Source organism: Trinickia camelliae (assembly GCF_053525655.1).
The window spans coordinates 1-51252 of record NZ_JBCHAA010000027.1; the positions used below are offsets into that span (position 1 = coordinate 1).

Below are 51252 nucleotides of genomic sequence, written 5' to 3' on the forward strand. Positions count from 1 at the left end.
CGATCCTCAAGGACGGTCAGCTCGTGCAAGTCGGCACGCCCGACGACATCGTCCACCGCCCCGCCGACGAGTACGTGCGGCGCTTCGTCGAGCGGCGCGCGAGCGTGCAGTAAGCAGGCCGCACCGCGCGCCGCATGTCACCGGCGGGTTGCCGACAGATGTGAAGGCGTTCCTGATTTGAAAGGAAGGGCCGGTAGCATGTCGCAACCGGCCGGCTTTCGTTTCGACGATGGCTGGCTCATGCAACTGCGGAAATGCGAGTCATTGAATTGGAAACCTACGTCTTGCTTGGCATCGGCTTCGGCCTAGCGCTCCTGATCGCGATCTGGGGCCTCTGGAAACTCAGGTAACGCGCGCACCGCGTCAGCGGCCGATCAGAATTCGACCAGCGCGAAATCTTCCTTGCCCACGTCGCACAGCGGGCAGCGCCAATCGTCCGGAACGTCCGCCCAGCGCGTTCCCGGCGCAATGCCTTCTTCCGGCACGCCGGCGGCTTCGTCATAAATCCAGCCGCAGATCACGCACACCCATTGCTTGAACGTCTCCGCTGCAGGCCCCGGCCCCGGCTCGCCGGTTGACGAGGCTTCGTTTGCAGCCGGCGCGGCGCTCTTCCCGTATGGCTCATCCAGGCTCACGACGAGAGGCGCGGCTGTACTCTCGATGTTCGCAGCCAGCTGCGTCTGCAGCGAATCGAGCAGCCGCCGCGCTTCGTCGATGGTCAAATCGATCCAGTAGGGATCGCCGGCGCCGTCGTTGAGCCGGTCGGGGGAAAACTGGATTTCCAGTGCTGCGCCCTTTCTATACATGGCAAATCGAAACTCGAAGTAGCGGGTCACGGTCGCGGTGTGCTCACGCGTGAACAGCGAGCCTCGCGACCGCGAGCAAAGTCGATAATTATCCCCGCTTGTTGCCTTCGAAAGCGGCTTCGATTAGCTACGGTGCGTTGATGGAGTGTTTCCTGGTGGTCAACGGAAATACAAACTAAAGGCTGTAAATTCAATCAACAACTTATAGCCTGTTTTTCTTATTTACAGTCCAACGCCTGTTTTTGTAGAATACAGACCACAACCTGTACGGTCATGCGGGAGCACAACGTGGACTACCCGATCAAGACGCTCAGCCAGCTACGCCCCATTCTTCAGGGCTTTCGCAAGGCCGCCGGCCTCACGCAAGCCGCGATGGCCAGCCAGTTGGGTATCACGCAACAGAGCTACGCCCAGCTCGAAGCCAACCCCGCAGCAGCCAGCATGGAAAGACTTTTCAAAGTCATGCGCATGCTGGATGTCGAAATGCGGCTGGCGCACGAAGAAATGCCCGCGAGCAAGCAAGCGCCAGCCGGCACCACGAAAGACAGCAAAAAGTCCGACACAGCGGAAGGCACGAGCAGCACACGAAAAACGCCTGACACCAATCGCCTTCGCCGCGGCGGCGCCCCAAAGACGAGGGAGGATTGGTAATGAGCCGCCGCAGCCAGGCACGAAGACTCAACGTATGGATGAACGGCATCCCAGTGGGTTACTGGGAAAGCGCCCGGGACGGCGAGCGTCTCGGCTACTTCGATGAATGGATCGCCGACGAGCAAGGTCGTCCGCTTTCTCTCTCGCTGCCATTCGCGCCAGGCAACCAGCCTTATCGCGGCGATCTTGTCACTGCGTTTTTCGACAATTTGCTCCCCGATAGTGATGCCATCCGCAGACGCCTGGCGCAACGTCACCACACGGGAAGCACGAAGCCATTCGATCTTTTGTCCGCGCTGGGCCGAGACTGTGTCGGCGCGATTCAACTGCTGCCGCCGGACGAAGCGCCCACCGATCTCCGCGAGATCGCGGGAGAGCGGCTGACCGAACCGGACATCGCTCAGCTGCTGCGCAACACAACCGCAACGGCACCGCTTGGCTTGCATGATCGCGACGACGATTTGAGGCTATCGATAGCAGGGGCCCAAGAAAAAACTGCCTTGTTGCGCCACCACCAGCAATGGATCAAGCCGGCCGGCAGCACGCCGACCACACATATCTTCAAGCTGCCGCTGGGCCTCGTCGGCAATATGCAGGCCGACATGCGAAGCTCGATCGAAAACGAATGGCTGTGCTCGAAAATCGTTGCAGCCTATGGGCTACCTATCGCGAACTGCGAGATGGGCAACTTCGAGGATCAAAAGGTGCTCGTCGTCGAGCGCTTCGATCGCAGACTGGCGAGCGACAAGACGTGGATTGTCCGCCTGCCGCAAGAGGACATGTGCCAGGCGACCGGCACGCCCCCGTTACTCAAGTATCAGCAGGACGGCGGCCCCGGGATCGCTGCGATCATGGAAGTGCTTCTCGGCTCCGAACAGGCGCGTGAGGACAGACGGAATTTCTTCAAGACCCAGCTCGTGTTCTGGCTGCTCGCAGCCACCGACGGACACGCGAAGAACTTCAGCCTCTTCCATTTGCCGGGTGGCCTCTACCGAGCAACGCCGCTTTACGACGTGCTTTCCGCTCACCCGATCATCGGTCGTGGCCGCAACCAGATCGCGCCACAAAAAGCGAAACTCGCGATGGCAGTAAGAGGCAGCAGCAACCACTATCTGATCGACAAGATCCTGGCGCGGCATTGGTTTCAGCAAGGGCGGCAGGCTGGGTTGGGCGAGGCGGCGGTGCGAGAAATCATCGCCGAAGTCGTCGACCAGACGGAAAGCGTCATCGCCGTTGCGAACGATCGGTTGCCGCTCAGCTTCCCCGCTGCCATAGCTGACGCGATCTTGTCGGGCTTGAAAAAGCAGAGCGACAAGCTCGCCGCGTTTATGACATACGGCGCCAGCTCGGAGAAGTAACCGCCTCCGCGCGAGAACCGCCGCCCACCTACACCAACGGCTTCGCCGACCCGCTCTGCGCCCCCTCCTCGCGCCGCGCCGGCATGAAATACCACACCGCCCCCGCGATCTGCATCGCAATCAACACCACCCACACGCCTTGATGCGCAAGCGCTGGATAGTGCCCGTCGCGCATCGGCCAGAGACCCAGCACCGCACCAATCGCAATTTGCAACGCAAAGATCGTCAGAAAAATCACGAGCGTGAACGTGGTGTTCACACGGCCGATCATGCGCGCGGGGAAGTACTCGGCCAGCACCGAATAGGTCAGGATTCCGGTGCCGCCCAGCGCGCCATACGCGGCCCACAGCAACGGCTCGGGCAACGGCACGCGTGCGGCGATCATCGCCTGCACGACGACGAAGAGGCCCATCGTCACGCCGGAGAACAAGTACACGGTCACGCCCCGGCGCTCCAGCTCACGCGCCAATGCGCCGAAGCCGATATTGCCCGCGATGAACGCGGCGCCAAGCACCGAGACGAGCGATGCCGCGCGCGCCGCGCCATTGACGGCATCCGCCAGCACGACGTCGCGCAGGAACGCACCCACCCACAGCGACTGCATCGCGTAGAACACGCTTTGCGTGAGCCCCGAGAACGTCGCCACCTTCCAAAACGCGCGGCTCCTCAACACGTGCCAGGTGCCCTTGAATTGCTCGAGCACGTTGGCCTGCCGGTGCGTGTCGCGCGCAGCCGGCGCGAAGCACCAGATCGCCACGGCGACCGCCGCAGTAAAGATCGCTAGCGCGAATGAGAGCGTGCGCCAGCTCGTGAACGCCAGCAGCCACGAGAGCGGCGCACCGACCGCGACGCCTCCCAGCCCGCCCGCCGCCATCACGAGACCGTTGACGAGCGTGAGCTGCGCGACCGGAAAATGCTGCGCGGTCGCCTTGAATGCACCGCCAAGACAGACCGACACCCCGACGCCGATCAGAAAGCGGCCGATCATCATCGTGCCGAGAGTGTGCGCGGCGCCGAACAGCAGCACGCCGACCGCGGCGATGAGCATCACGCATGCCGTAACGCGCCGCGCGCCGAAATGATCGAGCAGCACCCCAGCCGGAATCTGCGCACCCGCGAAGCCAAGAAAGTACAAGCTCGTGAGCGTGCCCAGGTCCGCGGCCGACAAGCCCAAATCGTGCGTGAGAAACGGCGCGAAGCCGAGATTCACGCCGCGAAACAGATACGACACGAAATAGCCGAGCGAGAAAACGGCGAGTACGCGCCAGCGGGTGGAAGTCATAAAAAATCGAATGAACTAGTTGAGCTTCCGATTATTGGCGATGAAATGCGCGCAAGCCAACGAGAGATATCGACCTGTAATGTGAGTAGAATTTGACGTCATGTCGACTCCACTTCCTCCCCTTCAGGCTCTGCGCGCCCTCGAAGCCGCAGCGCGCCGGCGCAGCTTCAGCCGCGCCGCGGACGAATTGCATTTGACGCACAGCGCGGTCAGCCACCATCTGCGGGGGCTCGAAGAACAGCTCGGCGTCGAGCTGTTCCGCCGCGCCGGCACGCGCATGATTCCGACGGCCGCCGGCGCGCAACTGGCCGAGCGCGTGCGGCACAGCCTCGACGACCTGCGCGATGCGCTCGACGCGGCCCGCCGCGGCGCGAGCAGCACCGGCGGCGCCACGCGGCTCGAATTGAGCGCCATGTCGGACTTCCTGTCGTTCTGGCTGATTCCGCGGCTCGGCGGCTTTTACGATCAGAATCCGCTGGTCGATTTGTCGCTGCACATGCACGCAGGCATCGTTCCGCCCGATCCGTATTCGGTCGACATCGGCATCTGGCACCGGCGCGTCGACGAGCCTGGCTTCCAGGTCCGCAAGCTACTCGACGATCAGGTGATCGCCGTCTGCAGTCCGGCGTTGCTCGAGCGCTATCCGGATTTCCGCATCGAAGACCTGCCGCACATGCCTCTGCTGCATTTTGCGCGCCGCTCCTGGCGCGACTTCTTCGACGCTGCCGGCGTCGAGGCCGACGAGCCCGTTCGCGGACCGGTCTTCGACGACGCCGGACTGCTGCTGCAAGCGACCGTCAACGGCCAAGGATTCGCGACCGCGCGCCTGCAGCTCGCACGCGCTTATCTGGAGCGAGGCGAACTAGTGCAGATCGGGCAGGTGCGCATCCCCGCCTCGCTCGACTACTTCTTCACCTGGCGCGAAGGCCATCCGCGCGAAGCGGCGATCCTTCAGTTCTATCGGTGGATCAAGGGGCAACTCGGGGGCTAGCCGCCCGACTCGAAGCCGGGGTACAGCGTCATCCCGCCATCGACGAACAGCGTCGTCCCGGTCACGTAGTCGGCCTGATCCGACGCGAGCCACACGGCTGCCTGCGCGATGTCGTCGGGCTCGCCGATCCGCTTGTACGGCACGAGCCTCATCAGGTCGGCGTAGTGTTCAGGCGTATCCCATGCCGACGTGTTGATCGGCGTGCGGATCGCGCCCGGCGCAATGGCATTCACGCGAATGCGATGCGGCGCCACTTCTTGCGCGAGGCTGCGCATCAGCATCATCACGCCCCCCTTCGACGCCGCATAGTTCGCATGGCCCGCCCACGGAATCTCCTGATGGACCGAGCTCATGCAGACGATCTTCCCAGCCGCCACCGATACCGATTCGTCGACACCGCGCCGCTTGAACTCGCGTATCGCCTCGCGCAAGCACAGGAACTGCCCGGTCAGGTTGACCGCGATGACGGCGTTCCATTCGTCGAGCGTCATCTCGTCGAACGGCGCGTCGCGCTGCAAGCCGGCGTTGCTCACGACCACATGCAGCGTGCCGAACGCGTCGATGGCATGCGCGAACATCTGCTGCACTTGCGCTTCGTCGCTGACGTCGGCCTTTAATGCGATCGCGCGGCGTCCGAGCTTTTCGATCTCTTGGACGACCTCGTCGGCCGCGTCGGGGTCGCTCACGTAGTTGACGGCGACATCGGCGCCCGCTCGCGCGAGCCCGAGCGCGACGGCTCGGCCAATGCCGGAGTTCGCGCCGGTGACGAGCGCCGGCTGGCCGGCGAGAAGCGGATACGCTTGGGGCCGCGGCACGCGCGATGGATCAACGGCTGCGGGCCCGGCAGGATTCTGGGGTTGGGGTGTCATGGAAACGCTCCTGATGTCTGCTCTTAGCGCAAGAGCAAAGATCGGACCGCGCGGGAGCCGGGAATCGGGGATCGGCGCCCGGCATCAGCGGCCGGCATTGCACCGGCCGCCTGCCCTCGCTTACACCGGCAGCGGGTTACGCTCCGTGAACCCGCGCTGGTGCCAATAAGGATAAGCGGGCGTCACGGCGCTTGCCGCATCGAGCTTCGCGACCTGCTCGGGCGTCAGGTTCCAGCCGACCGCGCCGAGATTCTGGCGCAGCTGCTCTTCATTGCGCGCGCCGATCAGCACCGTCGAGACCGTGGGCCGTTGCAGCAGCCAGTTGAGCGCGATTTGCGGCACCGTCTTGCCGGTTTCCTCCGCCACTTCCTCGATCGCATCGAGGACGCGGAACAAGTACTCGTCCTCCATCTGCGGCCCCATGTCGGCGGTCTTGTGCAAGCGGCTCGTCGTGGGCAGCGGCTGTCCGCGCTTCAGCTTGCCGGTGAGGCGCCCCCAGCCGAGCGGACTCCACACGATGGCGCCCAAGCCCTGATCGAGCCCGAGCGGCATCAGCTCCCACTCATAGTCGCGCCCGATCAGCGAGTAGTAGGTCTGGTTCGCGACATAGCGCGGATAGCCGTAGCGGTCCGCGACGTCGAGCGATTTCTGCAGATGCCAGCCCGAAAAATTCGACACGCCCGTGTAGCGGATCTTGCCGGCGCGCACGAGATCGTCGAGCGTCGACAGGACTTCCGTGACCGGCGTCTTCGCATCGAAGCCATGCAGTTGAAAGATGTCGATGTAGTCCGTCTGCAAGCGCTTGAGCGACGCATCCACGGCTTGAATCAGGTGGAAACGCGACGAGCCGACGTTGTTCGGCGATTCGTTATCGAACCGGAAGGTAGCTTTCGTCGAGATGATCGCGCGATCGCGCTTGCCCTTGAGCGCCTCGCCGAGCACCGATTCCGACGCGCCGCTCGAATAGATGTCGGCGGAGTCGAACATCGTGACGCCCGCGTCGAAGCAGATGTCGAGAAGACGCCGCGCTTCCGCTACGTCGGTCGCTCCCCACGCCTGGAAAAACTCGCCCTTGCCGCCAAACGTTCCCGTGCCGAAGCTCAAAACCGGAACCTGAAAACCCGATGCACCCAGATACCTGTATTCCATCGAACATTCTCCTTACGCTGACTGCCGATGAGTCCAGGATGGACTCCACCAAAGACGAGGGGTTCAAGTCTACGCTCGCGCGTCGAATCGCGCCGGACGTCGCTCGCGCTTGGCTTGGCGCTTGGAAATCAGTAGAAGAACGTCAGCACGCCCTGGAGCACCTGCTTTTGCGCGGCGTCGCCGTATGGGCTGCGCGCCCAACCGTGATTGGTTTGCCACTGCACGGCGAGGTCCACGCGCGTCCAGTGATAGCGCGCTTCGAGCCACGTGTAGTAGCTGTGCTCGACGAGGTCGTAGCGCGCGAGCGCCGTCAGATCGAGATGGACCACGAAGGCGTCTTGCCAGGTGACGTACGTGAAGAGCGAATGCCGCGTCGGCAGTTCCTGCTGGGTGCCGACCGCGTCGAGATATTGGCCGAAGCGCTCGCGATTGGCGGCCAGCGCATCCCACGTCGCGCGATTCGCGCTGGCGCCGTCGTAGTCGTATTCGAGCGTCACCGACACTTTGTTCGGAAACGTTCGCGTGAGACCGGTTGCGAGCTTCGAGTGGAAACTTTCCGGGCCCGCTTGGTTTCCTTGTTCATCTGCAAGCGTGCTGCTGCGGCCGCCCGAATACTCGAGAAAGCCGACCGTGGCGTTGTCGAGCAAGGTGGTGGCGTCCACGCCGAATTGCGGCGAGATGCCCGCGCCGCCATAGACGAGCCATTGCGGCGCAAAGCCGCCGAACAAGCGCTGCGTGCCGCTCAGCATGTAGCGCCACTTTTGGTTCGTCGCGCCGAAATCAGGATTGAAGGTCGCATTGCTCGGGCTAGAGGCAAGCGGCGGCGAGACGAGCGCGGTCACCGAACCGCCGTCCCAGATCGCCTGCCCGCGCAGCATCACGCTGCCCAAGCGGTTTTCGCGCAGGCTCTCCGGATCGATCGACGTCACCGCGCGCAGCGCCCCTGACTTGAAGTAGTCGGTCGGATTGAAGCCCGATGCGACGCCCTCGCGCAAGTTGATACGGCCCGCGTCGAGGATCGTCGAGGTGGTCGGACGCCAGCTCAAATACGCCTGCTTCAGCGTATCGACAGCGTTGTATTGATCGGTGCCGCCGCGCCATCCCGCGTCGAACTGGTTCGAGAACACGGCGCGCCAGCCGGGCGCGAATGCGCCGTCGTAGGCGAGCGACGACGAGACGCGCAGGTTGTCGTTGAGCAGGACGCTGCCGGTCTGGCTGGCCGCTGTGTAGTTGCCGACCGCGAATTCAAACGAGCGCCGCCAATTGCTGCGCGCGGACGCTGTGGCGTTCGCGGTATCGGCGAGCTGCAATGCGCCTTCGTCGCTCGCGGCGAGTTGCGGGAGATCCGCGCCGCCGGCCGTGTCACCCGCTGTGTCACCCGCCGCAAGCGCGTGACCCGCCGCCCCGATGCTCACCCCCGCCGCGACGATCATCGAGGCCAGCCGATTGTTCATCGCCTTCGTTCAATCGGGTTTGAAGCGCGCGAGATACGCCCGTTGCAGCCACGCGTCCGGCACGTCGCGCCACGCGTAGTTCGAGTAGCGCATCACTGTCACCCAGTTGGGATCGAGCCCGTCGATGATGACGGTTTCGGTCGGCCGCTCGGCGCCGAGTTCTTGCTGGAACTTGCGGTAGTAGGCGACTTTCAGGAGCGCGCCGCTTTCCGTGTAGAAGCGCGCCTTGACCGGACGCGCGTTGCTCGCGTCGAGCCACAGGTCGATCGCGTGATAGGTCACGTCGGGCGTGCGCGCGGTCAGCGCGAGCTTGTAGCAGTGTCGCGACTGGCGATCGCCGTCGGTCACGTCCTCTTCGCCCGCGAGCGTCGGCACGTAGTCTTTCGCCCAGTTCACGGTGACGACATCGCCGTTCGCCGCCTGCCCCAACAGACGCTGCTGCGGCGAGATGCGCACGCTCGCCTGACTCGACGGATCGTAGAACCAGAGATCGTTGCCGTTCTTGAGCAACAGCTTGTTGGCGTCGCGCGCGGGCTCGTCGAATTGCACGAGATCGCGGTACTGGCCGTCGCCCGAATCGGGCTTCGAATAGACGGTCAGCACGTCGGTGTCGGTCTGCTGTCCGTTGCGGAATTCGATCAGCGTGTTGGTCAGGCTGAACGATTGGGCCGGGTTGCGAATCGCGTCGCTTTGCTCTAGCAATTGCGTCGCCGAGGGTGCCGCATAAGCCACGTGAGTGATCAGCGATGCGCACAGCAGCGCGCCCGCCGCCCCGATGAAGGAATGCCGTTTCATGATGGATGTTCCCGCTTTCGACTTTCGATAGAAGGCGACCTTTAGCGACACGCAAAACCGTCATGCAAAGCGCAGCGAATCGACGATCAGCATCCGCGCCGCGCGCCGCGCCGGCCACCACGCGGAGAACGTCGCGACCACGATCACGCCGAGCGCGTTGCGCACGATCATTCCCGTTTCGCCCCATACGCGCACGGTAAGCGCGACGGGATCGGTCTGCCCCGGCGGCGTCCAATGGAGGCCCGAGTGGTTGATGAGCGCGGCGGCAATCAGCGCGAACAGCGTGCCGAGCACCGCGCCCAACGTGCCGAGCAGAAACCCTTCGCACAGGAAGATGTTGCGGATGCCCGACCCGCGCACGCCGATCGCGCGCAGCGTGCCGATTTCCTTCGTGCGCTCCATCACAGCCATGTTCATCGTGTTGCCGACCGTGAACATCACGATCGTCGCGATCATCACCGCGATGAAACCGAACACGGCGGCGAACATACCGGTGATCTGGCCGTACTGCGGATTGAGCGTCTCGAAGTCGAGCACTTCGAGCGGCTGGCCTTGCAGCGTCGTATGCAACAGCGCATTCAGGCGGGCGCGCGCAACGCCGAGCTGCGACGTATGTTTCAGCTGCACGACGATCGACGTCACTTCGGGCTTGCCACCGCCATAGACGAGGCGCTGCGCCTGCGCGAGATGCAGTTGCACGAACATATCGTCGACATCTTTCACGGCCTGCTTCTGCGCCTCGACGATTTTCAGGGCGGCGACATTGGGTGCGCCGTAGGCGTTCGACGTCAGCAACTCGATGCGAGCGCCGCGCGGTTCGGGCGCCTTCGCGCTGGCATTCGCTTCGAGCGTGGCCAATTGCGCGATGTCCGACGGCGCCGCGGCGCTTTGCGCTCCACCTGCCTGCGCCTGCGTCTGAGGCGCCTCCGGCTCATGGCAATCGGACACCTTGAGCGGCCCGCACAGCCGCAGCACGCGCGCGACGCCCGTGCCGATCAGCGCCGAGTCCGGGCTCGTCGCAGTGAGGGCGAGCTCATTCGGAAGGCTCGGAAAACCGTAGTCGTTCCACAAGCGCATGCGGTTCTGATCCGCGACGACGATGCCGGAGCCGAACACGGTCCGCGACACCCCCGCCGCGAAGTTGCCTGCGATGCCGTTGACCGCGAGCACGGGCGTGACGACGGTCACGAGCTTCGCGAGCTCAGGATCGCTTTTGACGACATCGATGATGTGCTCGTAGTCGGCGAGGCCGTACGACACCGGGTCGCCGCTGCCATAGAGGAAGTAGTTGCGGTGCTGAATCTGCAGATGACCACCGTGCTGCACGAACTGCGTCTGCAAGCCGTAGTTGATGTTGCCCGCATAGCCGCCGAACACGAGCACGGACGTGAGGCCGATCACCATCGCAAACAGCGTCGTCATCGAACGCCGCCGGTTGCGCAGCAGATTTCTGAATGCGAGGAGCCAGTTTTTCATGATGTGGTGGCCTCCGTGAGCGAAGTGCGTCTGACATCGACGATGAGGCCGTCCCGGATCACGACGACGTCATCGGCTGAAGCGACCACTTGCGGGTCGTGCGACGAAAACACGAACGACGTCGCGCGTTCGCGCTGCATGCGCCGCATCAGGCCGATGATCGCGGCGCCGGTGGCGCTGTCGAGATTGGCGGTCGGCTCGTCGGCGAGCACGAGCGCGGGCTTGGTCACGAGCGCGCGCGCAATCGCGACGCGCTGCTGCTGTCCGCCGGAAAGCTCGCCGGGCAAGCGAGACGCCTTGTCGCCGACGCCCACTTCGTCGAGCAGCGCGAGCACCGCCTCGCGGCGCTCGGCCTTCGGCACGCCTAGCAGCGTCAACGGGTACTCGACGTTTTCATAAGCGGAAAGCACCGGCAGCAAGTTGAACGACTGAAACACGAAGCCGATGTGGCGCGCGCGGAAATCGGACAACGCGTTGTCGCTCATCGCGGCGAGCGGCGCTCCGGCCACGGCGACGCTGCCGTACGACGCGCGATCGATGCCGCCGAGCAGGTTGAGCGCGGTCGTCTTGCCGCTGCCCGAAGGGCCCGAGAGCACAGTGAAGCGGTTGCCGAATATATCGACCGACGCATGGCGCAAGGCAGCGACCGCAGCGTCGCCATCGCCATAGATCTTTGTCACGTCCTTCAAGCTGGCGGCAATCACAGGCGCCTCCGACGTCCGTTTCGATGAGGCGACTGTAGTGGCGAGGTCAGCGGCGCGGGGAACGTTGCGACGAAGCGCTTGCAACGGCGATCAATCGCATTGGCGGGCGACGAAGCACGACGAAAAGACATCGATTTCGGCGCAAAATACGCGGCAGGTCGAGCCCGACCTCCACTGCGGGACTTCGCTCCTATGAAGCATCCTTTCCGTTACTTGTCGGCGCTTTGCATCAACGTGCTGCTGCCGTGGCTCGTGTACCGGCTCACCTTGCGGGACTGGGACTACGTCCACGCGGTGGCCGCGTCGGCGCTGCCGCTCATCGCATGGATTGCCTGGGACTACTTCCGCTTGCGGCATTTCGATGCACTGAGCGCAACGGTGCTCGCCAGCGTCGCGCTATCGCTCGTGCTGACCTTGCTTGGCAGCGCGCCTGAAAATCGCGCGATCGAAGCGCCGATGATTTCGGGGGCGGTCGGCGTCGTCCTGCTGCTGACGTTCTGGCTGCCGCGCCCGCTGATGTTCTACCTCGCGCGATCGACGCTCGCGCGCGAAGACCACGACAACGCACTACGCTTCGAAGAGCGCTGGCGCGCGCATCCGGAAATGGCCGTGCCGATCAAGCGGATGACCGTTGTATGGGGCGTCGGCCTCGTGCTCGAAAACCTGCTGCGTTGCTGGATCGTTTGGACGTGGGCGGACAAATCGCGAGCGGGGCTGATCTCGGTGGCGGTGAGCTATGCCGCGTATGGCGTGTTGACGCTCTGGACGGTCTGGTATCGGCGGAAGATACGCAGGCATCCGCTGGCGCAGGCTCAGGAGCTTGGTGAAACGCCGGGGGCGTGACACTAAGCGGCCCTACGCCCCACTCGCGCGCGAATGGCAGTGCCGATAAATAGCCGCTAACAATACTAAAGGATGGGGTGGAACGTTGATGTCCGTCAAATCAACGGCACAAGACTAGAAAAATCTAGAAATCCTTGGCCATGTCCAATTGACCAGACTTTCCTGGTCACGCTAGCGTGGCGTCGGTTGATTCATTCTAAATCGACAAGCCAAGGAGACAACAGGAATGACTTCGGGCAACGAAGCAATCCCGTACTACAAAATCAACAAATTGCTGTGGCGATGGAAGTACCAAGACGGCGCCCGGGTCGTTCGCGAGGCGTCGCTGTCGATGGACAAGGCCCCGCCGCCGCTACCCGTGCCGCCCGAACCTCCAGCGGCAAGAGCCCCCGCGCCCAAGCCGCCGAAGCCCGATCCTCTGATCAAGATGCTGGATGACATCGAAAGCGTGGCGAACGCATTCTCGCGCTTCAAGACGTGGCTCAACACGCCCGATCCGCCGAAGCCGCCTAGCCCGCCGATACCGGTAAAGAAAGTCGAGACGGTGCCGCCATTCGACATTCAGGAGATTCCGGGAGCGATGCGCAAGGAGTTCATGCCGATGTCGGCTAAGTTGATGGAACGGTGGTTTGCTGGGCGGCTGAACTATTCGCCGACGGATGCCGACGAGAATGCAGAAATCAATCAAGAGGGCAAGCCTTATCCGCCCGATATGTACGACATGAGCACGGTAACGCTCGATTGGGTGCTTGGATTTCCTCGCGCCAAGGAGAAATTCGATTATCTGGTAAATGAGAGAATTCGATCACCGGCAGCGCGCAAGGCGCTTGAAAATACATTTGTACGTTACAAGGATCAGTACGACGGTGCGTACAAGTACCGGACACTCACTATCGACAATTCAGATCTTGCCACGAGCGACCCAATCGTTTTGCACCGTCACTTTCAATTCCAACGCGCCCAGGTCGATGCCACACTCGGTGAAAAAATAGCGCTACTGCTGAAGGCAAATCTGACAAATAACGGTTCCCCTGACGATCTCACCGGTGCACTTGGGTCGTTCAACATCTATGCTGCCGTAGCTAGGGCCGCCATTTCCTGGGATGGCAAATTGGGAAGATCAAAAGCCGTGGTAACCAGCATCTATGTATACGTCAAAGACGGATACACCTTCGCCGACAAGAAAAGTACACGTTCGCAGTACCTCGGGCATTGGAGCAAGGATCGCGTCATCGTCGTCGCGTACGACGCCGCAGCGGAGAAGATCTCTCGCCTGCCCTACGACAAAGACGTCCCCATCGTTGCTTATTCTTTTGACGCACCCGTTGCCATCGGCGATATCGCCACCAAGGGCAATGTTCACTACCCGGTCTATAACAGCAGCTTTCGACAGTGGGCAATCAAGCATCAGCGAGGCGGGGATTTCATTGTGTATACCGACCGCCGCTTTGTTCGAGTTGATCCGCCCATTGAGGTCTACCTATGAAATTCCTGTCCTTGAAGCGCATTGCATTATTCGCCGTTATCGTGGGCGGACTGTATCTGTGTCTCTTGAATCAGACCCCACACGGCGATAGTTGCGTAAGTTCAACCTCCACAGACGACGCTTACGTGGCCGAGCTATGCCTGTTGACGTGGAGTTCACGCGATATTCCCGAATACGTGGGCCGGGTATACGACGCGAAGAGCGGGAAGATGCTGGCGCAAAGCACATTCCTTACATCGGACCCTGAAGTTATATGGTTTAAAAGTGGAGGCCTGGCATTTTCTAGAGGAGACGAAGCCGCATTTATCGACCTCCCTCCCTCCAAATGGGACAGACTGCTTGCCGCGCGCCCCCGCACCCATGACTGGTCCGTCTTGGAACAAGCCTCCTCGAAGCATGTGATCGGCGATTGGTCGCCGTTCCAAGAACACGATAAGCACTTCGATATTAATCGGACCCTGCGATGCTGGGACAGCCGGACAGGAAAAGAAGTGTCATGTTCATCGCAAGAATCACCACCAAAGCAGTGACTCTTCTCGGCTTGTTCCATCATTTGCTCTCGGTACGTTGAAGTGAAGCGCCCTAAGCCCCACCCTCCCGCTCCAGCACCGCAACAACCCGCCTCAACCCCCGCATCGCAAAGCTCTCTCTCGCGCCCCCAAGCGTCGCGGTCCCCGCGATCTGCCTCGCCAGCGCCTTATCCCCCCTGCACTCTCCGATCCGAACGCGATACGTCGCCGCGAGCGGCACGAGCTGCTTCGTGCCAGGCTGGATCTCGGCGGGCACCGGTCCACCGTACACGCTCGCGATCGCGGGCTCGTCGAGCGTCGCGATGTTCACGCGGTCGACCGCCGTCACGCGGCAGTCCAGCGTGCCCATCTCCGCGACCGAGGCGACGAACTGCGCGGCGTCGCCGGGCTCGACGCGCCCGGCGTCGTCCTCGCCGACGAACGCATCGCCCTTCACGCCATTCGGGCCGACCACGTCGAACAAGCGCTCGCCGCGCGGGAGCCACGTGCCGGGCGCAAGCTCGTCGTCCGCTTGGACGGTGCCGTCGAACGGCGCGCGCAGCGTCAATTGCGCGACCTCCGCTTGCAGCCCCGCAACCGTTTCGCGCGCGGCGTCCCAGCGCTTTCGCAACGCGACGCCCTCATCCAAAAGACGCTGATCGAACGACTGCTGTTCGACTTCCCAGCGCAGCTGCGCCTCGTCCGTCTGCGCCGCTTTCAAGCGATGATCGAGATCGGGCGACGCAAGCACGGCGAGCACGTCGCCCGCATGCACGCGCTCGCCGTCGCGCGCGAGCGGGGCTTGCGCGGACACGTAACCCGCTTCCGGCGCGTAGAGCCCTTGTGCGTGCAATGGACCGAACACCGCAGGCGCGTTGACGCCGCCATGCCACGGCAGCACGGCAATCGCAAACACCAAGCCTGCGAGCATCGCGCTGCGCACCGTCTCCCTGCACCAGCGCAAATCATGCCGGCGGCGCAAGCACGTCGAGACTTCGCGCACCACGGGCCGCACGATGAACCAGCCGAACTCGACGCAAAACAGCATCACGCCAAGCGCTTTGAAGAACGCGTGATAAACGACGAGCGCAATCGAGAAGAACACCGCGAGCCTGTACAGCCACGTCACGAACGAAAACGCGATCAGAAAGCGGCGACGCGACGGTGCACACGGCTCGGGTTGCGGATCGCCGAGACCGAACAGCCACTCGCGCATGCGCCAGCGGCCGAACGCGAATGCGCGGTCGTGCAGGTTCGGCATGTTGAGCCAGTCCGACAGCAGGAAGTAGCCGTCGAAGCGCATGAACGGGCTGGCATTGATCGTCAGCGTGCCGATCCAGGTCGTCGTCGCGAGCAGGAACGCGCCGGCGCGCAGCGGGCCGTCGGGCAAGACGCTCCACGCGAGCGTCGCAAACGCGGCGAGCGCGAGCTCGGCGAGCATGCCCGCCGCGCCGATGCGCAGACGCTCCGCGCGCCCCGGGACCTTCCACGCGTCGGTCGTGTCGGTGTAGAGCACCGGCAGCATGACGAGGAACGCGACGCCCATCGTCGGCACGCGGCAGCCGTAGCGATAGGCGGTGAACGCATGGCCGAATTCGTGCAGCACCTTGGCGAAGGCGAGCGCGAGTCCGATCGCCAGCAGGCCGCGCCAATCGGCGTAGCTATGGAACGTATGCACGAACTCATCCCATTGGCGCGACACGAGCCCAAGACCGACCACGGCGACGAGCGCCACCACGGCCCAGGACGCCGGCCGGTACGCAATGTCCGCGTGACGTGCGAAGCGCTTGAGGAACGCCATCGGATGCCACAGCGGAATGCGGATCATCAGGTAGTGCTTGAGGAGCCACATCGCGTGCGAGAGGCGGCTCGCGTCGGCGACGGCGGCGAGGCGCCCCGTGTCCGACGCGCTCGCCGACACCAGCAGATTCTGCTGGCGCAGAGTTTTGACGAGCGCCTCCATGTCGGAGACGCCGACATTCAGCGTCGTTTGCTCGTTGACCGACGCGACGATCGCTTGAGGATCGTCGAGCGCCCAGCGCGACAGCATCTCGAACGCGGGCCAGCCGATCTGGAAGAAGCGGTTGCCGGCGGGATCGTGCAGCATCCAGGTCGGGGCGCCGTCGGGTGTCGCGGCGCCGCGCGTCAATGTCAGTTCCTGGCGCAGTTGGGGAAGACGGGACATACGTGCGCGCCTACCAGCCGAGCCACTGTCGCGCGGTCGTCAGCGGGCGCCGCAGGACGTAGTACGCGAGCGGCACCCATCGGCCGTGAATCCGCGCGGTCCCCATCACGCCGAGCACGGGCCGCGCGCCGCCATCCGTGAAGGTCGCCTTCACGCGATACGCGAGCACGCCGTCGGGCGTCGGCTCGGCGCGATAGGCGACGGTATCGATGCGCGCGTCGTAGGCGGAAAGCGGCGAACTTTTCGGATACAGCGTGAGCGTCGCGCCCGGCTTCACGTCGATGTCGTCAGCCACCGGAAGATAAACGGTGAGTTCGACGTTGGCGGGATCGGCGAGCAGCATCACCTTCTCGCCGATCGACACCGCCTTGCCGTTCCAATCGTTCGGATCGGCGAACACGGCGACGCCGGCGCGCGCGGCCGTCACGCGCACGCGTGCAAGCTCGCGCGCGGTGTAGTCGAGCTCGACCTGGCTCTCGTCGAGCTTGCCTTTGCGCAGCGCCATGTCGAGGCGGTCTTTGTCGTCGGTGACGGCGAGCTGCGCGGTCTGCCGGTACTCCTCCTGCGCGGTGTCGAAATTCTTGTTCGCGACCGCGTAGCGCGAGGCGAGCGTCGTCGAGTCGAGCGCGAAGAGCGGCGTGCCCGGGCTCACGCGCTGGTTCGGTTGCGTGTAGAGGCGGTCGATCACGCCGTCGAGCGGCGCGCGCACGACGAACGGGTCCTTCGCGGTGACTTCAGCGGGCGCGAGCACGGAAAGCGGCACGGGTACCACGCACACGAGCGCGAGCGCCGCGAGCGCGCGGCGCCGCACTTTGCCGGGACGCAACAGGAGCTTCGCGCGCGCGGTCCACGTCGCGCGCGGCGCGAACGCGGCGAGCGCGTGTGTCCAGACTTGCGCGAGCTCGGCGAGCATCACCTCTTCGGTATGCGTCCACGCGTTGTCGCGCACGAACACGACGCCGCCGAACGAGCGCCCCGAACGATCGACGAGCGGCACCCACAGCGCGTGCATCGGCCACCACGCGCTCCAATCGGCGGCGACGGTCTCAGGCAGATGGGCCGACGTGAAGGCGAACGGATGCGTGGAGGGTGCAGCGGGGCCATCGCCGGCTTTTGCCGCAGGCGCCGCAGTCGAGCCTGGCGCTTGCGCGGCATCCGGCCCGGCGCCATTCGCGGTTCCGGCGTCGTTCGCTGCTTGCGTCGCTTGCTTCACGAGCGCTCGGAACATCTCGCCGAGCCACTGCACATAGGGCGCGCCGGGATCGCTCTGCGGCAAGCCGGACACCGCCGCCACCGCCCCCGGCGCATGCAGCGGCGCGCGCCACCATGCAGCTTGTCGATACGGAATGAGCGACAGCGTCTCGTTGACGATCGTGAAGCCGAGCGTCTGCTCGCTGTCGGCCTCTCTCGCCCGCGCCGCGAGCTGCCACAACAGCGCGAGATCGCCCGCTTCGATGCGTACCGGGGCGTTCATGTCAGTGCACGTCCATCATTGCTTCGCGAAGCTCGCCCAGCCGCTCATGCCGGGCAGGAGGTCGGGCGCACGGCCGTCGAGCGCGGCGGTCACGTCGACGGTCTGCGTGACCGGATCGACGCGCGCGCCGATCCGCGCGACGCTCGCCGGATACGTCTTGCCGACCTCGTCGACATGCACCGTCAGCGGATGCCCGGGCTTGAGCCACGCGAGCCACTTCGACGGCACGATCATCTTTAGTTCGAGATGGCTCGTGTCGACGATCGTCAGGATCGGCTTGCCCGCCTCCGCGAACTGATCGGCGGCCGCGCTGCGCTTCGCGACGCGTCCGTCGAACGGCGCCGAGATCACGCATTTATGGACCGTCGCCTGCATGTAGGCGACTTCCGCCGCGCTCGCCTTGGCCTTGGCCTCGGCTTCTTCCACGTCGATCTCGCCGATCGAATGCAGTTGCGACAACTGCTCGTCGACGTGCTTGAGCTTCACGGCCGCGTCGGCCTCGGCCTGCGCCTTGTGCAACTGCGCCGCGAAGAGCGAGCAATCGAGCGACACGAGCGTCTGGCCCGCGCGGAACGCATCGCCATCACGAAACGGCAGCGATGCGATCTTCGCGCCGATCTCGCTCGAAATCTCGACCTCGTCGCGCGACACGAGCTGAATGCGGATATGCCCGTCGTCGCCTTGCGTGAGCGATGCGCCCGGTGCCACTGCCATCGCGGGCGCGATGACGGGCGCGTTCGTCGCTGCATTGCCCGGCGCCTTCACACCAGGCGCCCCCTGCTGCGCGCTCCAAACCGGTTGCGCACACAACCAAACCGCCAAACCCCCAACCCCTGCCAGCCGCCATGACTTCATTGCGTCTTCGCTCCAATTGCTCCAACTGCGCTGCTCGCCACGCTTGCCTGGCCGAGTTCGGTCCAGCGCTTTTCTTCCATTGCAATCGACTGCTCCACCGCCGCGAGGTCGTTACCGTCGACCTTCCCCGGCACCGGATCGAGCCCGAGCGACGCGAGCAATTGCCCGTACGCGCTTTCGAGTTCGCCGTAGCTCTGGTACATGCGCAGCTCCGACATCATCGCGCTCGTGGCCGCGCGAATCTCTTCGAGCTTGCCCTGTGCATTCGCGACGGTCGCGTTGTGCGTGTGCTGGAGGATCTGCTGATCGACGTCGTTCATTTCCTTGAAGAGCTCGAACTGCCGCTGACGCGCGCCAAGCTCGGCCTGCGCTACATGCACTTGCGTGAGCACCGCCATCGACAGCGCGAGCCGCTGCGCATGCGCGACGTCGAGCTCCGCGTCCGCCATGCCGCGGATGTTCTTCGCGTTCAGCACGTTGAGCAGGTTCCAGCTCACGTTGATGCCCGCCGACTGCCACCAGTGGTAGTACAGGAAGCTGTTGCTGTCGTAGTGGGTGCCGAACTGGAGCTCGATGCCCGGCAACAGCTTCGCCATCGCCTTGTGCGTCTCGTTGACGCTGATGCGTTCGTTATAGCGGGCCTCGACGAGTTCCGGCCGGCGCTCGAGCGCGGTCTCCTCCATCTGGTCGATCGGCATGCTGAACGACGGCACGTTGAAGTCCTGCGGCGGCGCCAGCGTGAAGTCGCTGCCCGGCGCGACGTTCATCAGCGAGGCGAGACGCGGCTTCGCTTCCTCGAGCTGATCGCGGACCAGTTCGAGCTGACGCATGATGTCGAGCAGCGCGTGCTGGTAGTTGAGCGTGTCGATCGGCGAGCGCAGGCCCTGTTGCTGCGAGCGACGCGAATCGTCGAGCGCTTGTTTGGCCTGATCGAGCAGCGGCCCGATGCGATCGTGCAGCCGCTGCGCGCCGGCCGCTTCCCAGTACGCCTCGCGCACCTGCTGCATCATCAGCTCGACCACTTTGCGCCGCCGCTGCTCGAGCACGAGCACGCGGTCGGCCTGCTCTTTCGCCTCGAAGTAGCTGACGCCAAAATCGAGCACGTTCCACGAGAAGCCGATATCGAAGGTCTTGTCGGTCTTGTCGGTCGAGTACGACTGCGCCAGCGTTTGCTCGTTCGAGAAGAGCCCCTGCGACGACGACGAGAGCGGCACGCTGCGCGCCGTGTAGCCCGCCGCCGTGGTGAGCTGCGGCAGCATGTTGAAGTTGTCGATGTTGAGCTGTTCCTGCGCGAGCGCCGCTTCCATCATCTTCACGCGATGGTCGAGGTTGTAGCGGATCGCACGCGCCATCGCCTCGTCGAGCGTGACGGGGCCAGACAACGGCGGCTGGTTCGCGAACATCGCCTCATGGTCGGTATGCGCGGCCTGAGCACGCTCGGCGTCGGTGAACGGCGCCGGGTGGATCGCGCAGCCGGACAGCCACAGCGCGGCGACGGAAAGCGCGATCAGCGAAAGACGCGGCGCTCGCAAAACAACGGTCGAAGAACTCACTTCGGCGACTCCCTGTGTCGAGGGTGTGGGTGTTGAAAATCTGAGGCGGGTCATGCCCGGTGCTCCGCAGCGGCAGGCGTGGCCGCCGTGGCCGCCGTAGCGGCCGCAGCCGGCCGCACGGCGTGCAGCGCAGCGCGCGCCTGCGCGAATTGCTGCGCGAGCGAGGGCTTGCCGGCCGGCAGCGGCGCCTGGTCACGGTCGCGCGCGACGAGCGGCGCGAGCGCGTTGCGCGACGCGTGCGCCGGGGCATGCGTCGTGTGGCCGTGGCCATGGTGTGGCGACGCGTGGTCCGCATGGCGGCCGCTCGGCGCGAGCACGACTTCGTTCTGCATGACGTTGCCGGCCGCATCGCGTTGCTGAACGACCACGCGAACGTCGTGCGCACCGGCCGGCAGCGCGCCCGCCAGCGTGCCGTTGGCCGCGTCGTAGTGAAGCCAGGTCGGCAGCGGACGGCCGTCGGCGAGCCGCACGGTCACGTCCGACATCGCGTTCAGGCGCATGCCGTCGGCGGTCGGCAGCAGGTTCGACAGATTCATCACGAACGCGTGATTCGGCGAGACGTCGTAGTCCATGACCACGGACTGCGGCGCGAAGCTCGTGAAGAGCGACAACGACGAGTCCTGCGACTCCGCCGCCGACGTCACGCTCGTGTGATCGAGCGAGAACGGCGCACGGCCATCGTGCGAGTCGGTGAACGTGATGGTCGGCTCGGTGGGCGTCCCGCCGAGTGCGGGCGGGCGATCGAGTTCGATCAGCACGGGCGGCAGATCCGAGTCGAAATCGAGCGGCGTATCCGGAGGCGGGCTTTGCGTCATGACGGGAGGCTGCGCAGGCGGCGGGGGCGTGCGGCCCTCGTTGCCGGGTGTCTGCTGAGTCGTCACGACGTCCACATCGACCGTCATCGATATCGGCTTGCTCGTCTTGATGCCGTCGCTGACGGTGAAACTGATGGTGCGCGTTCCCGCGCTGCCCTGCGCGCTTTCCGCCAAGCTGATCGCGTGTGTTGCCGCCCCCCTGCCTCCGCTTTCCGAGAACGCGATCGAATCGAGCGCGGCGTCCCACTGGGCGAGCGTTGCGGCGCTGCCGTTCGCGGTCAGCGTCAACACGCCTGTCGCCGCGTTGAACGAGCCGCCAATGCTGCCCGTCGCTGCACTGCCGGTGAATGACAGCACGTCCTGGCCCGGCACGAAGCCGCCGCTGATCGAGACCGTGGCGGTCGTAATCGTGGCATTGCCGCGATCGCTCAACGTCACGCCGGGGTCGAGCGTCACGGGCGAGCCGCCATTGCCACCTTCGATGTAGGTGACGGTGCCGCCGCCCCCGACCTCGATCGGCGTCTGGTCGGTGTCGGCCACGCTGATGGTCTTCGTCACGAGCGCCGAACTTTCGGTGCCGTCGTTGACCGTAAAGCTGATCGTGCGCGTCGCGTTGTTCGGCGTGATGGCGGTGTCGGTGTAGAGGATCGAATCGAGCGCCGCCTGCCACTGCGCGAGCGTGGCCGTGGCGCCGCTCGAAGTCAGCGTGAGCACGCCTGTCGATTCGTTATAAGTGCCCGCGATGTTGCCCATCGCCGAGCCTTCGTTCGTGAAGCTGAGCCGGTCCTCGCCGCTTTGGAAATTGCCCGTGATCGCGACCGTCGCCGATGCGAGCGTCGAGCTGCTCAAGTCGGTCAGGGTCACGCCGGAATCGACAGCGACGGGTGTCGACGTCACGTTGTCGCCCGCGACGAACGAGGTGGCGCCGGTAGTCGTCGTCACAACCGGTTGCGCGACCACGTCGACGGTTTTGGTGGCGGCCGTGCTGTTCTCGGTGCCGTCGTTCGCGACGAACGAGATCGTGCGGCTGCCGAGCGACGCGCTCGAGGCGGACGAGAAGGTCACCGCGTCGAAGGCGTTTGCCCACTGCGCGTCGGTCGCGGTTTGGCCGGCCGAGGTCAGCGTCAACACGCCTGTCGTCGAGTTGTAGGAGGCCGCGATGTTGCCGAACGTCGTGCTGCTCGTGTTCGTGAAGGTCAGCGTGTCGCCGCTATGGAAGTCGCTCGTGATCGACACCGTGCCCGATGCTTGCGTCGTGTTGTCGAGATCGCTGACCGTCACGCCGCCGTCCACCGTCGCGCCCGATGCGCCCGGCACGTAATACGTGTTGCCGCTCGTGGCCGTCACGATCGGCGTTTGGTCGGTGTCGGCGACTGTCACCGTGCGCGTCGCGGTATTGCTGGTGTTGGCGTTGCCGTCGATCGCCGTGAAACTGATCGTGCGCGTCGCGTTGTTCGGCGTGATCGCCGTGTCGGTGTAGGTCACTGCGTCGAACGCGGCCTGCCATTGCGCGGTGGTCGCGCTCGCGCCAGCCGAGGTCAGCGTCAACACGCCCGTCGCCGCGTTGTACGAAGAAACGGTGATGTTCCCCATCGTCGAGCCGTTGTTCGTGAACGCGAGCACGTCCTCGCCGCTGTGGAAGTTGCCCGTGATCGCTACCGTCGCCGAAGCGAACGTCGAGGCGCTGCCGTCGCTCAGCGTGATGCCCGGATCGACCGCGACCGGTGTCGAAGTCGCGTTGTCGCCCGCGACGAAGGACGCCGAGCCGGAGTCCGCGGTGATCGTCGGCGGGCCCAGCACGTCGACCGTGTCGCTCGCCGCCGCGCTGTTCTCGATGCCGTCGTTGACGACGAACGAGATCGTGCGGTTGCCCGGCGTCGCCGATGCGCTCGCCGAGAACGTGATGGCCGAGAACGCTTGGGCCCATTGCGCATCGCTTGAGGTCGCGCCCGACGACGTCAGCGTCAGCACGCCCGTGCCCGCGTTGTACGACGCTTGGATGTTGCCGAACTGGCTGCTGCTCGTGTTCGTGAACGACAGCGTGTCGCCAATGTGGAACCCGCTCGTGATCGACACCGTGCCCGACGCTTGCGTCGTGTTGTCGAGATCGCTGACCGTCACGCCGCCGTCGATCGCGACGGCCGAGGTGCCGCCGATGTAGTTGGTCGTGCTGCCCGTAGTGCTCACGATCGGCGTCTGGTCGACGTCGGCCACCGTGACCAGGCGCGTCCCCGTGTTGCTGGTCGTGCTGCTGCTGTCGGTCGCCGTGAAGCTAATCGTGCGCGTCGAGTTGTCCGGCGTGATGGCCGTGTCGGTGTACTTCACCGCGTCGAGCGCGGCCTGCCATTGCGCGGTGGTCGCGGTAGCGCCGGCCGAGGTCAGCGTCAACACGCCCGTCGCCGCGTTGTACGAAGAAAGGGCGATGTTCCCCATCGTCGAGCCGTTGTTCGTAAACGACAGCACGTCCTCGCCGCTGTGGAAGTTGCCCGTGATCGCCACCGTCGCCGAGCCGAACGTCGAGGCGCTGCCGTCGCTCAAGCTCAGCCCCGAATCGATTGCGACCGCCGTCGACGCTACGTTGTCGCCTGCTGTGAACGCCGCCGAGCCGGAGTCTGTGGTGATCGTCGGCGGGCCCAGCACGTCGACCGTATGGGTCGCCGCCGCGCTGTTCTCGATGCCGTCGTTGACGACGAACGAGATCGTGCGGTTGCCCGGCGTCGCGCTCGCGCTCGCCGAGAACGTGATCGCCGAGAACGCGTTCGCCCATTGCGTCCTAGACGAAGTCGCGCCCGACGACGACAGCGTCATCACGCCCGTGGCCGAGTTGTACGAAGCCACGATGTTGCCGAACTGGCTGCTGCTCGTGTTCGAGAACGACAGCGTGTCGCCGCTGTGGAACCCGCTCGTGATCGACACCGTGCCCGACGACATCGTGGTGTTGTCGAGGTCGGTGACCGTCACGCCGCCGTCGATCATGACCGCCCCGGTGCCGCCGACGTAGTTCGTCGTGCCGCCCGTCGTGCTTACGATCGGCGTCTGATCGACGTCGGCCACCGTGACGGTGCGCGTCGCCGCGCTGCTCGTGTTGCTGTTGCCGTCGGTCACCGAGAAGCTGATCGTGCGCGTGTTGTTGTTCGGCGTGATCGCTATGTCGGTGTACGTGACCGCTTCAAGCGCCGACTGCCATTGCGACAGCGTCGCCGAATTCCCCGCCGAAGTGAGCGTCAGCACGCCCGTGCCCGCGTTGTACGAAGCCGCGATGTTGCCGAACGTCGTGCTGTTCGTGTTCGTGAACGACAGCCGGTCCTCGCCGCTCACGAAGTTGCCAGTGACCGACACCGTCGCCGAGGCGATCGTCGACGTAGCCGGGTCCGTCAGCGTCAGGCCCGAATCGACCGCGACCGGCGTCGAAGTCGTGTTGTCGCCCGCAGTGAACGCTGCCGAGCCGGAATCGGTCGTGACGACGGGATCGGGGTTGGCGACGTCGACGGTCTTGGTCGCGGCCGTGCTGTTGTCGGTGCCGTCGTTGACGACGAACGACACCGTGCGGTTGCCGTAGGTCGTGCTCGTGCTCGAAAACGTGATGGCTTCGAACGCGTTGGCCCATTGCGCGTCGGTCGCCGTCGCGCTCGCCGAACTCAGCGTCAGCACGCCGGTGGCCGAGTTGTACGAGGCGATGATGTTGCCGAACTGCGTGCTGTTCGTGTTCGTGAACGCGAGCGTGTCGCCGCTGTGGAAGCCGCCCGAGATCGACACCGTGCCCGACGATTGCGTCGTGTTGTCGAGATCGCTGACGGTCACGCCGCCATCCACGTTGACCGCCGTCGTGCCGCCGAGGTAGTTCGTCGTGCCGCCCGTGGTCGTCACGATCGGCGTCTGGTCGGTGTCGGTCACGGTGACCGTGCGCGTCCCCGTGTTGCTGGTGTTGCCGATGCTGTCGGTGGCCGAGAAGCTGATCGTGCGCGTTGCGTTGTTCGGCGTGACCGCGATGTCGGTGTAGGTCACCGCTTCGAGCGCGGCCTGCCATTGTGCGGTGGTCGCCGAGGAGCCGCTCGAGGTCAGCGTCAACACGCCCGTGCCGGCGTTGTACGACGCCGCGATGTTGCCGAACGTCGTGCTGTTCGTGTTCGTGAACCCAAGCACGTCCTCGCCGCTGTGGAAGTTGCCCGTGATCGCGACCGTCGCGGAGGCGAATGTCGAAGCGCCGCCGTCGGTCAAGCTCAGCCCCGAATCGACCGCGACCGCCGTCGACGCCACGTTGTCGCCCGCGACGAACGCGGCCGAGCCGGAGTCCGTGGTGATCGCCGGCGGCGCCTCCACGTCGAGGGTCTTGGTCGCCGCCGTGCTGTTGTCGGTGCCGTCGTTGACGACGAACGACACCGTGCGGTTGCCGTAGGCCGTGCTCGCGCTCGAGAACATCACCGCCTCGAACGCGTTGGCCCACTGCGCGTCGGTGGCGGTGTGACCCGACGAGGTCAACGTCAGCACGCCCGTGCCCGCGTTGTACGACGCACTGATGTTGCCGAACAGCGTGCCGTTCGTGTTCGCGAACGAGAGCGTGTCGTTGGCGCTGTCGAAACCGCTCGAAATCGTGACCGTGCCCGACGCCTGCGTCGTGTTGTCGATATCGCTGACCGTCACGCCGCCGTCCACGTTGACGGCCGTCGTGCCGCCGACGTAGCTCGTCGTGCCGCCCGTGGTGGTCACGACCGGCGCCGCATCGATGACGTCGACGGTCTTCGTCGCCGCCACGCTGTCGGTGGTGCCGTCGTTGACGGTAAACGAGATCGTGCGGTTGCCGTCGGTCGGACTCGTGCTCGAGAACGTGACGGCTTCGAGCGCGTGCGCCCATTGCGAGTCAGTGGCGGTGCCGCCCGACGAGGTCAGCGTCAGCACGCCCGTGCCCGAGTTGTACGACGCGCTGATGTTGCCGTACGTCGTGGCGCTCGTGTTCGTGAACGCGAGCGTGTCGCCGCTGTGGAAGCCGCCGCTGATCGACACCGTGCCCGAGTGCTGCGTGGTCTGGCTCGTGTCGGTCACGTTCGCGCTGCTGTCGACGTCCGTGGCGCTCGCGCCGTCCGTGTAGTTCGTCGTGCCGCCCGAGGTCGTCACGATCGGCGGCGCAACGACGTCGACAGTCTTCGTGACAGCCGTGCTCGATGCAAGGCCGTCGTTGGCCGTGAACGTGATCGTGCGGGCGGACGTGACCGGGTTGGCCGCGGTGTCGAGATAGGTCACGGCGTCGAGCGCGGCCTGCCATTGCGTGATGGACGCGGTGCCGCCGCTCGAGCTCAGCGTCAGCACGCCGCCGGCGTACGACGATTCCGTGATGTTGCCGAACGTCGTGGCGCTCGTGTTCGTGAACGCCAGTACGTCCTGGTTGCTCTGGTAGTTGCTCGTGATCGCCACCGTCGCCGAGGCGGCCGTCGACGCTTCGGTGTCGCTGACGGTCAGCCCCGAGTCGACCGCGACCGGCGTGCCGGAGACGCTGTCGGCCGACGTGAAAGTCGTCGCGCCGCCCGACGCCGTGACGGTCGGCCCCGTGACTTCGGTGTAGACGATATGACCGAGCGTCGTCACCAGGTTGCCGCCCGCGATCGTGAGGCTCGTGATGTCGCTGAAGCCCGAATTGGACGTCGAAAGATCGACGGTCTGCGTGACGGAGAGGTTGTTCGACACGATGCTCGTCGACACCGTCCCGCCGCCCGCGAGGTTCCCGGTGAACGTGACGTTGGCGTCGGCGATACCGTCGTAGTCGAGGCTCGCGATGTTGAACGCCTTGCCGTCGGTCATCGAGATCGTGACAGACGAGATGCCGCCGACGCCGACCGAGTCGATCTGCAGCGCGTTGCCGCTGCCGTTTTCGTCCGTCAGCGCCTGCAGGAACGTATCGGTCGTCACAACGTTGTCGGCGAGCGCGCCGGTCTTGGTGATCGTGTAGGTAATGCCGTCGAGCGAGAACGACGACGTCGTACCGGAGTCGTAGCCGTTGTCGTCCGGGTTCGTGAAGTTCTCGATGGTCTGCGACAGCACGTAGTCGTAGCCCTGCTCGGCTGCGCTCGACAGCACGACCGGCGTATGCACGTCGCCGACGTCGTAGTTCAGCGTCCAGCTGCCGCCGAGCGCGGCCGAGCCGACGAGGTTCGTCGAGGCCGCGACGTTCAGGCCCGAGAGCGACGAGATCTCATGGACGAGCGAGGCGCCGTCGCTGCCGGCGGCCACGTCGCAGCCGTAGATCAGGAAGTCGCCGTTCGGCTTCATCGCCGCGCCGATCTGCGCGAGCACGGCGCTGTACTGCGCGATGTCGCCTTGATCGAGCAGCACGTTGCCGACCTGCACTTGTCCTTCCGCGCCGTGCGAAATCAGGTTGATCGCATCGATGCCAGGATGCTGCTTTACATACTGCGCGATTTGCTCGAGGCCGTTGCTGTTCGGATTCAGCAGCACGACTGTCACGTTGGAAGGCAAGCCCGTCAGCAACTCCTGATAGTTGGTCACGTTCGTGTCGACGAACACGACCTCCTTCTCGGGCGTCGAGCCGCCCTGCGCCCCAGCCGTGAGCTGCGTCTTGTGGTTCACCTCGCTCGCGCGCTGCGCGGGGGCATTGGCGGTGTTACCAGTTGGCGTCGCGCCCTCGCCCGGCACCGTGGGCGACTGCGTTTTCTGCGCCTCATAGTTGGCATGGTGATGACTCGCCTCGGCATGATGATGGGCAACGGGCACCGCAGCCACCGACGCCTCATAGACGATGCGCGGCTCGAGCGCGAGCATCAGCGGAGCGGGCGCGACAGCCGGCGCGCGCGGCGCCGGCCGTGCAGCGAACCACTTGAGGAGTTGCTGGGCGAGTTTCATCTTTCCAATCTCCGAAGCTGACGGCCGGCGCCCCTAGGCGCCGGCCGTCACGATCACGACTAACCGCGCGACGGGTAAATGCCTTGCAGCGCGATGATGCAAGTCAGGCCCAGGTACGGATTGCGCAGCGAGAAGGGCTGGCCAAGGCCCGCCGTGGCGTTCTGCACCGTCGGCGCCGGGGCCGTGACCGGGGCATTGAACGGCGCGAGCGTGGTGGACGCCGCGGACGTGCTGTACAACTGACCGGGACGGCCGCCCGCGTCGATCGGCCCCAGGATCGTGGTCGGCCCGGGCACCGCGCCCTCGCCCGTCGTCGCCGTCGCGGCCGGGATCGCGATCGAGACGGTCCCCGCGGCGCCGCTCGTCACCGAGGCCACGTGCGTGTGCGTCGGCAGTTGAGTGTTCGTCAGTTGGGTGTTCTCCACGCCGGACTTCTCGCCCGGCACGATCGGCGCGAGGCCCAAGCCGGTGCCGGTGCCTACCGGACTGCGGCCCTGGAGGTCGGGCAGGTTGAAGTTCGTCTGGCCGTTGCCGCCATACGTCGTGCCGAGCAGCGCGAACAGCGCCTGGTTTTGCGTAATCGAGATTGTCTGGCCCTGGCACTGCGCCCAGCCGTACGGCGCGAAGGTAAAACCGACCATGCGGATTTCGCCGAGAAACGGATCACTCATCACAGCCCCCTAGATGGAAAGTTGAACTACGTGACGCGATGTGGCTCGCCGGCATCCTCGGCCGGGAACGAAGAACGCAAGCAATGCATCACCGCGCTCAGCATGGCGCGGCCGTTGATAGGCCGCGCCGGCGTGGCGAGCAGATCCCACGCGTCGCCATTGGGGGCGGTGATGCGGAAATTGTCTTGAGGAAGTTGGACGCCTTCGGGCAACTCGAAGATGGCCGAATAGCAGACGTAGTCGTCGTCCATCGGAATGCCGCCAGGCGCCGCGGCAAGACGCGCTTGAACGGAACGGCCATCCGGCGTGCTGAGCACGAACGGCTGCCCGATCGCCGCGAGGAGCGCGGCGTGGGTGGGTACGGTCATCTCGAAGCCCCGGTTCTCTCGGACCGGAAGTGGCTCCGGCCTTGGTTATTCGGTGTTGTGTTCACATGCGGCGCTGTTCGATGCCCCTGGCCGCCGCGTGCGGTATGTACGGCGCTATGCCGCGCTCGCCTCCAGCCCCGCGAGCGGTACTGCCATTTCTTCGTCGAACGGCTCGGCAGCCCGGCGCATCTGCTCATAGACGCCGTTCTCGCCAATCGCCACAAAACCGAGCCTGCGATAGAGCGCACGCACGGGGTTATCGAACTCGACATACAGACACATCGGCATCTCACGGCGCGCCGCCTCGGCCACGAGCGCGCGCATGAGCCGTGTGCCGATGCCCGCACCGCGATACGCCGGCAGCAGCGCGATGTCGATCAGGCGCGCATCGCTGCCGCTCCAGTCGTGATAGAGGCGCCCGACCGGCGTCTCGCCGACTTGCACGACATCGAAGCGGCCGTGCGGGTAATGGCGGTGGTAGTACGTGTCCTGCGTCGTGAACTGTCCGGCGAGCAGCGTGTGAACCTCGTCCGCGCCCCAGCCCGCGTCAAGAAACTCCGCCGTGCGCGTGCTCGCATAAACCGCGTGGAGGAAACACCGATCGGCCGCCATCGCCGCGCGCAGGCAGACGTTTCCGCGCGAACCGTCGACGGGATTAGCAGATGCGGTAATGGGGGAACCGATGGAATCGACCGTGCAATGGTTCATTGCGATCAGGCGTTATTCACGCTCGCTAAAAGTTATTCGTTGTTTGTTTCGTCTGATGTTAGCCGACCGGTTATGACGCTGCAATCACGACGGCTTAAATCGAGGTACGGAATTACCCGCACGGGGCTTGCAATATGACTGAGCCGTAATAGTCCGTAACGGAGACCCTATCGACCCGGGACCCCAAAGGCCCGCGCCGCCAAGCCTTGTCACCTCAAATCAAAAGCTATTTGAAAGAATTTGGAAGGGCAGGAAAATAACGAGCGTGCACTTTTTTTCACGTCATTGGATAATGCGCATCGAATAATTGCGCGCAAAGGTTTGCACGAAAGAATGATATTTTGCTAAAACGTGAAAAGCTGATTGGCGCGAGTTCGATCGGCGAACAAATTAATGCAATGGCAATAACTGCTGTTCTTCTTTCCCCCGTCATAAACACATGAACAACATTACGAACTACCCCGTATTGGTTTTCGCAATTTCCTTGGTATTGCAGTGGGGCTCGGCCCGTATCGGCACCGTGCTCACCAAACGGCGCGGCGATATGGGAGCCGATGCTCGCGAAGACTTCGGGGTAATTCAGGCGGCGACGCTGACGCTGCTCGCGCTCATCATCGGCTTCAGCTTTTCGATGGCGACGAGCCGCTACGATCTGCGCAAGAGCTACGAGGAGAACGAGGCGAATGCGATCGGCACCGAGTACGTGCGGGCCGATCTGCTGCCCCCCGCGCAGGCGGCAACGGTGCGCGCGCTGCTCGCGCGCTATACCGACGTGCGCATCCACTACTATCAGACGCGCGACGCACAGCAGCTGCAGCAGATCAACACGGCGACGGCGCAATTGCAAAACGGCCTGTGGTCGGCGGTGAGCGCGTCGGCCGCTCAGCAGCCGACGCCTGTCATGGCGCTCGCGGTGTCGGGCATGAACGACGTGCTCAACACGCAGGGCTACACCCAGGCCGAATGGTGGAACCGCCTTCCGCTTGCGGCATGGGTGTTGATGCTGCTGATGGCGGTCTGCGCGAACACGCTCGTCGGCTATGGCATGCGCACCAACAACGGCAAGAAACTGCTGGTCGTGCTGCCGATCGTCGTCTCGATCGCCTTCATGCTGATCGCCGATATCGACAGCCCGCGTGGCGGCGTCATTCGCGTGAAGCCGCAGAATCTGATGGCGTTCGCGCAATCGCTGCCCTCGCACTGAAACCCGTCGCGCCGGCAGCCGACATAAAAAAGCCTCGGCTGGTCCGTGCCGAGGCTTGGTGGCGCTTACCGAGTGCTCGCGGTCAATTCGGCACCCAGTACCCCTTCACCCACACCCAACGACCCTCGGCCCAGACCCAGCGGCCCTTGACCCAGTGATAGCCGGGCGCAGGCGCGGCCGGCATCACCTCGACGACGGGCGCAGGCTGCGCCGGACGAGCCGGGGTGACAACGCACGCCGACAGCGTCGCGGCGCAAATGAGCGCGAGCCCTGCGGCTTTCAGAAACGATCCTTCCTGCATGACCACCCTCTCGGTTTACTTTTCTACAATCGGTCCACCGTCTCGCTTATGCCAATGGTGTGACGGTATGTTTTATGAGCCCCCATTAGCCCGCATCAACTTCGTATCAATCCCTCCATCGGCTTAAAGCCGCTGATTTGTCCAAACAGCGCCGACGCCGTGCGCTGCGGATCGAGCCGCAAGCTCTCGCTTGCCGCGCTCGCGATCATCGTGTCGAGCGCGGTTGTCGGCCGCAGGTCGCGCCCCTGGTACAAATCTCCCGGCCGCAGCCCCGGCCAATCGGCCACGACGCGGCCGCCCTTTACCGCGCCGCCTATCAGCATCGACGCAGAACCCGTGCCGTGATCCGTGCCGCCCGTCCCGTTCGCGGCGGCGGTACGGCCGAACTCAGTGGCGACGAGCACCGTCGTCTTGTCCCACACCGGCCCCAGGTTGTCGCGCAGCGACGCGAGCATCGTGTCGAGCGACTTCAGCTGGTTGGCAAGCCGCGCGTTCTGCGCGCTGTGCGTGTCCCAGCCTCCCGTCTCGATCATCGCGATGCGCGGGCCGTCGTCCTTCGCGAGAAAGCTCGCCGCGAGCTTGCCGAGGCTCGCCGGGTCCTGCCGCGCGCTCGCATCGCCGGCGAGGCCGCGCGCCGTCATCGCCTCCTGCCAGAGCGGACGCAGCTGCGCGTCCTGCTCGTAAAGCTGAGAGACGCGTGCGAGCAGATCGTCGGGCGCGGCCGGCAGCGCCGAAGGTGCATACGACGCCACTTCGACCTTGCCGCGCAACGCCATCGGTACGGTCGGCGCGAACGCGATCGCTTGCGCGCGGTTCGCCGGCATCAGCCCGACGAGCCGGTTGAGCCAACCGTCTCTGACCTGATACGGTGCCGTGCCGCCCGTCTCGAGCACGTTTTGTCCGTCGAAATGCGAGCGATCCCGGTAGGGTGAAGCAATGGCATGCACGAACAGTGCCTGACCCTGCGAGTACATCTGCGCGGTCTGAACGAGCGACGGATGCAGCGCGAACGTGCCGTCGAGTTTCGTCGCGGCGGCGGTGTCGATCGCGAGCGCGCCGCGCAACCCCGCGTAGGCCGGGTCGGCATACGGGACGACGATGTTCAGGCCGTCGGCGGCGCCGCGCTGGATCACGAAGACAAAGCGCCGGTCCGTCTCGACGCTCGCGAACACGATTTGCGGCGCGACCAGCATCGCGCCGGCGCCGGCGGCCGTGAGGCTCAGGAATTGGCGGCGGGAAGTCATGGCTTCATCTCCGTTGAAAGTCGGGCGACACGAGCACGAGCGCGACCGCGGTCGGCACGCTCTCGGCGCGCGAGACCGCGAGCTCGGTCGGCTCGGACAGCGATCCGGCCATGAGCGTCTGTCCAAACGAGTGCGGGTCGACGTTGTCGCCGACGCGCGCCGCGAGGCGCTGAGCCAGTTCGACGCGGCGCACGAGCGCGTCGGGCGCGGCCCAGCTCGCGGCGATGTCGTCGTAACCGGCGGGCGAGCCGGGGCGCCAGACGGGCTGCCCTAGCTGCGTGAGCATCGGCGCGGCCTGTGCGCTGCCCATGTCCTCCCGGCCGAGCCCCCGCAGCGACGAGATCGTCCAGTCCCACGGCGTCTTGAACTTCGCGGCGACCGGCGACCAGGCTTCCGGCGAGTCGATCAGCGCGCGATAGACGGTGGGCAGGTCGCCGCCGCTTTGCTGGAACGCTTGCGCGAGCCGGTCGACCATCGGTTGAGGCGGGTTGTCCGACGCGAAGTGGCGCGCGAGCTTGCCGGCGATGTGCCGCGCCGTGGCCGGCGACGAAGCGAGGTCATGCAGGATCGCGCGCGCCTGCCCTTCGCCCGGCTCGCCGTAAGTGCGGCCCATGATGGTGCGCACGCCGGGCTCATGGAGCTGCGGGCGAAACACGAAGCTGCCCGGCTCGCCTTCCGGCCCGAGAAGCCGCGCGGCCTCAGTGCCTCGCGGCGGCACGATGCTCCAGCCCGTGAGCGCGCGCGCGAACTCCGTAACGTCAGCTTGCGTATAGCCGGTGCGCACGCCGAGCGTATGCAGCTCCATGATTTCGCGCGCGAGGTTCTCGTTGAGGCCGCGCTTGTTGTCGGGATTGCGCGCGGCGGCTCGCATGGCGGCGGGGCTGTCGGGGCCGACCGAGCGCGCCTGGTCGAGAAAGACCTGCATCGCCGGATGGCGCTCGACCGCGACGAGCATGTCCTCGAAGCGGCCCAGCACGTGCGGGCGGATCGCCTCGGCTTCGAACGCGCCTGCGAGCGCCGCGACTTGCGGCTTCTCGGTCGATACCGCGAAGTGATTGGCCCAGAAGTGGACGAGCCGTTCGATGAACGGCGTTTGCGTAGTGAGCGCGCTGTCGACGCGCGCGTTCACTGCCGCGCGGTAGAGGTCGAGCACCTCGCCGCGCAGTTCTTTGCGCGCGGCGACCTTCGCGCTCGCGTCAGACGCCTCGCGCGCTTGCATCTGCTGCTGGCCGAACTGTTGGGCAAGCGCGAGCGAACCAGGTTGCGCGGACCATGCGGACGGCATCGGCTGATAAGCCTCGAATTGCTTCATCAGCCACGCTTTTGGATCGGCGAGCGGCACGTCGTCGATGCGCGCGCCGAGACCGAAACGGTTCAGCGCGATCGCCGCCGGATTCATGCCGGGTGAATTAGCCATGCTGCCCTCTGCGAGCGGTGGATACGTTCTTTAAACGTTGCGCGGGCTGGTTTTCCGTCGCGGCTTAGCGTCCTTTATCCGTTACCGATCGTTTCAACGGCTCGCAGGCTTCTGAGCCTGCGCTTGTGCCTGCGCCTGCCGCCACTGGCCGATTTCCTTGAGACTGTCCGCGAACTTCACCCGCTCATCGGGCGTGAGCGTCGCCGCGAAATCGGCGACGCCCTGCTCGACGCGCGTACGCAGCGCGATGTCCGCATTGCGCGTCTTGGCGAGCGCGGCATCGAGCGCGGCCCGGTCGAACTGCGGCGCCGCAAGCGCGCTCAACACCTCGCGGCGTCCTTCGCGGCCTTCGCGCGCGTACTCGCGACCGTCGCGGCGGGCGTCCTTCAGTGCATCGACGAACTCCTGTTCGCGAACGTCGCCAAGATTTTCGGCTGCGAAGCGCAGCGCGCGCGGCGGCTGCTGGGCCGCCGTCTTCTGTTCGTGATGCGCGGCGAACAATTGATACGCGCCGCCCGCGACGCTGCCCAGCAAGAACACGTTCAAGACGAGCGAGCCGATCATCACGGCTTTCCAGGAGCAGCGAGTCATTCGCCGCTCCAGTCGGCGGCCGAGCCGCCGAAACTCGTCGTCGGAAGCGACGACTCGTGCTCGGGCGGCGGCACGCTGCCCGTCACCACGAAGTACGACACCGCGAGCGCACCGGCCAGCCCGCCCGCGAGCCCGACGCCCGCGAACGCCGCGCCCGACCACCAGACCCACCGGCGGCTCTTCTTCGCGGCGCTCCGGCGTCCGGCCGAGGCCGGTGCAAGCGCGACGACGCGCGCATAGAGCGCGTCGCTCGGCTGCGGAGCCGGATCGCTCGCGAGGCACGCGTCGAGCCACGCCGAGTCGGCCATCAGCGCGTCGGCCTCCTGGCGGTGCCGCTCGGCCCACTCCTTGGCGCTTTCGCGCTCGGCAGCAGGCCAGCGGCGCGAATCGGCGCCGTAGGCTTCGACGATTGCTCGGAATCTCTCGGGGGTCATGGCGTTTCCTTACTTGATGCGCCTGGGCCCAGCTGCGCGCGCAGACTACGGCGCGCGCGGGCCAACAGGCTCTCGAGGGCGTCGACCGAAATGCCCATCAGTCCGGCCGCCTCGATGTTCGATAGTTCCTGGTAGTAGGTGAGCACGAGCGCCTCGCGCTGCCGCGCCGGCAGCGCGGCGAGCGCGGCCCGCACCTGCTCGCCGCGCGAGCGCGCTTCGAGCTCGGCATCGGGCGCCGCGGCGGGATCGGCCTCGTCCGGGATCTCGTCGACCAGGGTCTCGCGATGCGCGCGCAACCGGTCGTAGCAAAGATTCAGCGCGACACGATGCAGCCACGTGTCGAAGCGGGCTTCGCCCTCGCGCCAGTGGGGCGCTTGTTTCCAGGCCCGCATGAAGGTCTCCTGCGCGACATCTTCCGCCTCGTTGCGATCGCCGAGCAGGCGTGCCGCCAGCGCGAGCACGCGCGGCAGCTTGCGGGCGACGAGCGTACGCACCGCTGCCTGATCCGCCTGGCCGACTCGCTCGATCAGCGCCGCATCGGGGTCGCCGTCTTCCTGGTCCAACGGGCGTGTTCTCGTGAGGGTCTCTCGCGTCAAGCCCAGTGTCCGGGTATCCACCGCCAGGTCCCGCGGTACGGCGCCCAATGACCCGGCACCCACCTTCCGCCCCGATACACCGGCCGCCAGTGGCCCCCTACCCAGACGTAGCGGCCGCCGACCCAGCGCCAATGGCCCGGATCCCACACATAGCCCGCGCGCGGTCCCGGCACGACCTCGACGCGAGGCGGCGGCGGCGCCATCGGCGCGATGACGACTTGCGCAAACGCGCCGGATGCCGCGAACAACGTCACGGCCGCGGCCAAGAGCCGCGCGGTCTGGGAAAGTCTCATGCGTGTTCTCCGCTGGAGTCGGTTGCCGAAAGTGCCTCGTTGTCTGTTGAACGGACGAGGCGGAAAAATCCGTCGCTGGCTTTGAAATATTTCCTTTACGCGTTTTCCCGCACGAGCCGCGCTTTGCCGAGTATTGCCGCTATCCGGCTTGCCTCACTTCTCCCGCAGCGGATCGAGCAGCGGCTTCAGGCCGTTGTGATCAAGCTCGTGCATCAGCGCGAGCAGGCTGCCCAACTCGCCGCGCGGGAAGCCCTCGCGCGCGAACCAATTCAGGTAATGCCCAGGCAGGTCGGCGATGAGCCGGCCTTTGTATTTGCCGTAAGGCATGACTCGTGTGACCAGCAACTTCAAGTGTTCAGGGTTCATCGTTTCGTCGAATCATTGCGCCGGCGCGCGCCGGCTTCATCCGCGTTTCGTCATTCGATAGTGCTACGCAGCACTTACAAATCGCCTTCACGATTATTGACATCCTTTACGCGCGAAACACTTCCGGCATAGAGTCACAGGGTCAGTTTTACGTATGAAGGCCAAGAAAAGACCGACCAGGCAAGACCTCATCACACGTTCGAGGAGACCCCCACCATGTTGCTCCGGCTGCTCGCCGCCTTGCCGTTCATCGGCATTCTGCTAGGTGTTCCGTTCTTCAACCAAGTCGAACCGCTCGTTCTCGGCATGCCGCTCGTGCTTGCCTGGATCGTGATGTGGGTCGTGCTGACGGCGTGCATCATGGCGCTCGTCTACCACCTCGATCCGGCCAACCGCAAGGGCGCCGGCGCTGCCGAGGAGGCCCGCTCATGAGCAGCGCACTCGTCATCATCGCGGCCGCCGCGCTCCTCGCGCTCGCGCTCGGCGTGCGCGCCAAGCGCGGCCACGACATGAACCTCGAACAGTGGTCGGTAGGCGGACGCAGCTTCGGCACCGCCTTCGTGTTCCTGCTGATGGCAGGCGAAATCTACACGACGTTCACGTTCTTGGGCGGCAGCGGCTTTGCCTACGGCAAGGGCGCGGCCGTCTTCTACATCCTGCCGTACGCGACGCTCGCCTACATCCTCTCTTACTGGCTGCTGCCGCCGATCTGGCGCTACGCGAAGGCAAACCGGCTCGTCTCGCAGCCGCACTTCCTCTCAAGCAAGTACGCGAGCCCGTCGCTCGGCGTGCTCGTCGCTCTCGTCGACGTGGCCGCGCTGGTTCCGTATCTCGTGCTGCAGTTCAAGGGGCTCGGCATCATCGTGTCGACGACCTCGTATGGCGCGATCTCGTCGACGGCCGCGGTCTGGATCGGCGCGATCGTCGTCACGGCGTACGTCATCATTTCGGGCGTGCGCGGCTCGGCTTGGAATTCGGTCGTGAAAGACCTGATGATCCTCGGCGTCGTGCTGTTCCTCGGCATCTATCTGCCGATCCACTACTACGGCGGCCTCGGCAGCATGTTCCATGCGATCGACACCGCCAAGCCCGGCTTCCTGACGTTCCCCGACAAGGGCATGAGCGTCACGTGGTTCCAGTCGACGGTGCTGCTCACCGCACTCGGCTTCTTCATGTGGCCGCATACGTTCGGCTCGGTGTTCACCGCGAAGGACGAGCGCATTTTCCGGCGCAATGCCGCCGTGCTGCCGATCTATCAGCTGATCCTGCTGTTCGTGTTCTTCTGCGGCTTTGCCGCGGTGCTCAAGATACCGGGCTTGAAGGGCTCCGATATCGACTTGTCGCTGTTCCGCTTGTCGCTGCAGACGTTCGACCCGTGGTTCGTCGGCGTGGTCGGCGCGGCGGGCGTGCTGACCGCGCTCGTGCCCGGCTCGATGATCCTCATCACGGCCGCCACGCTGATTGCCAACGACGTCTATCGCGGCGCGCTCAACCGCAAAGCCGACGACCGTCAAGTCGGCAAGCTCGCGCGCGTGCTCGTGCCGGTGATCGCGCTGGTGGCGGTCGGGTTCACGTTGAAGGGCGGCGAGACGATCGTAGCGCTTCTCCTGATGGGCTACAGCTTCGTCACGCAGCTTTTCCCGGCCGTGGTATGCAGTCTCTTCGCGCATAACCGCGTGACGAAGCAAGGGGCGTTCGCGGGCATCGTCGCGGGTGTGGCGGTGGTCACGTACACGACGCTCACGAAGGCGAGCGTCGGACAACTGTTCCCGTTCCTGCCCGACCGGTTGAAGGACCTCAACATCGGCTTTCTCGCGCTCGCGTTGAACATCATCGTGCTGGTCGTGGTGAGCGCGATCACGCAGCACCGCTCGGCGGCGCAGCAGACGCACGCGCCTACGCATTGAGCCCAAACGGGTGCGCACTTTCATCGGCCCTCATGTCTGACGAAAGTGCGCTCGCCCACCTACACCGTCGATGCGCCCCGGTAAGCTAAGGCCTGAACGGCCAAACGCCAGTCCGGGGAGCCAATGCGGTCTACGACCACCTCACTGATCTCACTGCTGCTGTGGGCGCTGGCAAGCCTCACCGCCGTCGCCCCACGCGCGGCCCACGCCGCTGATGCCGACTGCCGCGCCGGCACGCTCGTCACGGTCGTCGCCCACCTCGACGACGACCTTCTCTTCGTCAACCCCGGCATCAGCGAGCACATCGCGGCGGGCTGGTGCATCGTCACCGTGCATCTGATCGGCGGCGCGGACAGCGGGCCGTTCGACTACGTTCTCACGCGCGAGAAAGCCATCCGGCAGACGTACGCGCGCATGGTCGGCGTGGCAAACGATTGGGACCAATCGATGGTGACCATCGCCGGCAAGCCGGTGCATCAGATGGTGCTGAAACAGCAGCCGCGCGTGAAGCTGCTCGAAGTCCGCCTGCCGGGCGGACAGGTACGCGGCGGACGCGTGCCGCTCGGACTGCTGTGGGACGAGAACGCGACGATCGCGAGCTATCCGATGAACGACGACGGCTCCGGCGCCACCCACTACAACCGTGCCGATTTGATCGCGACGCTCGGCGAGATCCTCAAGCCCGCCACCGAGATCTACACGCTGAACCCCGACACCGTGCCGTTCATCGAGCACCCCGATCACATCTACTCCGCGCGCATCACCCGAAACGTCGCCCAAGGCCTCGGCCTGAACGTGCCGATTCGCTACCACCTCACCTATCCGACGGGCGGCCTGCCGATGAACGTGCCCGCCGCCGAGGTGCAGCAAAAGCGCGACGAGGTGGCAAGCTACTTCACGATCGACGGCAACCAGGCCACGCACGTGTTCGGCGAGTACCAGTGGAACGGAAACTGGGTCGCGCGGCGCTATTCGTTCGGAGGACATACCAATCATCCGGAGCACGATTTCGAGCCGCGCAAGCTCAATCTCGTCAACGCCTACACGAGCCAATGCCTGACCTCGGGCGGCGTCGGCAAGCCGCCGTATCTCGCCGCCTGCGACGAAAGCCCCGCGCAGGACTGGCGCTGGCAGCCCGTCATCAGCTACCCCGGCAATCCGCACGACGCGACGCTCGTCTCCGAATCGTCTTGGCTGTGCGTCGCCGAGCGCGGCGGCGGTCTCGTCGAAGAAAAGTGCGACCCGTCGCAGATCGCGCAACGCTGGACGCCATGGGATTTCGGCCTCGTCTACACGCCGTTGCGCCACTGTCTCGGCGAGAAGGACGGCCAACTCGCGATCGGCGCGTGCGCGCCGCTCACGACCGAATACCGCTGGGCGCCGACGCCCCATTCGCAATGGACCGACCTGCGGCTCGCGGGCGCGATGTACGCCGACGTGACGGGCAACGGCAAGCCGAACGCGGTGTTCGTCGAGCGGCGCCACGACGGACCGGGCTTCGACGTATGGGTCGCGGATCTCGTGCCCGGCGCGCACGCGGCGCCCTGGTACGTGAACGCGGTGCCGTTCGACTACACGTCGATTAAGCCGACCTGCACCGGCGACACGCTCTGCTTCGACAGCACGCGCTTCCTGCTCGCCGACTTCGAAGGCACCGGCCGCGCCGACCTGATGGCGATCGCGCCGCGCAACGGCGGCACCGCGTTCTGGCTCATGCGCAGCACGGGCAAGGGGTTCGAAGCGCCGCGTCTGTGGTACCAAAGCACCTCGGCGCTCATGCCCGCGCTCGCACAGCAGTACGTCGCCGCCGACTTCAGCGGGCATGGCCGCGCCGACGTGATGGTCGCGCAACGGCATGCCTCGGGGCTCGATCTTTGGGTGCTCGCGGGCAATGGCCTGACGGGCAGCGATCCCGCGCTGTGGATGGCGGCATCGGGCCTGTCCAGCGGCACGCAATTTCTCGCGGCACGCACCGCCGGTTCGCCGCGCATGGGTCTGCTTGCGCTCGAACGGTCGGATTCCGGCCTCGCGCTCACGCAACTCGCGAGTTCAGGCAGCGCGTTCAGCGGCGACATCCGCGCGCAGCAGTTCAGTGGCTTTTCGGCGTCGCTCGCGAAGGCAACCACGGGGGACATTGAAGGCAACGGCATCGACGATCTGTTCGTGCTCTCGGCACGCAACCCGAGCGCGGGGAACCACGCGAATATCGATGTCTGGATGATGAAAGGCGGTTCGCGCTTTGGCGAGCCGGTACGTGTGGCGACGCTCGATAACGTGTCGTGGGCCGATGAGATTCCCACGCTCGTCGAGCGTGCGGGCAACGCAGGAAAGGACCCCGCACTCGTGCTCTTCAAGCGCGCGAACGCGGTCATCGGCGACTACTACTTCACGGGCGGCGCACCGGGGCTCGCGGGCTACGCGGTATCGCCAGATGGGAGGCTGGGTCCCGCGCAGGATTGGGGGGGCTTGCCGGGGCTCTTTACGGAGACGATGCGGCTGGACCGGTTGCGGCAGTGAAGACGAAGCGGCGTCAGCGCAGGCCGACGCGCAATCCGAGCACCTGCCGCGCAATCGCGAGATACCGGTCGGCCGTATCCTGCAGCGTGAGCCCGTTGAGCGGCCGCACCGCGCGCGGCTGCTGCAACGCCTCGGCGAGCGCGCGGCCGTAGACTTCGGCATCGGTCGTATCGACGAGCCGCACGCTCGGAAAGCTGCCCGCAAAGCTGAACGCCGGAATCGCATTGGCGACGACCGGAATCCCCGACGCCAACGCCTCCAGAAAACCGATGCTGTGCGCCTCGAAGCTCGACGGCATCGCAAACGCACTCGACGCGCACAGGATCTCGGCGACGTTCGAGCGCGGCCCGGCCACCTCGACGCGCGAGCCGATCCCCAGCTCGTTGACGAGCGCAACGACCTCCGCGTGATAGGCGACGTCCTCGATCACGCCGCACAGCAGGAGTCGCGCCTCGGGCTCGAACTCGAGCACGCGCTTGAACGCGCGCACGGTGTCGAGATGATTCTTTTCGCGGATATAGCGGCCGATCTGCACGATACGCTTGCTGTCGTTGGCGGGATTGCGAGCCGGCATGCGACCCATGACCGTCGCAAAGGACGACGTGTCGACGCCATTCGGCACGACGACGAGCGACGGATGGTCCCCAATCTCCTTCATGTAGTCGTCGACGTTCTTCTGCGACACGCCGATCACCACCTTCGCGCGCGACGACAGCAGCCGCTCGGCGCGCTGCAATACGTTGGAGTCCTTGAAGTCGTTCACGCCCGAGTGCATGACCCAGACGATCGGCACGGAAAGCGGCAGCGCGCGCACATAGAGGGCCGGAATGGTGGCGTGCGCGAAGATGATGTCCGGCTTGAACTGGCGAATCGCGCGATAGAGAAACAGCAGCCGGCCGATACGCGCGTAGGTCCGGGTGGGAAAGAGGCACGTCACGCCCTGCGCGGCGAGCTCGCGGCTCACCGGCTCGAAGTCGCTGTGTTGCGGAAGCAGCGACGCCAGACAGACGCTGTGACCGCTTCGCTGATGGCCAATCGCGATCCCCTTGGCCAGCATTTCCGCGCCGGACAGCCGCGGCGCAAGAACGAGTTGCAGAATTCGCATTGTGAGTCCCCGGGCCTTCCCACTCCTTTAAGTCAAGCATGTGCAATGCCAGTGCGAACCCGTCCGCTCGCACGGCGCGCCGGTTGTGCAAGTACGCCACCCTGCTGCCAGCGTCAGCAGGCCCTCTAAGGTAACGCCACCTGCATAAAAGACGCCCGCCATCTGATAGTACAAATCAGCCGCGCGTCGATGGCGTTTCGCGCCAGTCATCACTATCTCGCGGAAACAGCACTATTTGGGTTGCCGTGTTGTAAGAACGTGTACGGAAACGCTGTTATTCCGGAGAGCACCCAACGCTGCGCTGCGGCATGGCCGCGCTTTTGCGACAATGGCGAACTTCGTTTCCGCTTCATTCCCGTTCTGGCCTACTCAACGCGGCGTTCGCCAGCCGCTTTTTGCGCATGCCTCATATCGATCTGATGTATTCGGCCTCTGGCCTCGGCGTCGGCTTTCTGGTCGGCCTGACCGGCGTCGGCGGCGGTTCGCTGATGACGCCGCTGCTCGTGCTGCTGTTCGGCGTGCATCCGGCCACCGCGGTCGGCACCGACCTGCTGTACGCGGCCGCGACCAAGGCCACCGGCACGCTCGTGCACGGCCTCAAGGGCTCGGTGGACTGGCAGGTGACGGGACGCCTCGCCGCCGGCAGCGTGCCGGCCGCCGTCGTCACGCTATGGTTGCTGCACCGCTACGGCATGAACTCGCACGCCGCGACGACGCTGATTCAGACCGTGCTCGGCGTCGCGTTGCTGATCACGTCGGTTGCGCTCATCTTCCGGCCGCAACTGGCCGCGTTCGCCGCGCGCCACAAGAGCGCGCCCGCGCCGCTGCGCACGGCCCTTCTCACGGCGCTGACGGGCGCCGTGCTCGGCGTGCTCGTGTCGCTGACGTCGGTCGGTGCGGGGGCAATCGGCGTGACCGTGCTGCTGCTGCTCTATCCGACGCTGCCGACCTCGCGCATCGTCGGCTCCGACATCGCGCACGCGGTGCCGCTCACGCTGATCGCCGGGATGGGGCATTGGCTGCTGGGGTCGGTCGACTGGTCGATGCTGCTGTCGCTGCTGGTCGGCTCGCTGCCGGGGATTGCGATCGGCAGCCATCTGTCGGCGCGCGCGCCCGATGCGCTGCTGCGCAATCTGCTCGCGGCGACGTTGACGTTGATCGGCGTGAGGTTGGTGATCGGCTGACATGCCGGCGGGCGGGCCAGTGGCCCGCCGCGCGTCTGCGATTACGCGCCGACGCGAAGGCCGGCGCTTGCGGCATCAGAACTTGTGCCGAATCCCCACCACGGCAAGATCCTGCGAGTTGCTTCCCGAATTCACCCCATAGTCGCCGATCGACGCCAGCGCGCCGATCACCTGACCCGTCGCGCTCAACGTGCTGCCGCTCGCCTTCTGATAGCCGAGCAACGCATAGAGATCGGTGCGCTTCGAGAGCGCGTAGTCGGCGCCGAGGTTGACCTGGTTGTAGTGAGCCGATGCCGGCCCGGTCAGCGACGTGTAGTTGTAGCCGACGCCCGCGCGCAAAGCCGGGCTCGCCTGATAGTTGAAGAACACCGAGCCGTTGTTGAACTTCGCCGTCTGCCGGAAGAGCGATGACGAATCGCTGCCGTACTGCGTGTTCGAATACGCGAGACCGGCGGTCACCGGACCGATCGCGTACTGCGCGCCGACGCGCACGATCTGAATCGAATCCGCACTCGCGAAGCCCTGGTTGATCACCGTGTTGAAGAGACTGTCGGAGCTGCTCGTCCAGGTGCGCACGCCGTTCGTGGTGCTGTTGCCGCCGTTCGCGTAGAAGTACCCGGCGGCCAACGCGAGCGGCCCGTTCGCGTAGGCCGCGCCGAAGCTATACGTGCGCCCTGCTCCGTTCGCGCCCGCCACGCCGCCGAGGCCGTAAAGCGCTTCGACCTGGAAGCCCGCCCAGTTCGGACTCACGTACTTGATCGAGTTGCTCACGCGCAGGCTGTTGTCGTAGTTGTCGAGGTCGCCCGGCGTGCCGAACACGCCGCCGAAGTAGTTGTCTTCGGTGAGCGCCTGAACCTGGTCGACGAGCGGATCGTATTGGCGGCCCAGCGTAAGCGTGCCCCACGCGTTGCCGGTCAGCCCAACCACCGCCTTGCGGCCAAACTCGCGGCTGCCCTGCTTGAGCGTGCCGGTGTCCACGCTGAAGCCGTTCTCGAGCTGAAACAGCGCGGCGAGCCCGCCGCCCAAGTCCTCGGTGCCCTTCAAGCCCCAGCGGCTGCCGGACACGTTGCCGCTCGACGCCTGCACGAGCGTCGACTGATTCTTGCCGTTCGCGCCTTGCGCGTTGTGCACGTAGGCGATGCCGGTGTCGACGATGCCGTACAGCGTGACGCTGCTCGACGAGACGCTGCTTTGGGCGTGGGCGCCGGCCGATAAAAGGAGGCCGGCAGGGATGGCGAGGAGTGAAAGGCGCTTCATTGTTGGCATTCCCGTTGTGTTGTCTTGTTGTTCGAAAAACGGGTTGAACGATACGGGATGCGGCGCCGCCTGGAGAACGAAGCAATTCTGCGATGCTTATGAGGCGACACAAGCGTTGACAGGCGCATCGCCCCGTGGCGATGCGCCTGTCAATGTGCCTGCTATAGCGGCTAAAAAGAAGGTGAAGCTAGCGCCTCATCGAGCCATAGGCGGCCGCTGCAGCATCAACACGCGCTTCATCGCGGCACGATTCGCCATCACGCCGTCATAGAACGTCCCGAGGTCCGCCTTGAGCGCATCGCGCGACGGATCGTCGAGATAGATCATGTGCCCCGACGGGTAGCGCTTGGTCGTGATGTTCGCTTGCAGCGACGGGTCCACCGGCATGCTCGCGAGCGTCAGCGCGGTCTGGAAGAACGGCGTCACCGCATCGAAGTAGCCGTTCGCCGACAGCACCTTCAAGTCCGGGTTCAGCGTCATCGTCGCGGCCAGATCGCCCGCCGTATAGAGCGTGTTCCCACCGCCCTTCGCGGCGCCGGTCGGATCGACGTGACTGAAGTCCCAGTTGTTGAAGACCTGGTCGTTCAAGTCGACGAACGCGGAGGTCGACGTGTACTTCAAGTCGTTGTTCAGGTAGTTGTTCCATTCGACCGTGTAGACACCCGCCACGTTGGTGATCGACGGATCGTTGCTGCCCGAGTCCGGCAGGATGAACGGACCGATGCCGGTGTTGATCGACGTCGCGCGGCCGTCGTACTGTCCGATCGCGGTGCCGGGCACCAGAAGCGAGAAGAACGACTGGTTGGCGTTCGGGTCGAGCGCCGCCGGATTGCCCTGGCTCTGGATCAGCATGATCGGATCGATGCCGAGGTACTGCTGCATCTGCTGCGCCACGGGCAGCGTCATGTTCAAGCGCACGTTGACCATCCCGCCGTCCTGCGGATTCGGCGCCTGCGCAAGCGGCATCAGCGTACTCGTCGCGTAGTTCATCACGGTCTGCATGTACGCGTCGAGGTTGGCGGGCGGCGGCGTGACGCTCGTGCGCTTGAAGTAGTACGCATCGGCCGCGAGCGTCGGGAACAGGCCCACCGCGCTTTCCGCGTTCGCGTAGTCGAGAATCGACGACTGCAACGTGATCCCGTTCAGCTCGATGCCGTCTTCATGCAACACCCACGACACCACCGCGCTGCGCGCCGTGCCGTACGACTCGCCATACAGAAACTTCGGCGAATTCCAGCGATTGTTCATCGTCAGATAGCGCTGGATGAAGCGGTCGATCTCGCGTGCGTCGGGGTCCACGCCCCAGAAGTCCTTGTTCTTCGACGGAGCGATCGCCGCCGAATAGCCGGTGCCCACCGGGTTGATGAAGACGAGGTCGGAGCGGTCGAGCAGGCTGTCCGGATTGTCGAGCAGCTGATACGGCGCGGGCGGCGTGAAGTTCGGGAACGACGACTGAATCCGCTTCGGGCCGAACGAGCCGAGCAGCAGGTACACCGCGGACGAGCCCGGCCCGCCGTTATAGAAAAACGTGACGGGGCGCGGCTTCGATGGGTCGGGGTTGTCTTGCGTGTAGGCGACGTAGAACACCTTCGCGTTCGGCTGCGACGTGCTCGCATCGATCGTCACGAGGTGGCCCGCCGTGGCCGTGTAGGCGATGGTCTTGCCGTTGACCGTGACCTGGTGATGCGTGACGGCGGCGCTTTCGGTCGCATCGCTCACGGCATCGTTCGGACCGGAACCGTAGATGTCGTTGTCGACGAGCGGCTTGTCCGGCGGCGGTGCAGAGGTCGAGGGGCTCGCCGACGCCGTGTTGGCGGTCGCGCCGCCCGCCCCCGACGACGAACCGCCGCCGCAACCCGCGAGCAGCGCCGCGGAAACCGCCGCGGCTGCAAGCGGCGCCCATAGTCTTCCGTAAAACAGCGAATCGCTACTCGAGAACCTCGATTTCGTCATGATTATTATCGCCTTTTTATTAACAGAATGATCAATGCCACCGCCTGAAACGGGTAGTTCCGAGCGATTTCCACACCAGGGCTGCGCCATCATGTTTCGATTAGCGTTACCCGAGCATTCCGGTCTCCACGCGATGAATTTCGAGCGGTTTTATATCGGATTAATTTTCAGGACAATAGAATTTAAACGGAACAGTCTGATTCCGAAAAATCTCCGAATGATTGACAGCTGAAAAACAGAACGACTTGTCGATCAGGCTGCGTAGGGGCGAGCGTGGGCCTGCGCCGAAACGCAACCATCGCGCATACAGCACCGCCCGCCACTGCGGCTATTCAATAGCCGGAGGCAGGCAGCAATGCCGATTACGCATTTTCACAAATGAAATTGAGGGGCTTGCAATAGAGCAATAATCAAATTCCCTCAAACGAAAGGAAGGAATTTGAAAGATTGCCATTGAATTATGCCGAATCGCTAAACCCGATTTATTGTCTCCGATTAACGATATCGGCGAATATTAGAATTAGCGAATTCACCCGTAAAGTAACAAATTGTTACCCGAAGGGAACGAGCTTATTTGAAAAGACGACAGACAAGGTCGGCTTCGAATTGATGAATCCATTGACCCGGAGGGTCCGCGTGGTAGGACTGTGCCCAGCATCCGCGCCGGATCGTCACGAGCCGTTCGCTGTGGCCGTCGGTCATGTCTTCCGTAGTGGAGACGTCGAAGTGCATCGGTGCGAAGCCGCGTCTCGCGCAGACGAGCTCGAATGCAGCACGCTCGTCGAGCGGCAGCTCGGTATAGGTTTGCAGGTCCATGTTCTTTACCCCCAAAGCAAAAGCGCTTTCTTGTATCCCGCAGGTTTCGTGCCCCGCGTATCTCATTGCTCAGGACGCCGATCCCGCATGCGTCACCTGACGCGCTACCGCAAGATAGCGTTCGGCCGAATCCTGCAACGTAAGTCCCGTCAGCGTGCGTTCGGCGCGGCGCTGGCCGAGCGCCGTCATGAGCGCGCTTGCGTAAGCCATCGTGTCGTCGGTGTCGAGCAGTTGCACGTTCGGAAAGTCCTTCGCGAACGCAAACGGCGTGATCGCGCTGCCGACCACCGGAATCCCCGAGGCCAGCGCTTCGAGAAACGCAATGCTGTGCCCTTCCGAGCGCGAAGGCATCGCGAAGACGCTCGCGTCGAACAGCGCCTTCGACACATCGGAGCGCGGCCCGTCGACAGCGACGCGATCCGCGAGCCCGAGCTTGTTGACGAGGTCGATCACCGCCGCGTAGTACGCAGGATCTTCGATCACGCCGATCATCATGAGCCGGGCGTCGCTCACTTCGCGCACGACTTGGCCGAACGCATGCACCGTCTGCAGCTGATTCTTGACCGACGTATAGCGGCCGATCTGCACGATCTGCGGTGCGCGGATCACGTCGTTGCCGTTCGCCTGATCCGCGAAACGCGCCATGTCGACGCCGTTAGGAATCACCGTCATCAGCGGATGCGGGCCGACCGCGGCGATGTAGTCCTCGACGTTCGCCTGCGAGACGCCGATCACCGCACGCGCGCGCGGCGACAAAATGCGTTCGACGCTACGGAACAAGTGGCGCTCGAAATCGTTGGTCGCCGAATGCATCACGTAGACGATCGGCGCGCCGAGCGGCAAGGCGCGCGCGTAGAACGCCGGGATGGTCGCGTGAGCGAAGATCACGTCGGGCTTCTCGTGGCGAATCACGTGATACAGATGCCAAAGCCGGCCGAGCATTCCATGCTCTTTGCGCGGAAAGCGGCACTGCACGTCGTTCTCCTCGAGATCGGCGCGCAGCGACTTGAAATCGTTGTGCTCGGGCGCGAGCGCGGTGACGCAGATAGGGTGGCCCTGCCGCCGCTGATGGATGGCAAGGTCTTTCGCGAGCACCTCGGCGCCAGACAAACGCGGCGCGAGGACGAGGTGAAGAATCCGCATCAAGACACCCTGACCGTCCGATAGAGCATCCATAGAGCAGCCGTGCCGAGGCCGGCCGTCATTCCCCACGCGATACCCGTTACGCCCCAGTAGTGCGTGGCGGGCGGCACCACGGCGAACAGCACGATCATCTGCATCACCGATGCCTGCGTCGCCGCGCGTGCATCGCCGACCGCGCGCAGGTACGACACGAGCACGGCGATCAGCGCACCGATCGCCATATTGATGACGAAGATCTTGAAGAGCGGCACCGCCGACATCCACGCGGCCCCGAGCACGAGCGAGAAGAGCGGCGCCGCGAGCAGGCGCAGCGCGATCACGATCACCACGAGGCCGGCCGCGGCGACCAGCAGATAGAGCTTGAACACGCGCGCGGCCGCATGCTTATCGTGGCGATGCTGCGCCGAGAACGTCGGAAACAGATATTGCGACATCGCGATGGCCGCGTCGGCGAGCAGCATTTGCGCGAGCCGCGACGACATCTGATAGGCGCCGAGCTGAGCCGGCCCGAGCAGCTTGCCGACGACGATCTTGTCGAACTGATTGAGGACCAGGTTCACGACGCTGCTCGCCCAGATCCAGCGGCTAAAGCCAATGTAGTGACCGATGCCCGACCACGAGATCTTGAGCGGCGGGCGCGGCTGCATCGTGGCCCACGTGAGCGTGCTCTTGAGCGTCTCGCCGGCCATCATGCCGAGCAGCACCGAATACGCGCCGGCCCCCGAGAGCGCGAGCACGAGCCCGATGCTGCAATCGGCGAACGCCGCCGATATCTCGACGCCCGCGATGTGCTGAAAGCGCCGCTCGCGCTGCACGACGAAATAAGTCGGCGACGCGATGCCGCGAATGAGCGGCAGCGCGGCGGCCAGTTGCAGCAGCAAGAGCGAGCCGCCCAGATGGAACTGGCTTTGCATCAGCGGCGCCAAGGCGACGAGCAGCAGCCCGACGAACACGCCGCGCGCGGCGAGCGTCGTCCAGACGGCGCTGAGCTCGGAGCGCGTCGGCGTTTCGTGGCCTTGAATGACCGCTTGGGCAAGCCCGGTATCGGACAACGATTCGGCGATCGCGACCGCCAGCAGCGCGACGCTCACGCTGCCGATCGCCGCCGGGCCGAGAATCCGGCCAATGGCGAGAAACTTGACGGCTACGAGGCCGCGCACGATCACCTGCTGCAGCAGCACCCAGGTGGCCGCGCTAGCGCCGAAGCCCGCCTGCATCGAAAATGCCGGAAGCCTCACAGATCTCACTCTGTCCCCCGTTGCACATTCACATCTAGTGAATTATTGAACATACGAAAAAACCTGCCGGACGCCGGCCCTGCGCGAGTCGCGCGATAAATGCGTCCTTACGTCTCTCCGCTCGGCAATGATTGCAAAAGTAACGCGTTCGCCGCAGCTTTGAGCGCCATCAGGTAGGCGATTTCCGCACACCTGTTTGCGAGCGCACTGTCTTTTTTCGCCAGGAAAACGGCGAATTTGGCGGTTCGATCAGCGCTCGGGATGTTAGGGTCTGTCTATGCGCAAAACGTGCATGCACGTTTCGTGCATCGACTCTTGCGGATTGACCCACGCCTGGCGCGTTGCACTGCAACGTTACGCGCCGTCCGGCATTCACGTTGAAACATTTTGTATGGGGCCAGCTACGTGCTTTGCACCGGCACTGGCCAACACACTCGATGGCTCATACGACAAAACCCTCGACGTCACGCGAATTCGTGCTGATTGTCGAACCCAACTTCACCGGCCACCGTTGGCGCTACGCCGAATGGGCCGCGGACGCCTACACCGAAGCCGGCCACCCCTGCATCATCGTCACGGAATCGAGCAACGAAGACCATCGTCTCGCTCGCAAGATTCTTGCCGCGAACCGGCCCGACCTCGAAATCGCGTTCATCGACCCGCCCGATCGCGAGCGCGGACTCGGGCGCGTGCTCGAGCGCTTCAGCTACGTGCGCTATCACCGCTATTTCGAGCACGCGTACCGGATCTTGAAGCGCATCCATCCGCTTGCGCTCGTCGTCGTGCCTTACGTCGACTACTTTTTTTACGCGCTGCCGTTCCTCGGCTCGCCGTTTGGCAAGACGCCGTGGGTCGGCATCACGATGCGCGCGACGTTCCACCACCGCAAGGTCGGCGTGAAGGCGCCCGACAGGCCGCTCGTCAACGCGGTCAAGGCGCGGCTCTTCAAGCGCGCGGTGAAATCGGCGGGCATGCGCACGCTGCTCTCGATCGATCCGACCTTGCTCGAATGGTGCGGACACCGTACGAAGCCCAAGCACGGCGCCGCGATCGAGTACCTCGCCGACCCGTTCCCCGATGCGACCGCCGAAGACCCGCAAGTGGCCCGCGAGCGCCTCGGGCTCGTTCCGGGACACTACTTGCTGGTGTACGGCGCGATCACCGACCGCAAGGGCATACGCGAGCTTGTCGAGGCGTTGATGGCGATGGACGATCCGCCCACCCTGATCGTCGCCGGCGAGCAGGACATGGAAATTCGCGAGTTTCTTCAGGAGAACGCGCCGCGTATGAGCCCGACGCCGCTGATGCTCGACTCGTTCATCAGCAATGAAACGGAGTTCGATCTGTTTTCGGCATGCGACGCGGTGTGGCTCGGCTACAAGGGTCACTACGGCATGAGCGGCGTGCTCGTGCAGGCTTATCGTTTCGGCAAGCCGGTGATCGCAACGGCCGAGGGGCTGATCGGCTGGTTCTGCCAGACCGGCGAGCTAGGGCCCGTCGTGCAGAACCTCGCGCCGGATACGATCGCGTTTGCGGTCGAGGAAGTGATGTTCTCGCGGCATCATGGGCGTAATCCGGGGCATTCTGAGCGCGAGCATTTGCTCGAACGTAATACGCTTTCGCAGTTCAAGTTGACGTTGCAGGAGGCGGTTGGGTGGGGGCGGTGAGACTTAAGCGTTCGCTTGGGCTTTCGTGAAAACTTTGAATTCGCGGTGGGTCGTATATTTGCCTGCGGCGCGTTGTTGTTGTTCGCTTGAGTTTTGGTGAAAACTTTGATTTCGCGCCGGTCCGTATAGTCCGTCCCTCCCCGGGACCGGGGTCACTTTGGTCCT

The 51252-nt window shown here is 64.8% G+C and carries 41 protein-coding genes; 11 read left to right on the forward strand and 30 right to left on the reverse strand.

The features are described from left to right. Nucleotides 1-374: 374 nt before the first annotated feature. Nucleotides 375-806 (reverse strand): rubredoxin, encoded by a 432-nt coding sequence (locus AAHK20_RS31380; protein ID WP_449185405.1) that lies wholly within the window; start codon nt 804-806, stop codon nt 375-377. Between the two features lie 273 nt (nt 807-1079). Here AAHK20_RS31380 and AAHK20_RS31385 point away from each other — a divergent pair, with 273 nt between their 5' ends. Together AAHK20_RS31385 and AAHK20_RS31390 are read left to right on the forward strand one after the other, a co-directional pair. Beyond that, on the forward strand, nt 1080-1457 hold the full coding sequence (locus AAHK20_RS31385; RefSeq protein ID WP_449185406.1) for a helix-turn-helix transcriptional regulator: 378 nt from the start codon (nt 1080-1082) through the stop codon (nt 1455-1457). Then, a complete protein-coding gene (locus AAHK20_RS31390; RefSeq protein WP_449185407.1) occupies nt 1457-2815 on the forward strand; it encodes a type II toxin-antitoxin system HipA family toxin in 1359 nt (452 codons plus the stop codon). The genes AAHK20_RS31385 and AAHK20_RS31390 overlap by 1 nt, the downstream gene beginning before the upstream one ends. Nucleotides 2816-2843: 28 nt before the next feature. Here the strand turns inward: AAHK20_RS31390 and AAHK20_RS31395 are convergent, their stop codons facing one another. After that, complete coding sequence (locus AAHK20_RS31395) at nt 2844-4097, reverse strand: MFS transporter (RefSeq protein ID WP_449185408.1); 1254 nt, start codon at nt 4095-4097, stop codon at nt 2844-2846. Between the two features lie 100 nt (nt 4098-4197). On the opposite strand from AAHK20_RS31395, the gene AAHK20_RS31400 reads away from it, so the two are divergent. Then, nucleotides 4198-5088: a LysR substrate-binding domain-containing protein gene (locus AAHK20_RS31400; protein ID WP_449185409.1), complete on the forward strand. Its 891-nt coding sequence runs from the start codon at nt 4198-4200 to the stop codon at nt 5086-5088. Here AAHK20_RS31400 and AAHK20_RS31405 read toward each other — a convergent pair. The 6 genes from AAHK20_RS31405 to AAHK20_RS31430 all read right to left on the reverse strand — a co-directional run bounded on the left by AAHK20_RS31405 (nt 5085) and on the right by AAHK20_RS31430 (nt 11535). Then, entirely contained in the window at nt 5085-5957 is an 873-nt protein-coding gene (locus tag AAHK20_RS31405; RefSeq protein ID WP_449185410.1) for an SDR family oxidoreductase, read from the reverse strand. The two genes, AAHK20_RS31400 and AAHK20_RS31405, sit on opposite strands and share 4 nt — an antisense overlap. Before the next feature lie 120 nt (nt 5958-6077). Further along, complete coding sequence (locus AAHK20_RS31410) at nt 6078-7106, reverse strand: aldo/keto reductase (RefSeq protein ID WP_449185411.1); 1029 nt, start codon at nt 7104-7106, stop codon at nt 6078-6080. A gap of 128 nt (nt 7107-7234) precedes the next feature. Further along, nucleotides 7235-8560, reverse strand: a complete 1326-nt coding sequence (locus tag AAHK20_RS31415) for a hypothetical protein (protein WP_449185412.1) — start codon at nt 8558-8560, stop codon at nt 7235-7237. Nucleotides 8561-8569: 9 nt separating this feature from the next. After that, complete coding sequence (locus tag AAHK20_RS31420; RefSeq protein ID WP_449185413.1) at nt 8570-9355, reverse strand: outer membrane lipoprotein-sorting protein; 786 nt, start codon at nt 9353-9355, stop codon at nt 8570-8572. Nucleotides 9356-9415: 60 nt separating this feature from the next. Further along, nucleotides 9416-10831 carry an ABC transporter permease gene (locus tag AAHK20_RS31425; RefSeq protein WP_449185414.1) on the reverse strand — a complete coding sequence of 472 codons (1416 nt, stop codon included), beginning with the start codon at nt 10829-10831 and terminating at the stop codon, nt 9416-9418. Continuing rightward, nucleotides 10828-11535 (reverse strand): ABC transporter ATP-binding protein, encoded by a 708-nt coding sequence (locus AAHK20_RS31430; RefSeq protein WP_449185415.1) that lies wholly within the window; start codon nt 11533-11535, stop codon nt 10828-10830. The genes AAHK20_RS31425 and AAHK20_RS31430 overlap by 4 nt, the downstream gene beginning before the upstream one ends. 192 nt (nt 11536-11727) lie before the next feature. On the opposite strand from AAHK20_RS31430, the gene AAHK20_RS31435 reads away from it, so the two are divergent. Together AAHK20_RS31435 and AAHK20_RS31440 are read left to right on the forward strand one after the other, a co-directional pair. Further along, nucleotides 11728-12378 carry a VC0807 family protein gene (locus AAHK20_RS31435; RefSeq protein WP_449185416.1) on the forward strand — a complete coding sequence of 217 codons (651 nt, stop codon included), beginning with the start codon at nt 11728-11730 and terminating at the stop codon, nt 12376-12378. Between the two features lie 226 nt (nt 12379-12604). Continuing rightward, entirely contained in the window at nt 12605-13864 is a 1260-nt protein-coding gene (locus tag AAHK20_RS31440) for a DUF6402 family protein (protein WP_449185417.1), read from the forward strand. A 582-nt stretch (nt 13865-14446) separates the two neighbouring features. Here AAHK20_RS31440 and AAHK20_RS31445 read toward each other — a convergent pair. From AAHK20_RS31445 to AAHK20_RS31480, 8 genes are all read right to left on the reverse strand, one after another. Next, on the reverse strand, nt 14447-16558 hold the full coding sequence (locus AAHK20_RS31445; protein WP_449185418.1) for an efflux RND transporter periplasmic adaptor subunit: 2112 nt from the start codon (nt 16556-16558) through the stop codon (nt 14447-14449). A gap of 10 nt (nt 16559-16568) precedes the next feature. Next, nucleotides 16569-18032 carry an efflux RND transporter periplasmic adaptor subunit gene (locus tag AAHK20_RS31450; protein ID WP_449185419.1) on the reverse strand — a complete coding sequence of 488 codons (1464 nt, stop codon included), beginning with the start codon at nt 18030-18032 and terminating at the stop codon, nt 16569-16571. A gap of 15 nt (nt 18033-18047) precedes the next feature. Continuing rightward, nucleotides 18048-18746, reverse strand: coding sequence for an efflux RND transporter periplasmic adaptor subunit (locus AAHK20_RS31455; RefSeq protein ID WP_449185443.1), 699 nt, complete (start codon nt 18744-18746; stop codon nt 18048-18050). A 137-nt stretch (nt 18747-18883) separates the two neighbouring features. Further along, nucleotides 18884-20290 (reverse strand): TolC family protein, encoded by a 1407-nt coding sequence (locus tag AAHK20_RS31460; RefSeq protein ID WP_449185444.1) that lies wholly within the window; start codon nt 20288-20290, stop codon nt 18884-18886. Nucleotides 20291-20490: 200 nt separating this feature from the next. Then, nucleotides 20491-28107 carry a DUF4347 domain-containing protein gene (locus AAHK20_RS31465; RefSeq protein WP_449185420.1) on the reverse strand — a complete coding sequence of 2539 codons (7617 nt, stop codon included), beginning with the start codon at nt 28105-28107 and terminating at the stop codon, nt 20491-20493. A 59-nt stretch (nt 28108-28166) separates the two neighbouring features. Next, entirely contained in the window at nt 28167-28778 is a 612-nt protein-coding gene (locus AAHK20_RS31470) for a phage tail protein (protein ID WP_449185421.1), read from the reverse strand. Nucleotides 28779-28804: 26 nt separating this feature from the next. Beyond that, nucleotides 28805-29146 carry a DUF6916 family protein gene (locus AAHK20_RS31475; protein WP_449185422.1) on the reverse strand — a complete coding sequence of 114 codons (342 nt, stop codon included), beginning with the start codon at nt 29144-29146 and terminating at the stop codon, nt 28805-28807. 114 nt (nt 29147-29260) lie between these two features. After that, a complete protein-coding gene (locus AAHK20_RS31480; RefSeq protein WP_449185423.1) occupies nt 29261-29854 on the reverse strand; it encodes a GNAT family N-acetyltransferase in 594 nt (197 codons plus the stop codon). A 439-nt stretch (nt 29855-30293) separates the two neighbouring features. Between AAHK20_RS31480 and AAHK20_RS31485 the strand changes: the two genes are divergently transcribed. Beyond that, complete coding sequence (locus AAHK20_RS31485; protein WP_449185424.1) at nt 30294-31058, forward strand: bestrophin-like domain; 765 nt, start codon at nt 30294-30296, stop codon at nt 31056-31058. 82 nt (nt 31059-31140) lie between these two features. Here the strand turns inward: AAHK20_RS31485 and AAHK20_RS31490 are convergent, their stop codons facing one another. The 8 genes from AAHK20_RS31490 to AAHK20_RS31525 form a co-directional block, all read right to left on the reverse strand. Next, nucleotides 31141-31359 (reverse strand): YXWGXW repeat-containing protein, encoded by a 219-nt coding sequence (locus AAHK20_RS31490; RefSeq protein WP_449185425.1) that lies wholly within the window; start codon nt 31357-31359, stop codon nt 31141-31143. A gap of 95 nt (nt 31360-31454) precedes the next feature. Beyond that, nucleotides 31455-32603, reverse strand: a complete 1149-nt coding sequence (locus AAHK20_RS31495; protein WP_449185426.1) for a DUF1501 domain-containing protein — start codon at nt 32601-32603, stop codon at nt 31455-31457. Nucleotides 32604-32607: 4 nt separating this feature from the next. After that, nucleotides 32608-34020: a DUF1800 domain-containing protein gene (locus tag AAHK20_RS31500; RefSeq protein WP_449185427.1), complete on the reverse strand. Its 1413-nt coding sequence runs from the start codon at nt 34018-34020 to the stop codon at nt 32608-32610. A gap of 93 nt (nt 34021-34113) precedes the next feature. Next, nucleotides 34114-34611, reverse strand: a complete 498-nt coding sequence (locus AAHK20_RS31505; RefSeq protein ID WP_449185428.1) for a periplasmic heavy metal sensor — start codon at nt 34609-34611, stop codon at nt 34114-34116. Next, nucleotides 34608-35045, reverse strand: a complete 438-nt coding sequence (locus AAHK20_RS31510) for a hypothetical protein (protein WP_449185429.1) — start codon at nt 35043-35045, stop codon at nt 34608-34610. The genes AAHK20_RS31505 and AAHK20_RS31510 overlap by 4 nt, the downstream gene beginning before the upstream one ends. After that, nucleotides 35042-35704: an RNA polymerase sigma factor gene (locus tag AAHK20_RS31515; RefSeq protein ID WP_449185430.1), complete on the reverse strand. Its 663-nt coding sequence runs from the start codon at nt 35702-35704 to the stop codon at nt 35042-35044. The genes AAHK20_RS31510 and AAHK20_RS31515 overlap by 4 nt, the downstream gene beginning before the upstream one ends. Beyond that, a complete protein-coding gene (locus AAHK20_RS31520; protein WP_449185431.1) occupies nt 35638-35934 on the reverse strand; it encodes a YXWGXW repeat-containing protein in 297 nt (98 codons plus the stop codon). Before AAHK20_RS31520 ends, AAHK20_RS31515 begins: the two co-directional genes overlap by 67 nt. A gap of 153 nt (nt 35935-36087) precedes the next feature. Beyond that, the gene (locus tag AAHK20_RS31525) at nt 36088-36300 is read right to left on the reverse strand and encodes a DUF3820 family protein (RefSeq protein WP_137333647.1); all 213 of its coding nucleotides are present in this window, start codon (nt 36298-36300) and stop codon (nt 36088-36090) included. A gap of 216 nt (nt 36301-36516) precedes the next feature. On the opposite strand from AAHK20_RS31525, the gene AAHK20_RS31530 reads away from it, so the two are divergent. From AAHK20_RS31530 to AAHK20_RS31540, 3 genes are all read left to right on the forward strand, one after another. Beyond that, nucleotides 36517-36732 carry a DUF3311 domain-containing protein gene (locus tag AAHK20_RS31530; RefSeq protein WP_449185432.1) on the forward strand — a complete coding sequence of 72 codons (216 nt, stop codon included), beginning with the start codon at nt 36517-36519 and terminating at the stop codon, nt 36730-36732. Then, entirely contained in the window at nt 36729-38207 is a 1479-nt protein-coding gene (locus tag AAHK20_RS31535) for a sodium:solute symporter family protein (RefSeq protein WP_449185433.1), read from the forward strand. The genes AAHK20_RS31530 and AAHK20_RS31535 overlap by 4 nt, the downstream gene beginning before the upstream one ends. A gap of 123 nt (nt 38208-38330) precedes the next feature. Beyond that, the gene (locus AAHK20_RS31540) at nt 38331-40724 is read left to right on the forward strand and encodes a ricin-type beta-trefoil lectin domain protein (protein WP_449185434.1); all 2394 of its coding nucleotides are present in this window, start codon (nt 38331-38333) and stop codon (nt 40722-40724) included. Nucleotides 40725-40737: 13 nt separating this feature from the next. Here AAHK20_RS31540 and AAHK20_RS31545 read toward each other — a convergent pair whose 3' ends face one another. After that, a complete protein-coding gene (locus tag AAHK20_RS31545) occupies nt 40738-41829 on the reverse strand; it encodes a glycosyltransferase family 4 protein (RefSeq protein ID WP_449185435.1) in 1092 nt (363 codons plus the stop codon). Nucleotides 41830-42224: 395 nt separating this feature from the next. On the opposite strand from AAHK20_RS31545, the gene AAHK20_RS31550 reads away from it, so the two are divergent. Further along, complete coding sequence (locus AAHK20_RS31550; protein ID WP_449185436.1) at nt 42225-43013, forward strand: sulfite exporter TauE/SafE family protein; 789 nt, start codon at nt 42225-42227, stop codon at nt 43011-43013. A 75-nt stretch (nt 43014-43088) separates the two neighbouring features. Here the strand turns inward: AAHK20_RS31550 and AAHK20_RS31555 are convergent, their stop codons facing one another. From AAHK20_RS31555 to AAHK20_RS31575, 5 genes are all read right to left on the reverse strand, one after another. Then, nucleotides 43089-44279 carry a porin gene (locus AAHK20_RS31555; protein ID WP_498063351.1) on the reverse strand — a complete coding sequence of 397 codons (1191 nt, stop codon included), beginning with the start codon at nt 44277-44279 and terminating at the stop codon, nt 43089-43091. A 186-nt stretch (nt 44280-44465) separates the two neighbouring features. Further along, nucleotides 44466-46223, reverse strand: coding sequence for a S10 family peptidase (locus AAHK20_RS31560; RefSeq protein ID WP_449185438.1), 1758 nt, complete (start codon nt 46221-46223; stop codon nt 44466-44468). 570 nt (nt 46224-46793) lie between these two features. Continuing rightward, a complete protein-coding gene (locus AAHK20_RS31565) occupies nt 46794-47039 on the reverse strand; it encodes a hypothetical protein (protein ID WP_449185439.1) in 246 nt (81 codons plus the stop codon). Between the two features lie 69 nt (nt 47040-47108). Next, nucleotides 47109-48182, reverse strand: coding sequence for a glycosyltransferase family 4 protein (locus AAHK20_RS31570; RefSeq protein ID WP_449185440.1), 1074 nt, complete (start codon nt 48180-48182; stop codon nt 47109-47111). After that, entirely contained in the window at nt 48182-49429 is a 1248-nt protein-coding gene (locus AAHK20_RS31575) for an oligosaccharide flippase family protein (RefSeq protein ID WP_449185441.1), read from the reverse strand. Before AAHK20_RS31575 ends, AAHK20_RS31570 begins: the two co-directional genes overlap by 1 nt. A gap of 428 nt (nt 49430-49857) precedes the next feature. On the opposite strand from AAHK20_RS31575, the gene AAHK20_RS31580 reads away from it, so the two are divergent. Then, nucleotides 49858-51087, forward strand: coding sequence for a glycosyltransferase (locus AAHK20_RS31580; RefSeq protein ID WP_449185442.1), 1230 nt, complete (start codon nt 49858-49860; stop codon nt 51085-51087). Nucleotides 51088-51252: the final 165 nt, after the last annotated feature.

Excerpts from the sequence above, each read along its gene's own strand:
- AAHK20_RS31380 (WP_449185405.1), bottom strand. The coding sequence starts at position 806 with ATGTATAGAAAGGGCGCAGCACTGGAAATCCAGTTTTCCCCCGACCGG.
- AAHK20_RS31385 (WP_449185406.1), top strand. The coding sequence starts at position 1,080 with ATGCGGGAGCACAACGTGGACTACCCGATCAAGACGCTCAGCCAGCTA.
- AAHK20_RS31390 (WP_449185407.1), top strand. The coding sequence starts at position 1,457 with ATGAGCCGCCGCAGCCAGGCACGAAGACTCAACGTATGGATGAACGGC.
- AAHK20_RS31395 (WP_449185408.1), bottom strand. The coding sequence starts at position 4,097 with ATGACTTCCACCCGCTGGCGCGTACTCGCCGTTTTCTCGCTCGGCTAT.
- AAHK20_RS31400 (WP_449185409.1), top strand. The coding sequence starts at position 4,198 with ATGTCGACTCCACTTCCTCCCCTTCAGGCTCTGCGCGCCCTCGAAGCC.
- AAHK20_RS31405 (WP_449185410.1), bottom strand. The coding sequence starts at position 5,957 with ATGACACCCCAACCCCAGAATCCTGCCGGGCCCGCAGCCGTTGATCCA.
- AAHK20_RS31410 (WP_449185411.1), bottom strand. The coding sequence starts at position 7,106 with ATGGAATACAGGTATCTGGGTGCATCGGGTTTTCAGGTTCCGGTTTTG.
- AAHK20_RS31415 (WP_449185412.1), bottom strand. The coding sequence starts at position 8,560 with ATGAACAATCGGCTGGCCTCGATGATCGTCGCGGCGGGGGTGAGCATC.
- AAHK20_RS31420 (WP_449185413.1), bottom strand. The coding sequence starts at position 9,355 with ATGAAACGGCATTCCTTCATCGGGGCGGCGGGCGCGCTGCTGTGCGCA.
- AAHK20_RS31425 (WP_449185414.1), bottom strand. The coding sequence starts at position 10,831 with ATGAAAAACTGGCTCCTCGCATTCAGAAATCTGCTGCGCAACCGGCGG.
- AAHK20_RS31435 (WP_449185416.1), top strand. The coding sequence starts at position 11,728 with ATGAAGCATCCTTTCCGTTACTTGTCGGCGCTTTGCATCAACGTGCTG.
- AAHK20_RS31440 (WP_449185417.1), top strand. The coding sequence starts at position 12,605 with ATGACTTCGGGCAACGAAGCAATCCCGTACTACAAAATCAACAAATTG.
- AAHK20_RS31445 (WP_449185418.1), bottom strand. The coding sequence starts at position 16,558 with ATGTCCCGTCTTCCCCAACTGCGCCAGGAACTGACATTGACGCGCGGC.
- AAHK20_RS31450 (WP_449185419.1), bottom strand. The coding sequence starts at position 18,032 with ATGAACGCCCCGGTACGCATCGAAGCGGGCGATCTCGCGCTGTTGTGG.
- AAHK20_RS31455 (WP_449185443.1), bottom strand. The coding sequence starts at position 18,746 with ATGGCAGTGGCACCGGGCGCATCGCTCACGCAAGGCGACGACGGGCAT.
- AAHK20_RS31460 (WP_449185444.1), bottom strand. The coding sequence starts at position 20,290 with ATGTTCGCGAACCAGCCGCCGTTGTCTGGCCCCGTCACGCTCGACGAG.
- AAHK20_RS31465 (WP_449185420.1), bottom strand. The coding sequence starts at position 28,107 with ATGAAACTCGCCCAGCAACTCCTCAAGTGGTTCGCTGCACGGCCGGCG.
- AAHK20_RS31470 (WP_449185421.1), bottom strand. The coding sequence starts at position 28,778 with ATGAGTGATCCGTTTCTCGGCGAAATCCGCATGGTCGGTTTTACCTTC.
- AAHK20_RS31475 (WP_449185422.1), bottom strand. The coding sequence starts at position 29,146 with ATGACCGTACCCACCCACGCCGCGCTCCTCGCGGCGATCGGGCAGCCG.
- AAHK20_RS31480 (WP_449185423.1), bottom strand. The coding sequence starts at position 29,854 with ATGAACCATTGCACGGTCGATTCCATCGGTTCCCCCATTACCGCATCT.
- AAHK20_RS31485 (WP_449185424.1), top strand. The coding sequence starts at position 30,294 with ATGAACAACATTACGAACTACCCCGTATTGGTTTTCGCAATTTCCTTG.
- AAHK20_RS31490 (WP_449185425.1), bottom strand. The coding sequence starts at position 31,359 with ATGCAGGAAGGATCGTTTCTGAAAGCCGCAGGGCTCGCGCTCATTTGC.
- AAHK20_RS31495 (WP_449185426.1), bottom strand. The coding sequence starts at position 32,603 with ATGACTTCCCGCCGCCAATTCCTGAGCCTCACGGCCGCCGGCGCCGGC.
- AAHK20_RS31500 (WP_449185427.1), bottom strand. The coding sequence starts at position 34,020 with ATGGCTAATTCACCCGGCATGAATCCGGCGGCGATCGCGCTGAACCGT.
- AAHK20_RS31505 (WP_449185428.1), bottom strand. The coding sequence starts at position 34,611 with ATGACTCGCTGCTCCTGGAAAGCCGTGATGATCGGCTCGCTCGTCTTG.
- AAHK20_RS31510 (WP_449185429.1), bottom strand. The coding sequence starts at position 35,045 with ATGACCCCCGAGAGATTCCGAGCAATCGTCGAAGCCTACGGCGCCGAT.
- AAHK20_RS31520 (WP_449185431.1), bottom strand. The coding sequence starts at position 35,934 with ATGAGACTTTCCCAGACCGCGCGGCTCTTGGCCGCGGCCGTGACGTTG.
- AAHK20_RS31525 (WP_137333647.1), bottom strand. The coding sequence starts at position 36,300 with ATGAACCCTGAACACTTGAAGTTGCTGGTCACACGAGTCATGCCTTAC.
- AAHK20_RS31530 (WP_449185432.1), top strand. The coding sequence starts at position 36,517 with ATGTTGCTCCGGCTGCTCGCCGCCTTGCCGTTCATCGGCATTCTGCTA.
- AAHK20_RS31535 (WP_449185433.1), top strand. The coding sequence starts at position 36,729 with ATGAGCAGCGCACTCGTCATCATCGCGGCCGCCGCGCTCCTCGCGCTC.
- AAHK20_RS31540 (WP_449185434.1), top strand. The coding sequence starts at position 38,331 with ATGCGGTCTACGACCACCTCACTGATCTCACTGCTGCTGTGGGCGCTG.
- AAHK20_RS31545 (WP_449185435.1), bottom strand. The coding sequence starts at position 41,829 with ATGCGAATTCTGCAACTCGTTCTTGCGCCGCGGCTGTCCGGCGCGGAA.
- AAHK20_RS31555 (WP_498063351.1), bottom strand. The coding sequence starts at position 44,279 with ATGCCAACAATGAAGCGCCTTTCACTCCTCGCCATCCCTGCCGGCCTC.
- AAHK20_RS31560 (WP_449185438.1), bottom strand. The coding sequence starts at position 46,223 with ATGACGAAATCGAGGTTCTCGAGTAGCGATTCGCTGTTTTACGGAAGA.
- AAHK20_RS31565 (WP_449185439.1), bottom strand. The coding sequence starts at position 47,039 with ATGGACCTGCAAACCTATACCGAGCTGCCGCTCGACGAGCGTGCTGCA.
- AAHK20_RS31570 (WP_449185440.1), bottom strand. The coding sequence starts at position 48,182 with ATGCGGATTCTTCACCTCGTCCTCGCGCCGCGTTTGTCTGGCGCCGAG.
- AAHK20_RS31580 (WP_449185442.1), top strand. The coding sequence starts at position 49,858 with ATGGCTCATACGACAAAACCCTCGACGTCACGCGAATTCGTGCTGATT.